Here is a 55897-nt window from a genome sequence, read left to right as displayed (position 1 = left end):
GCATGACAAATAGTGGGGCGAGTGGCTCCTGGGGAACAGGGGTCAGGCGCGCCGAATAGTTTCGAATAACCCCTGGCGTGGACGCGCCCGCCGCGCCTCCAGTGGTCCGGACCAACCCCTTGCCCGTGCGCCGCCCGCGCAGCAAGCTCCCCCCATGGAGCTGGAGTTGCGGCATCTCAGGACCCTCCGGGCGATCGCCGAGGCCGGCAGCCTCACCCGGGCGGCGACGGTTCTAGGGCTCGCGCAGCCCGCGCTGAGCGCTCAGCTGAGACGGATCGAACGGGCGCTGGGAGGTGAGCTGTTCGAGCGCGGACGGCACGGCGTACGGCCCACCGCGCTGGGCGAGCTGGTGCTGGAGCGCACCCGGATCGTGCTGCCCGCGGTGACCGAACTCCAGCAGGAGGCGGTCCGGTTCGCACGGACCCGGGCGGGCTGCGGGACGGAGCGGCTGCTGCGGCTGGGCGGCACGCACGGGCCGCTGCTGGGCGCGCTGGTGGACCTCATGGCGGCTTCGGGACCCGACACCCGGGTGACGACCCACGCCTCCTGGTCCGAGCGGGAGCTGGCCGCCCTGCTCGCCGAGGGCCGCCTGGACTTCGCCGTCACCGGCACCTGCGGCACCGCCGCACCGCCGGACACCGAACACCTGGTGTGGCAGGAGTTCGCCGTCGACCCGGTCTTCGTCATGCTCCCCGACACGCACCCGCTGGCCCACGCGCCCGAGGTGGAACTGGCCAAACTCGCGGACGAGGAGTGGTCCTGCGTGCCCGGCGACGGCTGTTTCGGCGACTGCTTCACCGCGGCCTGCGCCCGCGCCGGTTTCGCTCCCCGGCGGATGTACGAGACGGACGTCGCCTCCTGTGTGCACCTGGTCCAGGTGGGCCGGGCGGTGGGGCTGTGCCGGGCCACCTTCCCGACCACGCCCGGCATCACCACCAGGCCGCTGGCCGGCACCCCGCTGCTCTGGCGCCACCTGCTCGGCTGGCATCCGGCCACCCAGCGCGCGGACACCGCGGCCACCGTCCTGGCCCAGGCCCGCACCGCCCACGCGGACGCGGCGGCCCGCAGCGACAGCTACGCCGACTGGCTCGCCCGGAGCGAGAACCCGGCCGAGGCTCTTCCATAACACCGGGCCAGGGGGTCAACCGGTGTCTTACGTCGTGCAGTTGCGCCTTCCTACGGTTTCGGCACCTCCCCACCGAGACCGAGGAGATCCCCCATGCTCCAGCGACACACCAGAGCCGCGTGCGCCGCCGTGGTGGCCACGGGCGCCCTGGTCCTGACCGGTCTGAGCGGTACGGCGAACGCCGGGACGGGCGCTCCGGGCGCGCAGGCGGGTCCGGCGGCGCAGTCGGCCGCGCGGACCATGCGCACCGCCGACACCCCGGCCGCCGTGCTGCACGCCATGCAGCGCGACCTGGGCATCGACCGGCAGCAGGCCGAACAGCGGCTGGCGAACGAGGCCGAGGCGGGCGCCACGGCCGGCCGGCTGCGCGGAGCGCTGGGCGCCGACTTCGCGGGCGCCTGGGTCAGCGGCGCCGAGTCGGGCACGCTGACCGTGGCGACCACCGACGCCGCCGACGCGTCGGCGATCAGGGCGCGCGGCGCCGAGCCCGCGGTCGTACGGCACTCCCTCGCCTCACTGGACGCCGCCAAGGCCCGCCTGGACCGGGCGGCCCGGCACACACCGACCGCCGACACCCCGGCCTGGTACGTCGACGTGCGCACCAACCGTGTCGTCGTCGAGGCCATACGGCCGGCCGCGGCCCGGGCACTGATGAAGGCCGCCGGGGTGGACAGCGGCCTCGTGCGGGTGAAGGACACCACCGAGCGGCCCCGCCCGCTGTACGACCTGCGGGGCGGCGAGGCGTACTACATCAACGGAAACACCCGTTGCTCGATCGGTTTCCCCATCACCCGGGGCACCCAGCAGGGCTTCGCCACGGCCGGGCACTGCGGCCGGGCCGGCTACACCACCACCGGCTCCAACCAGGTCTCGCAGGGCACCTTCCAGGCGTCGGTCTTCCCCGGCAACGACATGGCCTGGGTGGCCGTCAACTCCAGCTGGACCGCCACCCCTTACGTCAACCAGAACGGGCAGAACGTCCAGGTGACCGGGTCCACGGTGGCACCGGTCGGCTCGTCGGTGTGCCGCTCCGGTTCGACGACCGGCTGGCACTGCGGCACCGTGCAGCAGCTGAACACCAGCGTGACCTACCAGGAGGGCACCGTCTCGGGAGTCACCCGCACCTCGGTGTGCGCGGAGCCCGGTGACTCGGGCGGCTCCTTCATCTCCGGCAGCCAGGCGCAGGGGGTCACCTCCGGCGGCTCGGGCAACTGCTCCAGCGGCGGGACGACGTACTTCCAGCCCGTCAACCCGATCCTGAGCGCCTACGGACTCACCCTGAAGACGACGACCAGTGGCCCCGGCGACCCGGGCGACCCCGGTGACCCCAGCGGCACCTGGGCGGCCGGCACCGTCTACCAGGCCGGTGCCACGGTGACCTACGGCGGCGCCACGTACCGCTGCCTCCAGGGCCACCAGGCGCAGCCGGGCTGGGAGCCGCCGAACGTACCGGCGCTGTGGGAGCGGGTGTGACCCGCGACAGACGTCACTGACCGCCAGGGGGCGGGCGGGCCCGGGTGCGCCGTGGGGGGCACCCGGGCCCGCCGGCGTCACCGTGCCGGAAGCCGCCCGGGCATGCGAAAGGGCCCGTACGACCGAAGTCGTACGGGCCCCTTCAGGTGCTCGCAGGAGCTACCAGGTCAGGCCGTCAGGAGTTACTTGACGATCTTGGTGACCTGGCCGGCGCCGACGGTCCGGCCACCCTCACGGATGGCGAACTTCAGGCCCTCCTCCATGGCGACGGGCTGGATGAGCTCCACCTTCATCTCGGTGTTGTCACCCGGCATGACCATCTCGGTGCCCTCGGGGAGGGTCACCACGCCGGTCACGTCCGTCGTGCGGAAGTAGAACTGCGGGCGGTAGTTGTTGAAGAACGGCGTGTGGCGGCCACCCTCGTCCTTGGAGAGGATGTAGGCCTGCGCCTCGAACTCGGTGTGCGGGGTGACCGAGCCCGGCTTGATGATGACCTGGCCGCGCTCGACGTCCTCGCGCTTGATGCCGCGGAGCAGCAGACCGACGTTCTCACCGGCCTGGCCCTCGTCGAGCAGCTTGCGGAACATCTCGATGCCGGTGACCGTGGTGGAGGTCTTCTCGGTCTTGATGCCGATGATGTCGACGGTCTCGTTGACCTTGAGGACACCACGCTCGATACGGCCGGTGACGACCGTACCGCGACCGGTGATCGTGAAGACGTCCTCGATCGGCATCAGGAACGGCTTGTCGACGTCGCGCTCCGGCTCCGGGATCGCGGTGTCGACGGCGTTCATGAGGTCGAGAACGGACTGGGTCCACTTCTCGTCGCCCTCGAGCGCCTTCAGAGCGGAGACACGGACGACCGGCAGGTCGTCGCCCGGGAACTCGTACTCGGAGAGGAGCTCACGGACCTCGAGCTCGACGAGCTCCATGATCTCCTCGTCGTCCACCATGTCGGACTTGTTGAGGGCGACCACGATGTACGGAACGCCGACCTGGCGGGCCAGGAGCACGTGCTCCTTGGTCTGCGGCATCGGGCCGTCGGTGGCGGCGACCACCAGGATCGCGCCGTCCATCTGCGCGGCACCGGTGATCATGTTCTTGATGTAGTCCGCGTGACCCGGGCAGTCGACGTGGGCGTAGTGACGCGCCTCGGTCTGGTACTCGACGTGCGCGATGGAGATGGTGATACCGCGCTGGCGCTCCTCGGGAGCCTTGTCGATGTTGTCGAACGGGGTGGCCTCGTTCAGCTCCGGGTACGCGTCGTGCAGCACCTTGGTAATGGCGGCCGTGAGGGTCGTCTTACCGTGGTCGATGTGACCGATGGTGCCGATGTTGACGTGCGGCTTAGTCCGCTCGAACTTCGCCTTCGCCACTGGGGTCCTCCTGTGGAGTGGTTCTGTACGCCTTACTTCATCGGCGCCAGGTGATCTTTGCTGGATGGCCCGGATCCCCGGGGCATTCCTCCCGCTTCGCTGCGGAAGGGGCGGAATGCCCCACGAGGCTCCGGAGTCAAGCCTAAAGGCTGGAACTCGGGAGAGTTACTCGCCCTTGGCCTTCGCGATGATCTCCTCGGCGACGTTCCGCGGAACCTCGGCGTAGGAGTCGAACTGCATCGAGTAGCTTGCGCGACCCGACGTCTTGCTGCGGAGGTCTCCGACGTAGCCGAACATCTCCGAGAGGGGCACGAGACCCTTCACGACGCGGGCACCCGCCCGCTCCTCCATGGCCTGGATCTGGCCACGGCGGGAGTTGATGTCGCCGATGACCTCACCCATGTAGTCCTCGGGCGTGGTGACCTCGACGGCCATCATCGGCTCGAGCAGCACGGGGCTGGCCTTGCGCGCGGCCTCCTTGAAGGCCTGCGAACCGGCGATCTTGAACGCGAGCTCGGAGGAGTCGACCTCGTGGTAGGCACCGTCGAGCAGCGTCACGCGGACACCGGTCATCTCGTAACCGGCGAGGATGCCGAACTGCATGGCCTCCTGCGCACCGGCGTCGACCGAAGGGATGTACTCCTTCGGCACACGGCCACCGGTCACCTTGTTGATGAACTCGTACGAGGCGTCGCCGCCCTCGATCGGCTCGATCGCGATGATGACGCGGGCGAACTGGCCGGTACCACCCGTCTGCTTCTTGTGGGTGTACTCGACCTTCTCGACGGACTTGCGGATCGTCTCGCGGTAGGCGACCTGCGGCTTGCCGACGTTGGCCTCGACCTTGAACTCACGGCGCATACGGTCGACCAGCACCTCGAGGTGCAGCTCGCCCATGCCGCCGATGATGGTCTGGCCGGTCTCCTCGTCCGAGTGGACCTGGAAGGACGGGTCCTCCTCGGCCAGGCGCTGGATCGCGACGCCCAGCTTCTCCTGGTCGCCCTTCGACTTGGGCTCGATGGCGACCTGGATGACCGGCGCCGGGAAGTCCATGGACTCCAGGATCACCGGCTGCTTGTCGTCGGACAGCGTCTCACCGGTGGTGGTCTGCTTCAGGCCCATGACGGCGACGATGTCGCCGGCGCCCACCGACTCGATCTCCTCACGCTTGTTGGCGTGCATGCGGTAGATCTTGCCGATGCGCTCCTTCTTGCCCTTGACGGAGTTCAGCACCGAAGAGCCGGACTCCAGGCGGCCGGAGTACACGCGGACGAAGGTGAGCTTGCCGAGGTGCGGGTCGCTCATGATCTTGAACGCCAGCGCCGACAGCGGCTCGTCGTCGGACGGCTTGCGCCGGACGACCGTCTCCGGGTCCTTGACGTCGTGGCCCTCGATGGCCTCGATGTCGACCGGGGACGGCAGGTAGCGCACGACCGCGTCGAGCAGGGGCTGGACGCCCTTGTTCTTGAACGCGGTGCCGCAGAACACCGGGGTCACCGTGGTGCCGGTGCCCTTGCCGGAGGCGATGGTGATACGACGGATCGCCGCGTACAGCTGCTCCTCGGTGGGCTCCTCGCCCTCCAGGTACAGCTCCATCAGCTCTTCGTCGTTCTCCGCGACGGCCTCGAGCAGCTTGCCGCGCCACTCCTCGGCGGCCTCGGTGTGCGTGGCCGGGATGTCGACGGTGTCGTACATCTCGCCCTTGGTGGCCTCGGCGGACCACACCAGGGCCTTCATCTTCACCAGGTCGACGACGCCCTTGAAGTCCGCCTCGGCGCCGATCGGCAGCTGCATGACGAGCGGCTGGGCACCCAGACGGTCGGTGATCATGTCGACACAGCGGTGGAACTCGGCACCGGTGCGGTCGAGCTTGTTGACGAAGCAGATACGCGGAACGCCGTAGCGGTCCGCCTGACGCCACACCGTCTCGGACTGGGGCTCGACGCCGGCGACGCCGTCGAACACCGTCACGGCACCGTCGAGCACACGCAGGGAGCGCTCCACCTCGACGGTGAAGTCGACGTGGCCCGGCGTGTCGATGATGTTGATGGTGTGGTCGACGTCTTCCAGCGGCCAGTGGCAGGTGGTGGCAGCAGAGGTGATCGTGATGCCACGCTCCTGCTCCTGCTCCATCCAGTCCATGGTGGCAGCGCCGTCGTGGACCTCACCGATCTTGTACGAAACGCCGGTGTAGAACAGGATCCGCTCGGTGGTGGTCGTCTTGCCCGCGTCGATGTGGGCCATGATGCCGATGTTGCGCACCTTGGCCAGGTCAAGCGAAGTGGTAGCCATAAGGCTTCAGTCTTCTCTCGGTCTCGATGTGGACTGCGACTACCAGCGGTAGTGCGCGAAGGCCTTGTTGGACTCGGCCATCTTGTGCGTGTCCTCGCGCTTCTTCACAGCGGCACCGAGGCCGTTGGAGGCGTCGAGGAGCTCGTTGAGCAGACGCTCGGTCATGGTCTTCTCGCGACGGGCGCGGGAGTAACCGACCAGCCAGCGCAGCGCCAGGGTGTTGGCGCGGCCGGGCTTGACCTCGACCGGCACCTGGTAGGTGGCGCCACCGACACGGCGGGACTTGACCTCGAGGGTCGGCTTGATGTTCTCCAGAGCGCGCTTGAGCGTGATGACCGGGTCGTTGCCGGTCTTCTCGCGCAGGCCCTCCATGGCGCCGTAGACGATGCGCTCGGCGGTGGAGCGCTTGCCGTTCAGCAGCACCTTGTTGATCAGGGAGGTCACCAGGGGGGAGCCGTAGACCGGGTCGATGATGACCGGGCGCTTCGGGGCGGGGCCCTTACGAGGCATTCTTACTTCTCCTTCTTGGCGCCGTAACGGCTGCGGGCCTGCTTGCGGTTCTTGACACCCTGGGTGTCGAGCGAACCGCGGATGATCTTGTAGCGAACACCCGGCAGGTCCTTCACACGGCCGCCGCGCACGAGCACGATGGAGTGCTCCTGCAGGTTGTGTCCCTCACCCGGAATGTAAGCGGTGACCTCGATGCCGCTGGTCAGACGCACACGCGCGACCTTGCGGAGGGCCGAGTTCGGCTTCTTCGGGGTGGTCGTGAACACACGCGTGCAGACGCCACGGCGCTGGGGCGAACCCTCGAGTGCGGGCGTCTTGTTCTTCTCGACCTTGTCCTGCCGGCCCTTGCGGACCAGCTGCTGGATCGTAGGCACTACTTCTCCGGTTTCTGTGTGCCGATGGGTACAGCTAACCTGGAACTTCGCCGACCCACGCGGTCGGGTGTGTCGAATCCCGCGGACTCCCGCCGCAAGGCAGAAAGAAGCGCAGATTGCGGTGGCCGGTGACGGCTCCCTGGCGGTTGTAGGCACGCACGGGAGCCAGGGCACACCCCAGGCACAAGGTCTGAGCGTACCCAGCACACTCACTCCGGTCAAAACAGAAGCGCCCTCCGGCCGGAACACAGGCGGCACCGCCGGCGCGCCGGGACTCTCCGCGCGTCGGCTTCGCCGCCCTGCCTGCGGTTCCTCCCATCCTCACCTCACTATCACAAGTGTCGGCGCGATGCGAACCAGGAGCACGCCGTACGGGGGCCAGGAGTCGGCTTCGCCCGTCGTGCGGGGCCGCGCGGCGCGGGCGCGCCCCCGCCGTACGGGTGTCGGCGGGGGCGCGGCGGCGGGGAGGACCGGGTGTGTGACCGAGGGGGTGCGGCGACGGGGCGTGCGGCGTACGCCGGCCGGCGGGGACGGGGATGTGCGCCGTGTGCCGTGCGCCGTGTGCCGTGCGCCGTGTGCCGTGTGCCGGTCAGCGGGGGCGGCGGGTGCCGCGGGCCGCGCGTTCCGCGGCGAAGACGTCCTCCAGGCGGAAGAGCTGGGCGCGGCCCGCCCTTCCGGCCGCCTTGAGGTGCCCGAGCTGGACCCATTTGCGGATGGTGGCGGGAGCGACGCCGGCCTCCTGGGCAGCCAGCGGCCCCGGGATCAGGGTCGGCCGGTCGGCCGTCATCGGGCGTCTCCCTTCGGCCCGCGGCCGGAGGTACCGCTGTTCGGCGCACGGCCGGGGGTACGGTCGGGGGTACGGCCCGGCGCACGGTCGGCGGCAGCGGGCCGCTCCCACTCCCCTTCGTTCCAGGTGTGCCGGTAGGCGGGGTCGTCGTGGCAGCCGCAGTCCGGGTCGGAGCAGCGGCAGGCGGGGTTGACGCACAGGACGGCGCCGCGGTCGGGGAAGGCCCGCAAGGAGACGGAGTCGCACCACGGGCAGCGGCCGGACACCCGTACGACGGTCTCGGTGTCGCCGAGCGCGCGGGCGCAGCGACGGGCCATCCGCCGGGCCTCGTCGCGCACGTGCGCGGCGAGGACGGGGTCGGCGGCGACGTCGTCGAGCAGCTCCGCGATCCGGCGCAGCCGCTCGGGCACGGGGGCACGGCGGACCCGGGGCCGGCCCAGCCGGTCGCGGACGGCCTCCTCCAGTTCCACGACGCCGTCCGTGATGTCGCGGATGGTGTCGGAGATGTGCAGGCGCAGCGGGGCCGCGCTGTGGCCCGGTGCGACGAGTCCGTGCCGCTGCCGAAGGAGAAGGGCCTCCTCGCGCTCCTGCCGGAGCCGTACGGCGAGGTCGGCGGGCGAAGGTCCGGCCGGGCGGTGGGACGGCGCGGAGCGGCCCGGGGCGAGTTCGGCGGACAGCTCCGGGAACTGCTGAAGGAGCATGCCGATCCAGAGGGCGGCGTCCGCCGCCGGACGCTCGCCGGGCAGCGAGCCGTACTGGTGTGTGGGGCACTCGTCAGACAACGCGGCCTCCCCGGGGAGCGGCGCCGCGGCGCGGGCCGAGGGCGGTCCCGGGCTCGCCGGCGGTGGTACGGCGTGAGTCGGCGGCGGTGCGACGCGGCTCCGTGGCGGTACGACGCGGTTCGGCAGCGGTACGGCGTGACTCGGCCGCCGGGAGGTGCGGGCGGGCCGCCGGGAGGTGCGGGCCGGCGGCGGGCGGGAGGAGGTGTGCGGGGAGCGGGACCGGGCGGCCGGAACGCCACAGGCGGCCGCCGCAGACGCCGTCGAACCAGTTGTCCGCCGGGGCGACGGCCTCCTCGCAGTGGCGGCGGACGGTACAGCCGGCACAGGCCCGCAGCGCGGGGGCGGCTTCCTTGACCTTCTTGGAGAACACGATCCGGGGCGGGAGCCCGGCGCAGGCCGCGGCGGACTGCCAGCCCACGGGTTCGAGGGGGCCCAGGGGGCGGGCGGCCCCGGCCTCCCTCAGGAATGGGGACGGACATGAACCGGCGACGGGCATGGGGCCTCCCTGATGGGGCGGGTGAGGAGCGAGCGCGCACCAGACTTACAGATTGCGTGCGCGCTCGCAACGAATTTCCTTCACCGTGCTTGCACGAGAGCACGTAATACCGCGCGCGCAAGCAAGCTAAACTCGGGGCCCTCCGAAGGAAGCGAGCACAGATGACCAGCCAGGGACTGGACGCGTTCGCCGCGTGGGTCGAAGACCTGATGCGCGAGCGCGGCTACGACATCGACAGCCCGCGTGGGGGCGGCAAGTCCCGGATCGCGGACGAGGCGGGGGTGCACCGCGCCGCCGTCACCCGCCTGTTGCAGCGGCAGAGCATGCCGGACCTCGAGACGACGCGCCGGCTCGCCCGCGTGCTGGGCGTCCCGGTGCGGGAGATGCTCATCCGCTCCGGCCGGCTGACCGCCGAGGAGCTGGCCGACCCCCACGACTACCTGGCCTCCCCCGCACCCAGCGCCGAGTTCGGCCGCCGGCCCACGCTGGAGGAGGTCGCGGACCTGCTGGGCGTGCCCGCCGACCGGCGGGACATGTTCGTCAGGGTCGTCGAGCAGTTCCTGCCGGACGGGGCGGGGGCGGCGGCGCACGCGCCCGAGGACGAGCGAGTGCCGGTGGTGGCGACCGGCGACTGACCTCCTCGTCCTTACCGGCAGCCGCGCCACCGGAGGGCACCTCCGGGTCGGCGGGCGCTTCGGCATGCCCGGAGGACGACCACGGCGTTCCCGGGTGGCACTCAAGACTCATGAACACCTTTGGCCTCAGCACCACTTGAAGCCCGGCCGACGCTTCCCACCCGCCTCACCCGCGCGGCCCGCGCCCGGCGGCCCGCCGTCGCCGCGACCCCTGTAGAGGCAACGACTCCCCCGGCCCGACCGTTCCCGGCACGGCAGGCCTTGCCGACCCTCCGCCGGTTCGCGCCACCGGCCGCTCCCCGTAGTTCCCCGGGCCTCTCACACCCCGTACACCGCTTCGTCGATGCGCCGGCCTGGCGGGTTTAGTTGCGCGCGCGCACGCTTTTCTGTCACAGTTGGTGCCGCGGCCGAGCTGTGTCCAGCCGACCCGGGTCCTCGCCCGACCACCGGACCGCCCGACCGGGCAACCGGGCAACCGGGCAACCGGGCTCATCGCGGTTCCGGCGGCCCCGCCTGATCGTTCCTGCGCCGCCCCACCGTCCGGCCCTCCAGCTCGTCGGCGAGGGCGCGGGCGCGGTCCGAGAGCCGGGGCCGTTCCACGCCCTGGACCGCCAACGGCTCGCCGGGCTCCTCCTGGGGCCGCTCGCCCGCGTCCGACCGCCGCCCCCTGTCCCGCCCGGCCCCCGGATCACCCGGCCGGGCGAGCGGCGGCACGCTGGGACGGCCGTTGCGCCGGACCACCGGCCGACGCTCCGGCGGCACGGTCCGCTTCTCCCGCACCTCCCGGGCGGACAGCAGGACGCCGGCGACGACGGCATCGGAGGGCGACGGCTCACCGTGTGACGCTCTGGCCTCGCCCCCGGAGGCGAGGGCGTCGTGCGCACCGCCGGGAGGCGATGCGGGAACCGAAGCGGAAAGCGAAGGCGAGGCAGGCCCGGACCCAGAACCAGAACCCAATCCAGATCCAGATCCAGAACCAGAACGAGCACGCGAACCCGCATCCGGATCCGAGACCGATCCCGAACCCTGAGCCGCCGGGACCAGGTTGGCGGCACCCGGACCGGCCACGCCCGGACCTGCCGCACCGCCGCCCCCGGGCGCCGGCATCGGGGCCGCGTCGGCCACCGACCGCTCCCGTTCCCCCCGCTCCTCTACTCGCGTCACTTCCGAGGGCGGGCGCAGGAGCTGGACGTACGGCAGCGGTATCACCTCCCCGGTGCCCCGCTCGGCCTCGGGACGCCGCGCCCGGCGTGGCCGACGCCCCGTGCGGGCGTCCTCCTGCCCCTGGAGGTAGGCCGCGGTGATCCGCTGCTCGTACGCACGCCGTATGCCCGGCAGTTGCTCGTCGACGACATCGGCCCAGCCCGCGCTGTACGCGGCCAGCTCGCGCCGGTCGAGTTCGGCGCGCGGGAGGATCACCAGGTCCTCCGCCTCGTGACCGAGGCTGAGGACGAGCTCGGAGACACGGGCGATGAGATGCGGAAGGTCGGGGGCCTGTTCAAGCCAGTCGGTCACATGCTGATGCCGCGCGTTGCTCGCGTCCCCGTCCACCCCAAAGGCCTTGCTCTCGTCCCTGCCCCACCGCGCCCCCGCGCGAGGACGGCTGCCCCGCCGCCGTTCCACCGTCGTCCGACAGGCGCTCATTTCCCTGAAAGAGCCTGTGTGTTCACGCTTCCTTCACTGACGGGAGGACGGCGGGATCCTAACCCACGAGTCTGGCACAACTTTCACCGCACCCCCGTCGACGCAGGTCCGGACCCGCCCCGACATGGAAGCTCGGCGAATACGGAACGGCGTCACGGGAGTACTCGTACACTAGTTCGAACAGACGCTTCGAACGCCACAGGAGCGCCACCTGTACCACCAGCACAGCCCAGCGGACAGACCGGAAAGCAGGACGACATGGCGACTGGCACGAGCAACTTCCCGCAGCAGCCCATCGACACCTACGCCCGCCTCGCCCACCTTCTGCACTCCCCCGCACCCGACCGCGAGGCGTTGCTCGACCGGCTGTACGAAGAACTGCTCCTGCGCGAGTCCCGTGCTTACGCGGCAGGCTGGTCGGACGCTCTCACGGAAGCCCGCCGGGCCCGTCCCGGCCGCCCGCGCCCGGGCCGGCCGTGGGCGTGACCGGCCCGGACGCCGGCCCCCGCCGAACACGCGGGCGACATTCCGAACCAGCGGACGAACCCGAACCCGACCCACGGCGAAAGGAGCAAGCCTTCCGTCGTACGTCACCCCCACCCCGATTCGCCCCCCACCCCGAGCCGACCGGCCCGGGGTTTCTTCATGTCTGGAGTCCACATGGCCACACCCCTGTCCGCCGACGCCCTCGTCTCCGCCCTGCGGGCCGAGGGCGTCACCGTCGTCGAACACCCCGGCTGGCGCACCCACAACCGCAACCAGAAGGGAAACTGGGGCCCGGTCAACGGCGTGATCATCCATCACACCGTCACCTCCGGCACCGACTCCAGCGTCGACATGTGCTTCACCGGCTACTCCTCGCTGCCCGGCCCGCTCTGCCACGGCGTCATCGCCAAGGACGGCACGGTCCACCTCGTCGGCAACGGCCGCGCCAACCACGCCGGCGGCGGCGACCCGGCGGTTCTCCAAGCCGTGATCACCGAGACGTACGGGGACCGGCCGCCCGTCCCGCACCAGCACGAGGGCAGCGCGGGCGCCGTCGACGGCAACGCCCGCTTCTACGGCTTCGAGTGCGTCAACCTCGGCGACGGCCACGATCCCTGGCCCGCCGGACAGCTCGACGCCATCGAGCGGGTCGCGGCGGCGCTGTGCCGGGCCCACGGCTGGGGCGCCAAGTCCGTCATCGGGCATCTGGAGTGGTCCGACTGGAAGAGCGATCCGCGCGGCTTCTCCATGACCACCATGCGCCACCGGGTACAGGAGCGGCTCTCCTCCGGCCCGGGCGGCGGGCACGCCCCCCAGCCGCCGAGCCCGCCCCGCTACCAGCCCTTTCCCGGGGTGTCGTTCTTCAGGAGCGGGCCCGACTCCCCGATCGTCACGGCGATGGGCCGCCGCCTGGTGGCCGAGGGCTGCGGCCACTACCGCGTGGGTCCCGGCCCCCGCTGGAGCGAGGCCGACCGCACCTCCTACGCCGCCTGGCAGCGCAAGCTCGGCTACCGCGGCGCCGACGCCGACGGCTGGCCGGGTCCGACGTCCTGGGCGGCGCTGAAGGTCCCGCACAGCTCCTGAGGAACGAGAGCCCGCAACGGCCCCGGCGACCGAGCGACGCCGAGCGGCCCTGAACGACCCCGAACAACCCGAGAATCGAGGCCCCCATGTCAGAGGCCGCCAAGCGCACCCTCCGTACCGTCCTGCAAACCGCCCTCGGCCTGTGCGTACTGCTGCCGACGGCCGTCCGCGCCGCCGGCATCCCCGAGACGCTCCCCTGGGCCGCCGGTGCCCTGGCCGTCGCCGCGGGCGTGACCCGGGTGATGGCCGTACCGGGCGTCCAGGCCCTGCTTCCGGCCTGGCTGCGCACGGACGCCGACCCCGACGCGGACGCCTGCCCGCTGTCCCCGGCCGAGCCGCGGGCGGAGCGGGGGAAGGCGTGAACGAACCCCCCTCCCTCTCCGACCCGACCGCCGTCGCCGTCGAGCTGGAACGGCTGCGCGGGACCGTCGAGGCCGGCTTCGCCCGCGTCGACGGCTCGCTCGCGCTGCTCGTCCAGCGCAGCGACCAGACCGACAAGCAGCTCGCCGACCACGAACAGCGGCTGGACGCCCTGGAGCGCTCCCGCTGGCCGCTGGCCAGCGTCGGCGCCCTGGCCGCCGTGGCGACGGTGATCGTCACGGCCTGGGAACTGACCGCGCGCTGAAAGGCCGAAGGGCGGCCACCCCATCGGGGTGACCGCCCTTCGGTCATGCTGCTCGCTTACTGGTTGTACGGACCGTAGTCGTAGTCCTCCAGCGGAACGGCCTGGCCGGAGCCGGTGCCGAACGGCGAGTAGTCGATGTCGTCGTAGCCGACGGCCGAGTACATCGCGGCCTTGGCCTCCTCGGTCGGCTCGACCCGGATGTTGCGGTAGCGGGACAGACCCGTACCGGCCGGGATGAGCTTACCGATGATGACGTTCTCCTTGAGGCCGATGAGGCTGTCGGACTTGGCGTTGATCGCCGCGTCCGTCAGGACTCGGGTCGTCTCCTGGAAGGAGGCGGCCGACAGCCAGGACTCCGTCGCCAGCGAGGCCTTGGTGATACCCATCAGCTGCGGACGACCGGAGGCCGGGTGACCGCCCTCCTGGACCACACGACGGTTCTCGGTCTCGAACTTCGAGCGCTCGACCAGCTCGCCGGGCAGCAGCTCGGCGTCGCCGGACTCGATGATCGTCACACGGCGGAGCATCTGCCGGATGATGATCTCGATGTGCTTGTCGTGGATCGACACACCCTGCGAGTTGTACACCTTCTGGACCTCGCCGACCAGGTGGACCTGGACGGCACGCTGACCCAGGATGCGCAGCACGTCGTGCGGGTTGGTGGCACCCACGGTGAGCTTCTGGCCCACCTCGACGTGGTCGCCCTCGCCGACCAGCAGACGGGCACGCTTCGAGATCGGGTAGGCCGTCTCGTCGCTGCCGTCGTCCGGGGTGATGACGATCTTCTTGGTCTTCTCGGTCTCCTCGATGCGGACGCGGCCGGCCGCCTCGGAGATCGGGGCGACACCCTTCGGGGTACGGGCCTCGAAGAGCTCGACGACACGCGGCAGACCCTGGGTGATGTCGTCACCGGCCACACCACCGGTGTGGAAGGTACGCATCGTCAGCTGGGTGCCGGGCTCACCGATGGACTGGGCGGCGATGATGCCGACCGCCTCACCGATGTCGACCAGCTTGCCGGTGGCCAGCGAACGGCCGTAGCACATGGCGCAGGTGCCGACGGCGGACTCGCAGGTCAGGACCGAGCGGGTCTTGACCTCCGCGACGCCGCGGGAGACGAGCTCCTCGATGAGGACGTCGCCCAGGTCGGTGCCGGCCGGAGCCAGCACCTGGCCGTCGACGACGATGTCCTCGGCGAGGCAGCGCGCGTACACGGACGTCTCGACGTTCTCCGCCTTGCGCAGCACGCCGTCCGCGCCGACCTCCGCGATGTGGAGCTTGAGGCCGCGGTCGGTGCCGCAGTCCTCCTCGCGGATGATGACGTCCTGCGAGACGTCCACCAGACGACGGGTGAGGTAACCCGAGTCGGCCGTACGCAGAGCGGTGTCCGCCAGACCCTTACGGGCACCGTGCGTGGAGATGAAGTACTCCAGCACGGACAGGCCCTCACGGAACGACGCCTTGATCGGACGCGGGATCGTCTCGTTCTTCGCGTTCGACACCAGACCACGCATACCGGCGATCTGACGCATCTGCATCATGTTGCCTCGTGCACCCGAGTTCACCATCATGAAGATCGGGTTGGTCTTCGGGAAGTTGTCGTTCATCGCCTCGGCGACCTCGTTGGTCGCCTTGGTCCAGATCGCGATGAGCTCCTGCGTGCGCTCGTCCTTGGTGATCAGACCGCGCTCGTACTGCTTCTGGACCTTCTCGTCCTGCGCCTCGTAGCCGCGGACGATCTCCTTCTTCGCCTCGGGAACGACGACGTCGGAGATCGCGACGGTGACGCCGGAACGGGTGGCCCAGTAGAAGCCGGCCGCCTTCAGGTTGTCGAGCGTCGCCGCCACGATGACCTTCGGGTAGCGCTCGGCGAGGTCGTTGACGATCTCGGAGAGCTGCTTCTTGCCGACCTCGTAGTCGACGAACGGGTAGTCCTCGGGCAGCAGCTCGTTGAAGAGCGCACGGCCCAGCGTGGTCCTCAGCCGGAAGCTGTCGCCGGTCTGGTACTCCGGCTCGCCCTCCTCGGCCGCCGGCGGGGTCCAGCCGCGCGGCGGGATGGTGCCCACCGGGAAGCGGATGTCCACCTTGGACTGGAGGGAGAGCTCACCGGCGTCGAACGCCATGATCGCCTCGGCGACCGACGCGAACGAACGGCCCTCGCCCTTCACGTCCCGCATCTCGCCGTCGGTGGTGAGGAAGAACAGACCGAGGACCATGTCCTGGGTCGGCATCGTCACCGGACGGCCGTCGGCGGGCTTGAGGATGTTGTTCGAGGACAGCATCAGGATGCGGGCCTCGGCCTGCGCCTCCGCGGACAGCGGCAGGTGCACGGCCATCTGGTCACCGTCGAAGTCCGCGTTGAACGCGGTGCACACGAGCGGGTGGATCTGGATGGCCTTGCCCTCGACCAGCTGCGGCTCGAAGGCCTGGATGCCGAGGCGGTGCAGCGTGGGCGCACGGTTCAGCAGAACCGGGTGCTCCGCGATGACCTCTTCCAGCACGTCGTACACGACCGTGCGGCCGCGCTCGACCATGCGCTTGGCGCTCTTGATGTTCTGCGCGTGGTTCAGGTCGACCAGGCGCTTCATCACGAACGGCTTGAACAGCTCCAGCGCCATCGCCTTCGGCAGACCACACTGGTGCAGCTTCAGCTGCGGGCCGACGACGATCACGGAACGCGCCGAGTAGTCGACTCGCTTGCCGAGCAGGTTCTGACGGAAGCGGCCCTGCTTGCCCTTGAGCATGTCGGACAGCGACTTCAGCGGACGGTTGCCGGGGCCCGTGACCGGGCGACCACGACGGCCGTTGTCGAAGAGCGCGTCGACGGCCTCCTGGAGCATGCGCTTCTCGTTGTTCACGATGATCTCGGGCGCGCCGAGGTCGAGAAGCCGCTTCAGGCGGTTGTTGCGGTTGATGACACGGCGGTACAGGTCGTTCAGGTCGGAGGTCGCGAAGCGGCCACCGTCCAGCTGCACCATCGGACGCAGGTCCGGCGGGATGACCGGGACGCAGTCCAGGACCATGCCCTTGGGGCTGTTGGAGGTCTGCAGGAACGCGGAGACGACCTTCAGCCGCTTCAGGGCGCGGGTCTTCTTCTGGCCCTTGCCGGTGCGGATGATCTCGCGGAGCTTCTCCGCCTCCTCCTCCAGGTCGAAGGACTCCAGGCGCTTCTGCAGCGCCGCGGCGCCCATCGAACCGTCGAAGTACGTGCCGAAGCGGTCACGCAGCTCGCGGTAGAGCAGCTCGTCGCCCTCCAGGTCCTGGACCTTGAGGTTCTTGAACCGGGTCCACACCTCGTCGAGGCGGTCGATCTCGCGCTGCGCACGGTCGCGCAGCTGCTTCATCTCGCGCTCGGCACCCTCGCGCACCTTGCGGCGCACATCGGCCTTGGCGCCCTCGGCCTCCAGCTCGGCCAGGTCGGTCTCGAGCTTCTTGGCGCGGGCCTCCAGGTCGGCGTCGCGGCGCTGCTCGATCTGCTGGCGCTCGACGGAGACGTGGGCCTCCAGCGAGGGCAGGTCGCGGGTGCGGCGCTCCTCGTCGACGTACGTGATCATGTACGCCGCGAAGTAGATGACCTTCTCCAGGTCCTTCGGGGCCAGGTCGAGCAGGTAGCCCAGGCGCGACGGGACGCCCTTGAAGTACCAGATGTGCGTGACGGGCGCGGCCAGCTCGATGTGGCCCATCCGCTCACGGCGCACCTTGGCGCGGGTGACCTCGACACCGCAGCGCTCACAGATGATGCCCTTGAAGCGGACGCGCTTGTACTTGCCGCAGTAGCACTCCCAGTCCCGGGTGGGGCCGAAGATCTTCTCGCAGAAGAGGCCGTCCTTCTCGGGCTTGAGGGTGCGGTAGTTGATGGTCTCGGGCTTCTTGACCTCGCCGTGGCTCCACTGACGGATGTCGTCAGCGGTGGCCAGGCCGATCCGGAGCTCGTCGAAGAAGTTGACGTCGAGCACTATGCGTCAATCCCTCTCAGGGTCGTAAGTCTTTGGTCTGAAACGGGGGCCTGGGGGTCGGCGGGGCCCTGGTGGGTCAGGGCCCCGGCCGGACTCCCGTCAGACCTCTTCGACGCTGCTCGGCTCGCGCCGGGACAGGTCGATGCCGAGCTCCTCCGCAGCGCGGAAGACATCCTCGTCGGTGTCACGCATCTCGATGGACATACCGTCGCTGGACAGCACCTCCACGTTCAGGCAGAGAGACTGCATCTCCTTGATGAGCACCTTGAAGGACTCGGGGATGCCGGGCTCGGGGATGTTCTCGCCCTTGACGATCGCCTCGTAGACCTTCACACGGCCGGTGACGTCGTCGGACTTGATGGTCAGCAGCTCCTGGAGGGCGTAGGCGGCACCGTATGCCTCGAGTGCCCACACCTCCATCTCACCGAACCGCTGGCCACCGAACTGGGCCTTACCACCCAGCGGCTGCTGGGTGATCATCGAGTACGGACCGGTCGAGCGGGCGTGCAGCTTGTCGTCGACCAGGTGGTGCAGCTTCAGGATGTACATGTAGCCGACCGAGATCGGGTCCGGGAACGGCTCACCGCTACGGCCGTCGAACAGCCGCGCCTTGCCGGTCGGGAGCACCATGCGCTCGCCGTCCCGGTTCGGGATGGTGTGCTGGAGCAGACCCGCGAGCTCGTCCTCGCGCGCACCGTCGAAGACGGGGGTCGCGACGTTCGTGCCCGGGTCGACCTGGTCGGCGCCGATCGCCTGGAGGCGCTGCGCCCACTCCTCCGCGAGGCCGGAGACGTCCCAGCCGCGGCTGGCGAGCCAGCCGAGGTGGATCTCCAGGACCTGTCCCGGGTTCATTCGGGACGGGACACCCAGCGGGTTGAGGATGATGTCGACCGGGGTGCCGTCCTCCAGGAACGGCATGTCCTCGATCGGCAGGATCTTGGAGATGACACCCTTGTTGCCGTGGCGGCCGGCGAGCTTGTCACCGTCGGTGATCTTGCGCTTCTGCGCCACGTAGACGCGGACCAGCTGGTTCACGCCCGGCGGCAGCTCGTCGCCCTCCTCGCGGTCGAAGACGCGCACGCCGATGACCTTGCCGGTCTCGCCGTGCGGCACCTTCAGCGAGGTGTCACGGACCTCACGGGCCTTCTCCCCGAAGATCGCGCGCAGCAGGCGCTCCTCCGGCGTCAGCTCGGTCTCACCCTTCGGGGTGACCTTGCCGACCAGGATGTCGCCGGCGATGACCTCGGCGCCGATGCGGATGATGCCGCGCTCGTCGAGGTCGGCGAGGACCTCCTCGGAGACGTTCGGGATGTCCCGGGTGATCTCCTCGGGGCCGAGCTTGGTGTCACGGGCGTCGACCTCGTGCTCCTCGATGTGGATAGAGGAGAGGACGTCGTCCTGCACGAGGCGCTGCGACAGGATGATCGCGTCCTCGTAGTTGTGACCCTCCCACGGCATGAACGCCACGAGCAGGTTCTTGCCGAGCGCCATCTCGCCGTTCTGGGTGGCCGGGCCGTCCGCCAGGACCTGGCCGACGACGACGTGGTCGCCCTCGTTGACGATGACCTTCTGGTTGACCGAGGTGCCCTGGTTGGAGCGGGCGAACTTGGCCAGGCGGTACGTGATGTACGTGCCGTCGTCGTTGGCGGTGGTGATGTAGTCCGCGGAGACCTCCTGGACCACACCCGCCTTCTCGGCCTTGACCACGTCGCCGGCGTCGACCGCGGAGCGGTACTCCATGCCGGTGCCGACGAGCGGCGACTCGCTCTTGATCAGCGGCACGGCCTGCCGCATCATGTTCGCGCCCATGAGGGCGCGGTTGGCGTCGTCGTGCTCGAGGAAGGGGATCATGGCGGTCGCGACCGACACCATCTGGCGCGGCGAGACGTCCATGTAGTCCACGTCCTCGGGGCTGACGTAGTCGACCTCACCGCCACGGCGGCGGACCAGGACACGCGCTTCGGCGAACCGGAGTTCGTCGTTCAGCGTGGCGTTGGCCTGCGCGATGACGAAGCGGTCCTCCTCGTCGGCCGTCAGGTAGTCGACCTGGTCGGTGACCTGGCCGTCGACGACCTTGCGGTACGGGGTCTCGACGAAACCGAACGCGTTGACCCGGCCGTAGGTGGCGAGCGAGCCGATCAGACCGATGTTCGGGCCTTCCGGCGTCTCGATCGGGCACATGCGGCCGTAGTGCGAGGGGTGCACGTCACGGACCTCGAAGCCGGCCCGCTCACGGGAGAGACCACCCGGGCCCAGCGCGGACAGACGCCGCTTGTGCGTCAGCCCGGAGAGCGGGTTGTTCTGGTCCATGAACTGGGACAGCTGGCTGGTGCCGAAGAACTCCTTGATGGAGGCGACGACCGGCCGGATGTTGATCAGGGTCTGCGGCGTGATCGCCTCGACGTCCTGCGTGGTCATGCGCTCGCGGACGACGCGCTCCATACGGGCCAGACCCGTGCGGACCTGGTTCTGGATGAGCTCGCCGACGCTGCGCAGGCGGCGGTTGCCGAAGTGGTCGATGTCGTCGGTCTCGACGACCACGGACTGGCCGTTGTCACCGACCGTCTCGGTCTCGCCGGCGTGCAGCTTCACCAGGTACTTGATCGTCGAGATGACGTCCTCGACGGTCAGGATGCCCGCGTCCAGCGGAGCGTCCGCACCCAGCTTCTTGTTGACCTTGTAGCGGCCGACCTTGGCGAGGTCGTAGCGCTTGGGGTTGAAGTAGAGGTTCTCCAGCAGCGTCTGCGCGGCCTCACGCGTGGGGGGCTCGCCCGGGCGCAGCTTGCGGTAGATGTCGAGCAGCGCGTCGTCCTGGCCCTGGGTGTGGTCCTTCTCCAGGGTGGCGCGCATCGACTCGTACTCGCCGAACTCCTCGAGGATCTGCTCGTTGGTCCAGCCGAGCGCCTTGAGCAGGACGGTGACCGACTGCTTGCGCTTGCGGTCGATGCGGACACCGACCATGTCGCGCTTGTCGATCTCCATCTCCAGCCAGGCACCCCGGGACGGGATGATCTTGGCGGAGAAGATGTCCTTGTCGGAGGTCTTGTCGATGGAGGAGTCGAAGTAGACACCGGGGGAACGGACCAGCTGCGACACCACGACACGCTCGGTGCCGTTGATGACGAAGGTGCCCTTGTTCGTCATGAGCGGGAAGTCGCCCATGAAGACGGTCTGGGACTTGATCTCGCCGGTCTCGTTGTTGGTGAACTCGGCCGTGACGAAGAGCGGGGCGGCGTACGTGAAGTCGCGCTCCTTGCACTCGTCGATCGAGTTCTTCGGGGGCTCGAAGCGGTGGTCGCGGAACGTCAGCGACATCGACCCGGAGAAGTCCTCGATCGGGGAGATCTCCTCGAAGATCTCCTCCAGACCGGACTTGGTGGGGACGTCCTGACCGGACTCCAGAGCCGCCTCGACGCGAGCCTTCCACGCGTCGTTGCCGAGCAGCCAGTCGAAGCTCTCGGTTTGCAGCGCGAGAAGGTTCGGAACCTCGAGGGGCTCCTTGATCTTTGCAAAGGAGATGCGCAGCGGGGCGGTGCTGGCGCCGTTGTTCATATTCGCGGTCGAGGCGTTGCGCGAGGCGGCCAAGAGGGGGTCCTTCCGAGGGCTCGGACTCACTACGCGCGTACCGGCCCCTCTCCCATGCGCCGGGACAGACGGTGCCCTATGTGGCCAAAAGGCCAGGTCGGGCGTGGTCCGGTCGTCGATGCTCGGGTGAGGGCATGCCCCTGGTGACGGGCAGGGGACAGCTAACAGGCAGCGCAAAGGGTCAGTGTAGCCACTTGGCCCACTGATGTCCAGTGCGGGTTTTTTGAGACCCTCGTTGTCGTCACCGCCTGCGGCCTGCTGCCCTCAACGCACGTTGATACTGCCCTCTTCGCCGTCGATCCATGCCTCGGATTCGGATCCTTGTGACGACGCGTCCTGAGAATTGCGCGCTGCGTGCGGTTCGTCAAGGCCCCCCATGCCCCAACCGGATGCTGCCATCGTCACTTGCAGCCTGCTTCCGGGGGCCTCTCGAGGCACGACGAAGATCACCATACCCCTCCCGGTGGTGCGTGCAAGGCCGCCACAGCCGCCCCCCGGGAACGCCGAAGAGCGACCACCCGGTTGGATGATCGCTCTTCGGTGCGTTCGCGTTACAGCCCTACCGGGCCGCGGTCAGCGCGCGGAGAGTCGGTACGACTCCGAAAGGTCTTACTTGACCTCGACGGAGGCGCCGGCGCCCTCGAGGGCCTCCTTGGCCTTGTCCGCGGCCTCCTTGTTGACCTTCTCCAGGACCGGCTTCGGCGCACCGTCGACCAGGTCCTTGGCCTCCTTCAGGCCCAGGGAGGTCAGCTCGCGCACGACCTTGATGACCTGGATCTTCTTGTCGCCGGCACCCGCGAGGATGACGTCGAACTCGTCCTTCTCCTCGACGGCCTCGGCGGCCGGGGCACCCGGGCCCGCGACACCGGCGACCGCGACCGGGGCGGCGGCGGTGACGTCGAACTTCTCCTCGAAGGCCTTCACGAACTCGGAGAGCTCGATGAGGGTCATCTCCTCGAACTGCGCGAGCAGGTCTTCCTGGCTGAGCTTCGCCATGATGGGCGATCCTTCCACTAATTCGGCTGGTGCCGGATGTACATGAATGGCGGGCGTACGTCGGCCCGCTGTGACCCCTGCCGCCTCAGGCGGCCTGGATCAGAAAGCGAGCCGAGTTACTCGGCACCGCCCTGCTCGGCCTGCTTGGCGCGCAGCGCGTCCACGGTGCGGACGAGCTTCGACGGGAGCGCCTGGAAGAGCGCGGCAGCCTGGGACTGCTTGCCCTTCATGGCACCCGCCAGCTTGGCGAGCAGAACCTCGCGGGACTCGAGGTCCGCAAGCTTCTTGATCTCGTCGGCGGACAGCGCCTTGCCGTCAAGGACACCGCCCTTGATGACGAGATTCGGGTTGTCCTTGGCGAAGTCACGGAGACCCTTCGCCGACTCCACCGGGTCACCGGTGACGAAGGCGACGGCCGTCGGACCAGCGAAGAGCTGGTCGTCCAGCGTGATCCCGGCCTCGTTGGCCGCAATCTTGGTCAGCGTGTTCTTCACCACGGCGTACTGGGCGTTCTCACCGAGCGACCGGCGCAGCGTCTTGAGCTGCGCCACGGTGAGACCGCGGTACTCGGTCAGCACGGCGGCACTGGAGCTGCGGAACTTGTCCGTCAGCTCAGCAACCGCGGCAGCCTTGTCGGGCCTCGCCATAGAGCCTCGGCCTCCTTCCGGGTGATTCGGACCGCGCGGACCCGAAGGAGGACTGGGGAAAACGAAACGCCCCGGCGCAGGCGCACGGGGCGGACTCGACCGGGCGAACGCACGACATGGGCGCGCACTCCGGGAGTTCTTCCACTGTCACCTGCGCGGGTCGCCCGCATTTTCAGCGGATCCTTCGGCCACCGCGGCTCTGGCGAGCGCGCGGCAACGACCAGCGGTCTTTGGCTTCGGTAGGAGACTACGGGAACGGGGCGGTCCCGAGCAAATCCGCCCCGTTCGGCGGCTCACTCCGCGCCGGCGTCCTTCATCATCTCGGCCAGATCGGCGGTGTCGGCGGCCGGCGGGGCGGTGACCTTCACGGGCTCGTTGAAGCCGAGGAACGTGATGGTCATGTCGAGCGGGCCCTTGGTCCCGTCGCCACGCAGGCGGAACCGCTTGGTGTGGTTCTCGCCGTCGATCCACATGTCCATGGTGAGCTTGTCGATGCCCAGCTTCTCGTACTGCGCGAGGCTCTTCTCGCGCCCCTCCCGCAGGGTCGCGTCCTTGCCCTTGTCCTGCTCCTTCATGGCCTTGACCAGCTCGTCGACGGTGGCGGTGCCCTTGTAGTGGGTCGTGCTGACACCGTCGACGGTCTCGGTGCCCACCTTCTTCGTGTCCTTGGCGCCGGTGAGGAAGGTGGACTCGGCCGCCGGGTTCTGCTGGGCCTGGGGCGAGGCGCTGCCGAGCTGGTCCAGCTCCTTGCCCGCGCCCGTCCCGGACAGGTCGAACTTGATCCAGCTCTTGCCGTCCATCTCCTTGGCGGCCTCGGCGCCGCCGTTGAGGTACATCGCCTTGCCGACGAGCCGCATCTCCACGGCTTGGTCCGTGCCCTGGGCGGGCACCGTCATCTTCATGCTCATGGCGACGGTGGGCTTGAGCCGCATCTCGGCGTCGGCCTTGATCCGCCCCTGCTCCGGGACCTGGCCGGTCATGCGATAGCGCAGAGAGGTGACGGTCTCCGCGTTCGTGGCCGCCTTGGCCACGGCCGCCGCCGGCGTCATGGCGGGCGACTCCTCGCCCTTGGAACAGCCCACCGCGCCCGCGGCGAGCAGCAGCCCGGCCAGACCCGCGCCACCGGCCCTGCGTACAGAGGTCCCCATGGTCTCCCCCCAAGGAAACAGAAAGTTTTCACACAGCAAGGACCCCAACTTATCCGGGCAGAGATCGAACAGTCACGCGGGTTCCTCGCCGCGGACCGTACGGCCGCCGGAAGAGCGGTCCAGGAGCGCCGCCCGGGAGCGCCGTCCGGAAAAGCGACGAGCCCCGCACCGGAACGGTTGCGGGGCTCGTCGCCGACTTCAGGCGAGCTGTGGGGCTCAGACCGCGGCCGGGTCCTCCTCGACGAGGAGGTTGCGGGTGCGGTTCGGGTCGACCTGGATGCCGGGGCCCATCGTGGTGCTGATGGCGGCCTTCTTGATGTAGCGACCCTTGGCGGCGGACGGCTTCAGACGGAGGATCTCCTCCAGCGCGGCGCCGTAGTTCTCCACCAGCTTGGAGTCGTCGAACGACGTCTTGCCGATGATGAAGTGCAGGTTCGAGTGCTTGTCGACGCGGAACTCGATCTTGCCGCCCTTGATGTCGTTGACAGCCTTGGCGACGTCCGGGGTCACGGTGCCGGTCTTGGGGTTCGGCATCAGACCACGGGGACCGAGCACACGGCCGAGGCGGCCGACCTTGCCCATGAGGTCCGGGGTGGCGACGACGGCGTCGAAGTCCAGACGGCCCTTCGACACCTCGTCGATCAGCTCGTCGGCACCGACGATGTCGGCGCCCGCGGCACGCGCGGCCTCGGCACGGTCGCCGGTCGCGAAGACCAGGACCCGGGCGGTCTTACCGGTGCCGTGCGGAAGGTTCACGGTGCCACGGACCATCTGGTCGGCCTTGCGCGGGTCGACACCCAGACGGAAGGCGACCTCGACGGTGCCGTCGAACTTGGTCGTGGAGGTCTCCTTGGCGAGACGGACGGCCTCGAGCGGGGCGTACAGCTTCTCCCGGTCGACCTTGGCGTCCGCAGCGCGGAGAGCCTTGCTGCGCTTGCTCACAACTGCTCCTGGGGTTCTTGGTAAGGAGTCGTGGTACGGGCCGAGCAGGCCCTGCCACGTGCGGCACCGCGATCAGGCGATCACGGCCGCATACGTACTACGGGGTTGGGTTTCAGCCCTCGACGGTGACGCCCATGGAACGGGCGGTGCCGGCGATGATCTTCGCGGCGGCGTCCAGGTCGTTGGCGTTGAGGTCGGGCAGCTTGGTCTGGGCGATCTCGCGGACCTGCGCCTCGGTGATCTTGGCGACCTTGGTCTTGTGCGGCTCGCCGGAGCCCTTCTCCACGCCCGCGGCCTTGAGGATCATCTTGGCGGCCGGCGGCGTCTTGGTGATGAAGGTGAAGGTGCGGTCCTCGTAGACCGTGATCTCCACCGGGATGACCCAACCGCGCTGCGACTCGGTCGCGGCGTTGTAGGCCTTGCAGAACTCCATGATGTTGACGCCGTGCTGACCCAGCGCCGGACCGACCGGCGGGGCCGGGTTGGCGGCGCCGGCCTGGATCTGGAGCTTGATCAGCCCCGTGACCTTCTTCTTCTTGGGAGGCATTGCTCTCCGGGTCCTTTCATTCGGGTCCATGCCCGCGCGAGTCGCGACCCTGACGCAGGCATACCGCACAACGATAACGGGTATAGATGCGCGGCTTAAAACCGAGCAGGTCAGACGGGCTGAGGCAGCCCGCCTGACCTGCTCGGAAGCGGTTCGTCCAGAACGAACCAGTACGAACTAGTTCTTCTGGATCTGGTCGAAGGAGAGCTCGACCGGGGTCTCGCGGCCGAAGATCTCGACCAGGCCCTTGACCTTCTTCGAGTCGGCGTTGATCTCGTTGATGGTCGCCTGGAGCGTGGCGAACGGGCCGTCGGTGACGGTGACCGAGTCGCCGACCTCGAAGTCCAGCACCTGGACCTCGACCTTGCGCTGCGGAGCCGGCTTGCCCTCGGCCTCGGCGGCCTCGCGGGCGGCCTTCTCCTCCGCCTCCGGGGCGAGCATCTTCACGATCTCGTCCAGGGACAGCGGGTAGGGGTCGTAGGCGTTGCCGACGAAGCCGGTGACACCCGGGGTGTTGCGAACGACGCCCCAGGACTCGTTCGTCAGGTCCATACGGACGAGCACGTAACCGGGCAGCTTGTTCTGCCGGACGGTCTTGCGCTCGCCGTTCTTGATCTGGACGATCTCTTCCTCGGGCACCTCGGCCTGGTAGATGAACTCCTCGACGTTCAGCGAGACGGCACGCTGCTCCAGGTTGGCCTTCACGCGCTTCTCGTAGCCGGCGTAGGTGTGGATCACGTACCACTCGCCGGGCAGCGTGCGCAGTTCCTCGCGGAGCTTGGTGACCGGGTCGAGCTCGGGCTCGGGCTCTTCGGCGCCGGCCTCCTCCTCGGCGGCCTCGTCGGCCTCACCCTCGGTGGCCGCCTCCTCGGTGGCCTGCTCCTCGACGTGGACGGCGGCCTCCTCGGCCGGCTCCCCCGCGGCGGCCTCGGCAGCCTGGGCCTCGTCGACCTCGTCCGCACCCTCGACGGTGTCGAGCTCGTCATCCACGGACTCGGTCGGCTCGATGGCGTCGTTCAGGTTCGGGTCAGACACGGTGGCTGCTTCTTCCTGGATACATAGGGGTGGAACATGCGAAAACGGGCGCCGGTAACCACGGCGCCCTTCGCTCTTGGCTCAGCCGAAGACGTACTTGGCCGCGTGGTTGAGCCCATAGTCAATCACGGTCACCAGGGCGATCATGATGGCCACGAAGAAGATCACCACGGTGGTGTAGGACGTCAGCTGGTTGCGCGAGGGCCAGACGACCTTGCGGAGCTCCGCGATGATCTGCCGGTAGAAGAGCGCAAGGCGCTTGAGAGGGCCCTTCTTGGCGCGCTTGCCACCCTTGCGGGGCTTCTTCTTGGACTCTGTGACCTCGTCCTGGGCATCAGGCGTGTCGATGGAGCCCACGGCGTCCGTCATTCGTCCTCACCTGATTCCGGGTCGTGGCCGTGCCGCGCCCGGTCGAGCCGCACGGCGGTGCAGATTGCTGTACGTACATGCGCACACATCCTGGCGATGGTGTGTGTAGCAGGGCCGGAGGGACTTGAACCCCCAACCGCTGGTTTTGGAGACCAGTGCTCTACCAATTGAGCTACGACCCTTTGTGTGTCCCCCAACGTACCGCATCCGAGCGTGTGCCCGGTGTCCTTGTGGGCACCGGGTGCGGCGGCGGCTGCTGAAGGCCAACGAGGTGAGAGTGTACGTGGTCCGGAGCCGGTCGTCGAACAGAAAGTGTTCTTCGGTGCCCGTCGAAAGGAAGTCCGAGGGAAGCCGAAGGGCCGCCGGGGGGGTGGAACCGGACGGACCCGGGGGCGGAACCGGACGCCTGTTCAGGGGTTAGACCGCTGCTGTTCAGTCCGTGAAACCCGCGTGCCCGGGGCGTTCGGGGTCTGGAACGATGGCGGTATGAGCGCTGCAACCCCTCCCACCGAGCGCCGGGTCTCCGCCCGAATCGGCGCGATCTCCGAGTCCGCCACCCTCGCCGTGGACGCCAAGGCGAAGGCCCTGAAGGCCGCCGGGCGTCCGGTGATCGGCTTCGGCGCCGGTGAGCCCGACTTCCCCACCCCCGACTACATCGTCGAAGCCGCCGTCGAGGCCTGCAAGAACCCGAAGTACCACCGGTACACCCCGGCCGGCGGTCTGCCCGAGCTGAAGTCCGCGATCGCCGCCAAGACGCTGCGCGACTCCGGCTGGGAGCCGGACGTCTCCCAGATCCTGGTCACCAACGGCGGCAAGCAGGCGATCTACGAGGCCTTCGCCGCGATCCTCGACCCGGGCGACGAGGTCATCGTGCCCGCGCCGTACTGGACGACGTACCCGGAGTCGATCCGCCTGGCCGGCGGTGTCCCGGTCGAGGTCGTCGCCGACGAGACCACCGGCTACCGGGTCACGGTCGAGCAGCTGGAGGCCGCCCGCACGGAGCGGACCAAGGTCGTCCTCTTCGTCTCCCCGTCCAACCCGACCGGCGCGGTCTACTCCGAGGCCGAGACCGAGGCGATCGGCCGCTGGGCCGTGGAGCACGGCCTGTGGGTGCTCACCGACGAGATCTACGAGCACCTGGTCTACGGCGACGCGGTCTCCGTGTCCCTGCCCGCGCTGCTGCCCGAGCTGCGCGACAAGTGCATCGTCGTCAACGGCGTGGCGAAGACGTACGCCATGACCGGCTGGCGGGTGGGGTGGATCATCGGCCCGAAGGACGTCGTGAAGGCCGCGACCAACCTCCAGTCGCACGCCACCTCGAACGTGTCGAACGTCGCCCAGGTGGCCGCCCTCGCCGCTGTCTCCGGCGACCTGGAGGCCGTCGCGACGATGCGCGAGGCCTTCGACCGACGCCGCAGGACCATCGTGCGCATGCTGAACGAGATCGACGGCGTCCTGTGCCCGGAGCCGGAGGGCGCCTTCTACGCCTACCCGTCGGTCAAGGCGCTGGTCGGCAAGGAGATCCGCGGCAAGCGCCCGCAGAACACGGTCGAGCTGGCCGCGCTGATCCTGGAGGAGGCCGAGGTCGCGGTCGTCCCGGGCGAGGCCTTCGGCACGCCGGGCTACCTGCGCCTGTCCTACGCGCTCGGTGACGAGGACCTGGTGGAGGGCGTGAGCCGGATCCAGAAGCTCCTGGCGGAGGCGCGGGACTGAACCTCCCACGCGCGCGTGCGGGCCGTTTCCCTCCGGGGAGGCGGCCCGTACGTCTGTGCGCGCAAGACCACGTACGGGGAAACGGCTACCGGGCCGTGGGGGAGGTGGGGCAGGATCCTGGAATGGAGCGTGTACGTGATCTCTCTGAGCTGCCGAAGGCCCATCTGCACCTGCACTTCACCGGGTCGATGCGGCCCACCACCCTGCTGGAACTGGCCGACAAGTACGGCGTACGGCTGCCCGAGGCCCTGACGGAGGCCCTGACCGGCGGGGAGCCGCCGCGGCTGCGGGCGACCGACGAGCGGGGCTGGTTCCGCTTCCAGCGGCTGTACGACGCGGCGCGTTCCTGTCTGCGGGAGCCGGAGGACATCCGGCGGCTGGTGCGGGAGGCCGCCGAGGAGGATCTCCGCGACGGTTCGGGCTGGCTGGAGATCCAGGTCGACCCGACCTCGTACGCCCCGCGGCTGGGCGGGCTGATCCCGGCCATGGAGATCATCCTGGACGCGGTGGACACGGCCTCCCGGGAGACGGGCCTGGGCATGCGGGTCCTGGTGGCGGCCAACCGGATGAAGCATCCCCTGGACGCCCGGACGCTGGCCCGCCTGGCCGTGCGCTACCGGGACCGCGGCGTGGTCGGCTTCGGCCTGTCCAACGACGAACGCCGGGGCATGGCCCGGGACTTCGACCGGGCGTTCGCGATCGCGCGGGACGGCGGTCTGTTCGCGGCGCCGCACGGCGGAGAGCTGACGGGCCCGGCGTCGGTCCGCGACTGCCTGGACGACCTGCACGCCCACCGCGTGGGCCACGGAGTGCGCGCGGCGGAGGACCCGCGGCTGCTGGGGCGCCTCGCCGACCGGGGTGTGACCTGCGAGGTGTGCCCGGCGTCGAACGTGGCCCTCGGCGTGTACGAGAAGCCGGCGGACGTGCCTCTGCGGACCCTCTACGACGCGGGCGTCCCGATGGCCCTGGGTGCCGACGATCCTCTGCTGTTCGGCTCTCGGCTCGCGGCCCAGTACGACATCGCCCGCCGCCACCACGCCTTCACGGACGCGGAACTGGCCGAACTGGCCCGCCAGTCGATCCGCGCCTCGGCCGCCCCGGAGGACCTGCGGGCGAAGCTGCTGTCGGGGGTGGACGACTGGCTCAGCGGCCCGGCGGCCTGAAGTGGGCGTAGGGCGGATAAGGCTTGAAGCAGATCATCACCTCGAACGGGTGCCCGCCGCCGGGCGGATCGGCCAGGGGGATGATCGATCCCATGTACGCCATGTGTCCCTCGCCGACACCCTTCTGATGCGGTCCCTGGGCCGCGGCCCGGGCGAGCCGGATCGCCGTGTCGGCGAACATGTCCCGGTTGCCGAAGAGGAAGAGCGTACGCGCGTGCGTGGCGTGCTTCAGCTCGTCCCGGAAGCCGGTCCGCTCCTGTCGCGCGCGCCAGGCGGCGGCGTCCCGCGCGGCGCGCGCCTCGTCGGTGCCCACGGTGAGCGGGTTGCCCTGGCGTAGCCTGCGGCGCAGCTCGGGCCACTGGCCGGCGCGCAGGCCGATGCTGTGGTGGGCGAGGACGAGATCGACCAGCTCGCCGACGCCCTCGTCGGGCGGGACGCCGTCGCGCAGCGGAACGTGGACGATCGTGTGCCGGGAGTAGGCGGCGAAGGAGAACAGGCCGGCCAGCCGGCTCAGTCCGTCGTGGTCGCCGAGCAGCAGCCCGATGGGCTCGGGGGCGCGCAGCGAGGTGTGCCGTAGGGGCCGGCGGGGCTGGACGACCCGGTGTTCGTGCGGCCCGGTGCGCGGCCGGAACTCGCGCAGCCTCAGCCGCATACGGCCGTGCTCACGGCGCTCTGGGTGGCGTTTGTCATGGCGCAAGCGTGAGGCTCAGGCGGAGGGCGGTGCAACGGAGATTCCGCCGAGCAGCGTCCTCGCCAGGCGCGCGGCGAACGCGTCGACCGGCGGCCGCTCCCCCGTGTCTGTCATGTCATAGGCGAACGCGCGCTGTGCGCAGGCGCCCAGCAGCAGGGATGCGGCCGCGAAGGTGTCGGCGTCGGCGCGGACGCGGCCGAGGGTCTGTTCGGCGCGGAGGTAGGCGTCCAGGTCCTGGATGGGCCGGTGCGGACCGGAGCCGAGCGCGCGCAGAGCGTCGTCGTGTCGCCGTTTGAGCTGGGTCTCGGCGTACAGGGAGGCGGCGATCGGGAAGCTCTGCTCGTAGAAGAGGGCGGCCTGGCGGGCGATCTCGGTGAGGTTGCCCTCCAGGGTGCCCTGGCCCGGTTCGGCGGCGAGGCTGCCGAGCAGGGGCGTGAGCCGGGGCAGCCGCTCGCGCAGCACCTGGATGAACAGCTCCTCCTTGCTCGGGAAGTACTTGTAGAGCGCCGCTTCGGAGCAGCCGGCCGCCTTGGCGATCTCCTTGGTGGTGGCGCGGGCGAGGCCGACGGTGAGCATCAGTTCGTGGGCGGCGTCGAGGACGCGGACGCGGGCCGGTTTCTGCTCCATGGTGCCCAAGGATTTCATGGCGGCCCCGAATGGCTTGACGGGTGGGTGAGTACTTACTCACCCTAGAGGAGACCATGGTGAGTGAACACTCACCGACCTCGGGCGAGCAGGAGAGCAACCATGAACCTCACCGTCTTCGGCGCCACGGGCGGCATCGGTCAGGAGATCGTCCGGCAGGCGCTGGCCGCCGGACACCGGGTGACCGCCGTCGTCCGTGACCCGGCCCGGCTGACCGTGACCGGCGAGGGCCTGGAGGTGTTCCGCGCCGACCTGGCCTCCCCGGAGGCCGTGCGTTTGGCCGTGGCGGGCCGGGACGCGGTGCTCTCCGGGCTCGGCGCCCGCAGCCGCAAGGACGCCGGGGTGGCGACCCGGCTCACCCGTACGGTGCTGGGCGCGATGGAGGCCGAAGGGGTGCGGCGGCTGCTCGTGGTCAGCGCGGGCCCGGTGGGCCCCGAGCCGGCCGACGCCGGCGCCGTGGACCGGACGGCCCGCAAGGTCGTCTCGGCGCTCCTGAAGGACGTCTACGCCGATCTGCGCGAGATGGAGGCCGAACTGGCCCGCAGCACCACGGACTGGACGGTCGTCCGCCCCCCGCGCCTCCAGAACAAGCCCCTGACCGGCACCTACCGCACGATCGTCGGCGGCTTCCCGCCCCACGGCCGCTTCATCGCCCGTGCGGACGTGGCCCACGCGATGCTGACCATGCTCGACGACCCGGCGACGGTGAAGCAGGGCGTCGGGGTGGCGTACTGAGGCCGTACTGAGGCGTGTCGGCGGCGTGTCCGTGCCGGAGGCCGTCAGAGGCTCACGCCCACCGTCACCGGCTCGTTCACGAGAGTGATGCCGAACGCCTCGTGGACCCCGGCCACGACCTCTCGGGCCAGGGCCAGCAGGTCCTCGGTGGTCGCCCCGCCGCGGTTGGTGAGGGCGAGGGTGTGCTTGGTGGAGATCCGGGCCGGGCCGGTGCCGTAGCCCTTGGTGAAGCCCGCCTTGTCGATCAGCCAGGCCGCCGAGGTCTTGGTGTGTCCCGCGCCGGCCGGGTACGCGGGCGGCTCGGCGCCCTCGCCCAGCCGCTCCCGCACACGCGCGCGGAACACCGCGAAGTCGGCGTCCGTGAGGATCGGGTTGGTGAAGAAGGACCCGGCCGACCAGGTGTCGTGGTCCTCGGGGTCCAGCACCATGCCTTTCCCGGCGCGCAGTTTCAGCACCGTGTCGCGGGCGGTGGCCAGCGGCACCCTGTCGCCCGCCGCCACGCCCAGCACGCGCGCCGTCTCGGCGTACTTGACGGGCGCCGACAGCCCGCCGGCGTCCTCCAGCTCGAAACGGACGCGCAGCACGACGTACCGCTCGGGCTCGGCCTTGAAGCGGCTGTGGCGGTAGGAGAACGCGCACTCCTCGTTGGCCAGGGTCACCGTCTCGCCGGCCGTGCGGTCGTAGGCGACGACCTCGGTGATGGTGGCGGAGACCTCCTGGCCGTAGGCCCCGACGTTCTGGATCGGGGTGGCGCCCGCGGAGCCCGGGATGCCGGACAGGCATTCGATGCCGGCGAGCCCCGCCTCGACGGCGCGGGCGACCGCGTCGGTCCACACCTCACCGGCGGCCAGCTCCAGCGTCGTACCGCGGAGTTCGAAGCCGCGGGTGGCGATGCGCAGGGCGGTGCCGTCGAAGCCCTTGTCGCCGATGACCAGGTTCGAGCCTCCGCCGATCACCAGCAGCGGCGTACCGGCGGCGTCGGCCTCGCGGACGGCGGCGATCACCTCGGCGTCGGTGGTCGCGGTGATCAGCCGGGTCGCGGGGCCGCCCAGCCGGAAGGTGGTCAGCGGGGCCAGGGGCGCGTCGTGGAGTTCCTGCACGCGCCCAAGACTACGAGACCCCGCTGACGGTCCCGCACGCCGACGATCCGCCCGCGGCACGGGCCGTCAGGCCAGCCGTACGACCGCGCGGGACATCCCGAGGACCTTCTGGCCCTCGCTGGTCGCCGTCAGGTCCACCCGCACGGTGTTGTCGTCGAGCTTGGCCGCGACCTTGCCGACGACCTCGATCAGGGCCCCCTTGTCGTCGTCCGGGACGACGACGGGCTTGGTGAAGCGCACGCCGTACTCCACGACGGCACCGGGGTCGCCCGCCCAGTCGGTGACGACGCGGATCGCCTCGGCCATGGTGAACATGCCGTGCGCGATCACGTCCGGCAGCCCGACCTCCTTGGCGAACCTCTCGTTCCAGTGGATCGGGTTGAAGTCCCCGGACGCGCCCGCGTACTGCACGAGGGTGGCGCGGGTCACGGGGAAGGTCCGGGCCGGCAGTTCCGTGCCGACCTCGACGTCGTCGTAGGCGATCTTCGCCGTCATCGGTTCCTCACGCCTCCTCGGCCGCGCGGGCCACCAGCTTGGTCCATGCGGTCACGACGTGCTCGCCCGCCTCGTCGTGCACCTCACCACGGATGTCCAGGATGTCGTTGCCGGCCAGGGACTTGATCGCCTCGATGGTGGAGGTGACGGTCAGCCGGTCGCCGGCCCGCACCGGCCGGGCGTAGGCGAACTTCTGGTCGCCGTGCACCACACGGCTGTAATCGAGGCCGAGCTGCGGGTCCTGGACGACCTGTCCGGCGGCCTTGAAGGTGATCGCGAACACGAAGGTCGGCGGGGCGATCACATCGGAGTGGCCGAGCGCCTTGGCCGCCTCCGGGTCCGTGTACGCCGGGTTGGCGTCCCCCACGGCCTCCGCGAACTCGCGGATCTTCTCCCGGCCCACCTCGTAGGGGGCGGTGGGGGGGTAGGACCGCCCCACGAAGGACTGGTCGAGCGCCATGGCTCGGCACCTCCTGGTGTCAGCTGTGGTCGTGCGGATGGTTCAGATGGATCAGGGGTGGATCAGCTGGATCAACTGGATCAGAAACAACATGAGGCCGCCCCCTGATGCGGGGGCGGCCTCATGTATGAGCCTGATTTATCGCGTCTCGCGGTGCGCGGTGTGCGCGTTGCAACGCGGGCAGTGCTTCTTCATCTCAAGACGGTCCGGGTTGTTACGCCGGTTCTTCTTGGTGATGTAGTTCCGCTCCTTGCACTCCACGCAGGCCAGCGTGATCTTCGGGCGGACGTCGGTGGCAGCCACGTGAGTGCTCCTTGACGAACGGGTAGGTATTAACGCAAGAAAGAGTAGCCGATCGAAGGACCGACCCCGCAATCGGCTACTGTGAGTAGCGGTGACCGGACTTGAACCGGTGACACAGCGATTATGAGCCGCTTGCTCTACCGACTGAGCTACACCGCTGCGATGCGATCGGACCCCGCCTCGCGGCGGGAACCTCTCACACCAGAGCCCCAAAACGGAATCGAACCGTTGACCTTCTCCTTACCATGGAGACGCTCTGCCGACTGAGCTATTGGGGCGAGCGATGAAGACATTACACGCTCCGCGGCCGTTCGCCCAAATCCGTTCCGCGCTCCCCGCGTCCGGGTCCGGAGCCCGATGACCCCGTGGCCACACCGGTACGACTATTGCGCCCCTCCCCCTTCCCGGCGGGCGGTCGCCATAGGCTCGACGCACTCTGCGTGATCTTGCGTCCCGTGTCCGCTCGGGCCCCCTGTCCTTCGTCTCCCGCCAGCCCTCGCCTGTCGTACCTGGAGTGCGATGCCCCCCGGTCAGCCACAGCCGCCCCACTCGTCCTCCTCGCCCGGTCCCTCCGGCGGCCCGCCCGAACCGGACGGCCTGCTGCTGTGCGGGGCCCGGCTGGCCGACGGGCGCACCGTGGACGTACGACTGGCCGGCGGGCGCATCGAGGCCGTCGGCACGGCGGGCAGCCTCGGCCGGAGCTCGGGCAGGGGCTCGGGCAGGGGCTCCGGCAGGGCCGGCGCGTTCGACACGCCCACCAGGCCCCGCACAGCGGGTGAGCCGGGGGAACCGGGGGACCGGAGAGAACCGGGAGGCCGGAGAGAACCGGGGAACCCGGGTGATCCGGGGGAGGCGGCCACGGCGAGCGGACCGGGCCGGCCGGACAGGGGTGCCCCGCGGGACGGCGGCGCCCGTCTGGACCTCAGCGGCTATCTGCTCCTGCCGGCCCCGGCGGAGCCGCACGCCCACGCCGACACCGCGCTGACCGCCGACAGCGGCGGCCCCGTGTCGTACGACCCGGAGGACGTCCAGCGGCGGGCGACCGAGGCCGCGCTGCTCCAGCTCGGCCACGGGGCGACCGCCTTGCGCGCGCACGTGCGCGTGGGCGATGTCCAGGGACTGGGCGCCCTGAAGGCGGTCCTGCGGGCGCGCCGGGCGCTGCGTGGACTCACCGAGCTGACGACGGTGGCGGTGCCTCGCGTGCTGACGGGCGCGGCCGGCGCGGACGGGCTGGCGATGCTGCGGGACGCGGTGAAGATGGGCGCGTGCGTGGTGGGCGGCTGCCCTGACGTGGATCCCGACCCCGTCGGTTATGTGGAGGCGGTCCTGGAGGTCGCCTCCGAGCACGGCCGCCCGGTCGACCTGCACACCGACGGCACGGACCCGGCACGCCTGGCCCGGATCGCGGCGATGGCGGGCGGGCTGCGCCCCGGAGTGACGCTCGGCCCCTGCGGCGGCCTGTCCCGGCTGCCCGCCGAGGCGGCCGCGCGCGCCGCGGAGCAGCTGGCGGCGGCCGGGGTCGCGGTGGTGTGCCTGCCGCAGGGCGGCTGCGCGGGCACGGAGGGGCCGGGGACGGCTCCGGTACGGCTGCTGAGGGCGGCCGGAGTACGGGTGGCCGCGGGCAGCGGCGCGCTGCGGGACGTGTCGAACCCGGTGGGGCGCGGCGATCCGCTGGAGGCGGCCTACCTGCTGGCCTCGCACCACGGCCTGCGGCCCGAGGACGCGTACGAAGCGGTGAGCGCGTCGGCCCGCGCGGTGCTCGGCCTGCCCGCGGTGCGCGTGGAGGCGGGCTTCCCCGCCGAACTGCTCGCCGTGCGCGGCGAACGGCTCGCGGGGGCGCTGTCGCTCGGGTACAGCCGGATCGTGGTGCACCGGGGGCGCGTGGTGGCACGGACCAGCGCGGTGCGCGAGTTCTGCGACTCGGCGGCTTCGGTGGAGCTGGGGCTGCCGCGGCAGGGGCGGGGTGAGCTGTCGTAGGAGGCCGCAGGAGAGAGCGGGTGCAGGGGAGTTGGCCTCAAGCCGTGCGGCGGACGGGGCCGTCCGGGCGTACGGTCGGAGACATGCGCATTGTCATCGCTGGTGGTCATGGTCAGATCGCGCTGCGGCTGGAGCGGCTGCTCACCGCGCGCGGGGACGAGGTCGCGGGGATCATCCGCCGCGCCGAACAGGGCGACGACCTGCGGGCGGCCGGCGCCGAACCGGTCGTGCTGGATCTGGAGTCCGCCTCGGTGGAGGAGGTCGCCGAACGGCTGCGGGGCGCGGACGCGGCGGTGTTCGCGGCGGGCGCGGGTCCGGGCAGCGGCGCGGCCCGCAAGGACACGGTGGACAAGGGCGCGGCGGTGCTGTTCGCGGACGCGGCGGTCCGCGCGGGCGTCCGGCGCCACCTGGTGGTGTCGTCCATGGGCGCGGACGCCCGGCACAAGGGCGACGAGGTCTTCGACGTGTACCTGCGCGCCAAGGGCGCCGCGGACGACCACGTACGCGCCCAGGAGGCCCTCGACTGGACGATCCTGCGCCCCGGTTCGCTGACGGACGAGCCGGGCAGCGGGCAGGTCCGTCTGGAGGCGCACACCGGTCGCGGCTCGGTTCCCCGCGACGACGTGGCCACCGTCCTCGCCGAGCTGGTGGACACCCCGGCGACGGCCGGTCTGACCCTGGAACTCGTCGGCGGCTCGACCCCGGTGTCGGTGGCGGTGAAGTCGGTGGCGGGGAACTGAGCGGGGCCCCGAGGGGAAGCGGGGCGGGGGCCGCTGCGGTTCTTCTACGGGGTGTGCACCTCGCAGCCCGTGAAGTGGTCGAGCGGGTCTCCGCTGGCGATGTCACCTGTGCCGGCGCCACAGTTGACGGTGTCCGCGGACGTGTCCGAGACGTGGATGACGTCGTTCGCGCCGCCGGTGGTCACGGAGTCGCTGCCGCTGCCGGCGTCGAGGACGACCCGGAAGGTCGGGGCGGGGAGGCCGTCCGTGAAGCGGTCGTCCATGTCACCCAGGTTCGCGTTGAAGTAGCCGACGCCTCCGGCCTGTCCGCAGGTCACCGTGGTCGCGTTGACCTGACGGCAGCCGACCCCCGCGGCGATGGTGGCCGTGTCGGTCACCGTGAGGACTCCGCCGGGTGCCGTGACGTTCACCTGGTTTCTCGCGCCGGGCGCGGCGCCGTAGTTGACGAACGAGCCGACGCGGTTGATGGTCGAGCCCGGCGCCGCGGCCGCCGGGGAGGCGAGCGCCAGCGGCATCACCAGTCCCGCCACGGCCGCCGGGGTCATCGCACCTATCAGAGTCCTGCCTGCGATCTTCATGCTCCGCGCCTCTCACGCGAGGTACGGGCGCCGGACAGCGCCCTCGATGTCAGCGAAACAGAGCGTCATCGGCCATGCACCATTTGTTACCGCCTTCGGTGAGGTGGCGAGGCGGGCGGCGAAGAACGCGACTCGGACCGAACAGCGGCGGCCGGGAACACGAAGAAACCCCCTCCACTCTGCGTTTCCGCAGGTGGAGGGGGTTCCCCAATGTGGCGGCGCCAGGATTCGAACCTGGGAAGGCTGAGCCGGCAGATTTACAGTCTGCTCCCTTTGGCCGCTCGGGCACACCGCCGGGTTCGCTGCCGTTCGAACCGCCTTTCGGCGGTGCTCCCTGGCAACGACGTAAACAATACCCGATGCGCAGGGGTGCTTCGCCACCCGATTGATCCGCGCCGTGGGAGCGGGGGGTGGCTAGGCTGGTGCGGATGCGGCCCGGGATCCGAAGATCCGCCTCGGCGGCTTCCCCACGCCCGCCGGCAGGCGACGCGTACGCGAGTCGTACGCATCCCGCACGCACCCGACACACTCCGACAGACCCCGATACAAGGAGCCACAGGACATGGCCGACTCCAGTTTCGACATCGTCTCGAAGGTCGAGCGGCAGGAGGTCGACAACGCCCTCAACCAGGCCGCCAAGGAGATCTCGCAGCGCTACGACTTCAAGGGCGTGGGTGCCTCGATCTCGTGGTCCGGTGACAAGATCCTCATGGAGGCGAACTCCGAGGACCGGGTGAAGGCCGTCCTCGACGTCTTCCAGTCCAAGCTGATCAAGCGGGGCATCTCGCTGAAGGCCCTGGACGCGGGCGAGCCCCAGCTCTCCGGCAAGGAGTACAAGATCTTCGCCTCGATCGAGGAGGGCATCTCCCAGGAGAACGCCAAAAAGGTGGCGAAGATCATTCGCGATGAGGGTCCCAAGGGTGTGAAGGCCCAGGTCCAGGGCGACGAGCTGCGGGTCAGCTCCAAGAGCCGCGACGACCTCCAGGCCGTGATCGCCCTGCTGAAGGGCAAGGACTTCGACTTCGCGCTGCAGTTCGTGAACTACCGGTAGTCCGTACAGAGATACGAGAGATACGAGAGACACGCGAACCGTACGAGAGGTACGGGAGAGGGGCGGACACCGTCGGCCGGTGTCCGCCCCTCTCGTGTCCGCGGGCCGCGTTCCGGGCTCAGTCCCGTGAGTTGCCGAACAGGATGCGGTAGGCGATCAGCAGCACCAGGGAGCCGCCAATCGCCGCGGCCCAGGTGGCGCCGTCGTAGAAGTGCTTCGCGATCGGGTGGTCCAGCCAGCGTGCCGAGATCCAGCCGCCGATGAACGCGCCCGCGACGCCGATGAGGGTCGTGCCGATGAAGCCGCCCGGGTCGCGGCCCGGCAGCAGGAACTTCGCGATGGCCCCGGCCAACAGTCCCAGGATGATCCAGCTGATGACGCTCATGCCTTGAACCCGCCTTCCTCGACGACCGGTGTGCGTCGTCATGTGTGCCACACGCGTGTTCGTGCCGTGTTGACGGAGAAGACGACACGGCCACACCTCACGGTTGCATCGGCCAGTAGGGTCCCGAGCCATGACACGCTGCCCCGGCCACTCCCCCGGCCCGGCCTCCTCGTCCTCGCCCGCGTCCGCCGCCGGGCTGCGGCGCAGCCTCGGGGTCGGGGACGCCGTGGTCATCGGGCTCGGCTCGATGGTCGGGGCCGGAATCTTCGCCGCCCTCGGGCCGGCGGCGCGGGCGGCGGGCTCAGGGCTGCTGGTGGGGCTCGCGGTCGCCGCCGTCGTGGCCTACTGCAACGCCGACTCCTCGGCACGGCTGGCCGCCCGGTATCCCGCCTCGGGCGGCACCTATGTGTACGGGCGCGAGCGGCTCGGCGTGTTCTGGGGTTACCTCGCGGGCTGGGCGTTCGTGGTCGGCAAGACGGCCTCCTGCGCGGCGATGGCGCTCACCGTCGGCGCGTACGTCTGGCCGGGCCAGGCGCACGCGGTGGCCGTCGCGGCCGTGGTGGTGCTGACCGTGGTGAACTACGGCGGCATCCAGAAGTCGGCCTGGCTGACGCGGACGATCGTGGCGGTGGTGCTGGCGGTGCTGGCCGCCGTGGCCGTCGTGTGCCTGGGCTCCGGTGCGGCCGACGCCGGGCGGCTCGCCATCGGCGACTCCCGGGGTGCCGTCGGCGTTCTGCAGGCGGCCGGGCTGCTCTTCTTCGCGTTCGCCGGGTACGCGCGGATCGCGACCCTCGGCGAGGAGGTGCGCGATCCGGCGCGCACCATTCCGCGCGCGATCCCGGTCGCCCTGGGCATCGCCCTGGCCGTGTACGTGGGTGTGGCGGTGGCCGTGCTGGCGGTGCTGGGGCCGGACGGTCTCGCGCGGGCGGGCGCGCCGCTGGCCGACGCGGTGCGGGCGGCCGGGGTGCCGGGGCTGGTCCCGGTGGTACGGGTCGCCGCCGCCGTGGCCGCGCTCGGCTCGCTGCTCGCACTGATCCTGGGCGTGTCCCGCACCACCCTGGCCATGGCCCGGGACCGGCATCTGCCGGGCGCGCTGGCCGCCGTGCATCCGCGTTTCCGTGTGCCGCACCGGGCCGAGCTCGCCGTGGGCGCGGTGGTCGCGGTCCTGGCCGCCACGGTGGACGTCCGGGGCGCGATCGGATTCTCCTCCTTCGGGGTCCTCGCGTACTACGCCGTCGCCAACGCCTCCGCCTGGACCCTCGACTCCTCGCCCGTCCGGCGGGCGGTACCGGCGGTGGGTCTTCTCGGCTGCGCGGCCCTGGCGTTCGCCCTGCCCTGGCTGTCGGTGGCCGTGGGCGCGGGTGTGCTGGCGGTGGGGGCGGCCGCGTACGGGGTACGACGGCGCCCGGCGGCCGGCTGACCCGCTCGCCCGCCTCGGCGTGAGCGTCAGCGGGCCGCGAACGGCTCGTCGGTGCGGACGATCTCGCGGCCCAGCGGGAGCAGCGAGACGGGGATGAGTTTGAAGTTGGCTATGCCGAACGGGATGCCGATGATCGTGAGGCAGAGCATGAGGCCCGTGACGATGTGGGCGATCGCCAGCCACCAGCCGGCCAGGATCAGCCAGAGCACGTTGCCGATGCAGGAGGGCGCGCCCGCGTCGCGGCGCTCGACCGTGGTGTACCCGAAGGGCCACAGGGCGTAGACGCCGATGCGGAACGCCGCGATGCCGAACGGGATGCCGATGACCGTGATGCACAGGAGGACGCCCGCGACGACGTAGCAGAGGAACAGCCAGAAGCCGCTCAGGACGAGCCAGATGATGTTGAGGATGGTCTTCATCGGTGATGACCTGCCATCTGCTCGAGTCGGGTGATGCGTTCTGCCATCGGCGGGTGGGTGGAGAACAGCTTCGACATTCCCTGGCCCGGCCGGAACGGGTTCGCGATCATCATGTGGCTGGCGGTCTCGATGCGCGGCTCGGGGGGCAGCGGGAGCTGTCGGGTGCCCGTCTCCAGCTTGCGCAGGGCGCTGGCGAGGGCGAGGGGGTCACCGGTGAGGCGGGCGCCGGACGCGTCGGCCTCGTACTCCCGGGAGCGGCTGATGGCCAGCTGGATGAGCGTGGCGGCGAGCGGCCCCAGGATCATGATCAGAAGCATGCCGAGCAGGCCCGGGCCCTCGTCGTCGTCCGAGCGGCCGACCGGGATCAGCCAGGCGAAGTTGACCAGGAACATGATCACGGAGGCGAGGGCGCCGGCGACGGAGGAGATCAGGATGTCGCGGTTGTAGACGTGGCTGAGTTCATGGCCGATGACGCCGCGCAGCTCGCGCTCGTCCAGGATGCGCAGGATGCCCTCGGTGCAGCACACGGCCGCGTTGCGCGGGTTGCGGCCGGTCGCGAAGGCGTTGGGCGCCTCCGTCGGGGAGATGTACAGGCGGGGCATCGGCTGGCGGGCCTGGGTGGAGAGGTCGCGGACCATGCGGTACAGCGCCGGGGCCTCGAACTCGCTGACCGGGCGGGCGCGCATCGCGCGCAGGGCCAGCTTGTCGCTGTTCCAGTACGCGTAGGCGTTGGTGCCGATGGCGACGAGCACGGCGACGATCAGGCCGGTGCGGCCGAAGAGACTGCCGATGACGATGATGAGTGCGGACAGTCCCCCGAGGAGTACTGCGGTCCTGAGCCCGTTGTGCCGGCGGTGCACGGTACGCCCTCCAAGTGGTGCGGCAGGGGAACCCTTCGCTTGTTGCTGTGCGGTGTCACTGGTGTCGTGGTGTCACGTCCAGTTGACCCTTCCTGTCGGGTCAACGCCAGGCGAGCGCCGCGGGTTCCCCGGCGGGTGCGAGGGCGCCGGTTCAGAACAGGCCGCTGCCCGCGAAGCGCAGGACAAGCTGGGGTGCGCCGGACAGGGCGATGCCGATGACGGCCGTCAGGGTGATCGCGGCGGTGAGGGGGGCCGGGACGCGGTGCCGGAGGGGTTCGCCCTCGGGGGCGCGGAACAGCAGGGCCGCCCACTGGAGGTAGTAGAACAGCGCGACGACGACGTTGACGGCCATGACGACGGCGAGCCAGCCGAGTCCGGCGTCGACGGCCGCGGAGAAGACGGTGACCTTCGCGAACAGTCCGATGACGCCCGGCGGCAGCCCGGCCAGGCACAGCAGGAAGAAGGCCAGGAGGAGGGCGGTCACCGGGTTGGTGGCGTACAGGCCGCGATAGTCGGTGAGGCGGTTGTGCCGCCTCGTACGGCCCACGAGCGCGGCCACGGCGAAGGCGCCGAGGTTCACGGCGGCGTACATCAGGGCGTAGGCGACCGTGGAGCCGATCGACTTCTGGGCGTCCTTGGAGTAGCCCGCGGCGGCGATCGGCACCAGGAGGTAGCCGGCCTGGCCGACGGAGGACCAGGCGAGCAGCCGGATCGCGCTGTACGCGCGCGTGGCCTGCTGGCGCAGGGCACCGACGTTGCCGACGGTCATGGTGAGGGCGGCGAGCGCGGCGAGCGCGGGGCCCCAGGCGCCGGCGTACGAGGGGAACGCGACGACGGTGACGAGGATCAGGCCGGTGAAGCCGACGGCCTTGCCGACCACGGACAGGTACGCGGCGATGGGCAGGGGCGCGCCGACGTAGGTGTCGGGCACCCAGAAGTGGAAGGGGACGGCGGCGGTCTTGAAGGCGAAGCCGACGAGGGTGAGGACGACGCCGGTCTGGACGAGGGTGTGGAGCTGTCCGTCGACGTGCTGGACGCGGTCGGCGATCTGGGTGAGGTAGAGGGTGCCGGTGGAGGCGTAGACGAAGCTGACGCCCATCAGGCTGACGGCGGTGGCGGTGACCGACGACAGGAAGAACTTCAGGGCCGCGTCGGAGGACCTCCGGTCGCCGTGCCGCAGGCCGACGAGGGCGAAGGCGGGCAGGGAGGCGACCTCCAGGGCGACGATGAGGGTCGCGAGGTCGCGGGAGGCGGGCAGGAGCGCGGCTCCGGCGGCGGAGGACAGCAGCAGGAACCAGTACTCCCCTTCGGGGAGTCCTCCCCGCGCGTCCTTCAGCGCGGTGACGGACAGCAGGGCCGCGAGGAGGGCGCCGCCGAGGACCAGGAACTGGATGACGAGGGTGAAGTGGTCGGCGGTGTAGCTGCACACGCCGGCCTGCTTGGTCAGGCAGAAGGTGCTGCGGTCGCCGTCCAGGAGGGGCAGCAGCAACAGCGCGGAGGCGGCGAGGCCGGCGACGGAGAGCCGGCCGAGGAGGGGCTTGCGCGTCTTCGGCACGAACAGGTCGGCGACCAGGACCACCAGGGCGATCACCGCGGTGAGGGTGGGCGGCGCGACGGCGAGCCAGTCGACGGACTGGACCGCCGACGCGGCCTGCGGCTGGGCCAGGACGCTCATCGGGTGCCTCCTGCGAGGAGCTGCTGCACGGCCGGGTCGGTGAGCCCGAGCAAGGCCTTCGGCCAGAGTCCGGCGAGGACGGTGAGGGCGACGAGCGGGGTCCAGGCCGCGAACTCGAAGCTGTGGACGTCGGCGAGGGGCGGGGCCTGCCGCGGCACGGCGCCCATGCAGACGCGGCGGACCACGACGAGCATGTACGCGGCCGTCAGCAGGGTGCCGAACGCGCCGATCGCCATGAAGGTGAGGAAGGCGGGCCGGCTGAGGTCGGCGGCGGGCTTGAACGCGCCGAACAGGGCGAGCATCTCGCCCCAGAATCCGGCGAGGCCGGGCAGGCCGAGCGAGGCGACGGCGCCGAAGGCGAGCAGGCCGCCGAGGCGGGGTGCCTTGCCGTAGAGGGCGGCGCCGGTTTCCTCGGCCAGGGTGTCGAGGTCGGTGGTGCCGGTGCGGTCCTTGAGCCCGCCGACCAGGAAGAACAGCAGGCCGGTGATGAGGCCGTGGGCGATGTTGGCGAACAGGGCGCCGTTGACGCCGGTCGGGGTCATGGTGGCGATGCCGAGGAGCACGAAGCCCATGTGGCCGACGGAGGAGTAGGCGATGAGCCGTTTCAGGTCGCCCTTGGCGCCGCGCTTGGCGAGGGCGAGGCAGGCCAGGGACCCGTAGATGATCCCGACGACGGCGAGGGCGGCCAGGTAGGGCGCGAAGGTGTGGAAGCCGTGCGGTGCGATCGGCAGCAGGATCCGGACGAACCCGTACGTGCCCATCTTCAGCAGGACACCGGCCAGCAGGACCGAGCCGACGGTCGGGGCGGCGGTGTGGGCGTCCGGGAGCCAGCTGTGCAGCGGCCACATCGGGGTCTTGACCGCGAGCCCGATCCCGATCGCCAGAACGGCGATGACCTGCACGGATGCGGTGAGTGACCGGCCGTTGTCAGTGGCGAGTGCCACCATGTCGAACGTGCCGGTCTTGATCCCGATCAGGAGCAGGCCGAGCAGCATGACGACCGAGCCGAGGAGGGTGTAGAGGATGAACCGCCAGGCGGCGGCGCGACGGCCCTCGCCGCCCCAGCGGGCGATGAGGAAGTACATCGGGACGAGCACCGTCTCGAAGGCGAGGAAGAACAGCAGCAGGTCGAGGACGGCGAAGGTGGCGAGGGTGCCGCACTCGAGCAGGAGCAGCAGCGCGACGAAGGCCTTCGGGGTGGGCCCCGCGGGCGGCTTGAAGTAGGAGTACAGCGCGCAGAGGAAGGTCAGCAGCGCGGTCAGGACGACGAGGGGGAGCGAGATGCCGTCGATGCCGAGGTGGATGCGCACATGGAGTGCGGGGATCCAGCTGATGTCGGTCGTGGCCTGCATCTTCGACGGGTGGTCGTGGTCGAAGCCGGCCGCGAGGACGATCGCGGCGAGGAGGATCGCGCCGGTGACGGTCACGCCGTGCCGGAGCACGGCCTGCTCCGGTGACTTCCCCTTCAGCCCGGGCGGGGCCGGAAGGAGGGCGGCGAGCGCCCCGAGGAGCGGGCCGACGACGACGAATGCCAGAAGGAACTGCATCACGGACTCGCTGATATCGATCACGCCTGCTCACGCTCCCGTGGCGAGAAGGACGGCGGCGACCGTCAGGACGACGGTGCCGGCGAGCAGCGCGCTCACATAGGTCTGCACATTGCCGGTCTGGGCCCGCCGTACGGCGGCTCCGAGCAGCCGGGGCACGGCTCCGGCGCCGCGTACGTAGGTCTCGACGACCTCGCGGTCGAGGAACCTGACGAGGCTCGCCCCGGCCAGGACCGGGCGGACGAAGAGGGTCGCGTACACGGCATCGAGGTGGAAGCCGGTGGCCGCGTGGCGGTGGAGCGGGCCGAGTAGCAGTCGTCCGGGGTCGGCGGGGTCGGGCGCGTAGGCGATGTCGCCGTAGGCGGGCCGGTGGGTGGCGATGGCCTCGGCCTCGACGAGTCCGGCGTCGGCCTCCGGGTGAGCGGCGACCGCACCGAGCGGGACCCGGGCCGCGAGCGCGCCGGTGTGCCGCCAGGCGCCGTAGGTGACGATGCCGCCGACCAGGGCCAGGCCCGTGCCGAGCACGGAGGTGGTCAGGGTCGGGGCGAGGTCGCGGCCGTCGAACCAGTCGGGCAGCACCCGGAAGGCCAGGCCGCCGAAGGCGAGGGACGGCACGGCGAGCACCCACAGCACGGCGTTCATGGCCAGGGGCTGCCGGCCGTGGTCGGGGGCCTCGGCACCCCGGCCGCGGAAGGCCAGCAACCACAGCCGCATGGCGTACGCGGCGGTGAGCAGCGCGGTGAGGAGTCCGGCGACGAGGACGATCCAGCCGGCCGGGCCGGGGGCGTGGCCGGTGTGGCCGGTGGCGACGTGCTCGGCGGCGCCGAGCACGGACTCCTTGGAGAAGAAGCCGCTGAAGGGCGGGATCGCGGCGAGCGCGAGAAGCGCCACGGTCATCGTCCAGTAGGCGTCCGGGACGCGGTCGCGCAGCCCGGCCATGCGCGACATGGCGGCCAGCGAGTTGGTGCCGGCGGCGTGGATGATCACGCCGGCGGCGAGGAACAGCAGCGCCTTGAAGGCGCCGTGGGACAGGAGGTGGAAGACGGCGGCGTCGCGGTCGCCGACGGCGAGCGCGCCGGTCATGTAGCCGAGCTGCCCGATCGTCGAGTAGGCGAGGACGCGCTTGATGTCGTCCTGGGCGAGCGCGGCGAGCGCCGAACCGGCCATCGTCACGGCGGCCATGACGGCGAGGACCACCATCGCGGCCGAGGAGGCCTGGAAGACGGGGAGGAGACGGGCGACGAAGTAGACACCGGCGGCGACCATCGTCGCGGCGTGGATCAGCGCGGAGACGGGGGTCGGGCCCGCCATCGCGTCGGGCAGCCAGGTGTGCAGCGGGAACTGCGCCGACTTGCCGGCCACGCCCGCGAGGAGCAGCAGGGCGATCAGGGTCGGGTGGTGCAGGCCGCCGTTCGCGACGGCGCCGAGGACCTTGGTGATCCGGAAGGACCCGGTGTCGGTGGCGAGCGCGAACAGGCCGATCAGGAAGGGCACGTCGCCGAGCTTGGTGACCAGGAAGGCCTTGATGGAGGCGGCGCGGGCCTCCGGGGTCTCCCAGTAGTGGCCGACCAGGAAGTAGGAGCAGATGCCCATGATCTCCCAGCCGACCAGCAGCACGATCAGGTCGCCCGAGTAGACGACGAGCAGCATCGCGGAGGTGAACAGGGAGACGAGAGCGGCGTACGACGGGTAGCGCGGGTCGTCGCGGAGATAGCCCGTCGAGTAGATCTGCACGCATGTGGCGACGACGCCGACCAGGACGGCTACGAGCGCGGCGAACCCGTCGATGTGCAGGGCGAGCTCGATGGGCACCGAGCCGGTGGGCGTGAGTTCGGTGGCGGCGTCCACGGCGGGCCCGCCGCCCTGGCCGGCGGCGACCAGCACCGTCAGGACGAGGGAGGCGAGGGTCGGCAGGACCGCGAGCGGGCGGGCGAAGCCGGGGACCGTGCGGCCGAGCAGCAGGCCGGCCGCGGCGCCCAGGAACGGAAGGAGGGGTACGAGGACGGCGAGGGTGGTCGTGGTCACGCGGTGGCCTCAGCCTTCTCGGCGGCCCGCGCGGTCGCGGCGGCGTCGCTGTCGTGGCCGGGGTCGGGGTCGTCGTCGGGTCCCTCGGCGGCGTCGCGGAGCCGGTCGATGTCCGAGGTGCCGCGGTTGCGGTGGACGGCGAGGACGATCGCCAGGCCGATGCCGATCTCGGCGGCGGCGATGGCGATGACGAACAGGGTCAGGGCCTGGCCGGAGTGCAGGGTCTCGCGGGCGGCCTTGCTGAGCCAGACGTCGAAGGCGACCAGGTTGAGGTTGACGGCGTTGAGCATGAGCTCGACCGACATCAGGACCAGGATCGCGTTGCGGCGGGCGAGGACGCCGTACAGGCCGGTGCAGAACAGGAGGGCGGAGAGTACGGCGGGATAGACCAGGTGCATCAGCGGGCGCCTTCCTCGGCGGCCTGCCCGCCCCGGGCCTCGCGGGCCTGGGCGGCGGTGGCGGCTACCGCCTTCGCCTTGCGGGACAGGACGATCGCGCCGACCAGGGCGGCGAGCAGCAGGACGGAGAGGGCCTCGAAGGGCAGGACCCAGTTCTGGAAGAGGCTTTCGCCGGTGACCTTGGTGGTGCCGGCGGCGGCGCCGTCCAGGTCGATCCAGGTGGTGCGGAAGGCGTCGACGACGACCCAGACCAGGGCGGCCGCGGAGGCCACGGCCACGACGAGGGCGGCCCAGCGGTTGCCGGAGTCGGCGTCCGGTGAACGGCCGATGGGGGCCTTGGTCAGCATCAGACCGAACAGGAGGAGGACGACGACGGAGCCGACGTAGATGAGGACCTGCACCCAGGCGATGAACTCGGCGGTGAGCAGGAGGTACTCGACGGCGAGGCCGCCGAGGGTCACCACCAGCCACAGGGCGGCGTGCACCAGCTGCCGGGTGGTGACGGTGACGAGCGCGGCGCCGAAGGTGGCCAGGCCGACGAGGAGGAAGGCGATCTCGACGCCCGTCGGGGAGAGGAAGCCGTGCTGTGCGGCGGCGAGGGTCACGACTGTCCTTCTCCTTCCTTCTGATCGGTGGGTTCGGCCTGGGGCTTCGGTTCGGTGGACTCGGCCTGGGGCTTCGGTTCGGCGGACTCGGCCTGGGCCGCGGCCAGCTTCTCGGCGGTCTTGCGGGCGGCGGCGATCTCCTTCGGCTCCTCCGCTCCGGGGTCGAGGGCGGGCGGGGCCGGGACGGTCCACATCCACTCGCGCAGCTTGTCGCGCTCGTGGGTGAGGTCGCGGATGTCGGTCTCGGCGTACTCGAACTCCGGGGACCAGAACAGGGCGTCGAAAGGACAGACCTCGATGCAGATACCGCAGTACATGCACAGGGAGAAGTCGATGGCGAAGCGGTCGAGGACGTTGCGGCTGCGTTCGCGGCCGCCGGGGGTGGCCGCCGGGACCGTCTCCTTGTGGGAGTCGATGTAGATGCACCAGTCCGGGCACTCACGGGCGCACAGCATGCAGACCGTGCAGTTCTCCTCGAACAGGCCGATCACGCCGCGGCTGCGGGGAGGCAGGTCGGGCAGGGCGTCCGGGTACTGCTCGGTGACGGTCTTCTTCGTCATCGTGCGCAGGGTGACGGCCAGGCCCTTGGCGAGGCCGGAGCCAGGTACGGGGGACACTAGGAGATCACCACCTTGACGATGCCGGTGAGGGCGATCTGGGCGAGGGACAGGGGGACGAGGAGGGTCCAGGACAGCTTCTGGAGCTGGTCCTCGCGCAGCCGCGGATAGGTGACGCGGAGCCAGATGACGACGAAGGCGAGGACGGCCGTCTTCAGCAGGGTCCACACCCAGCCGAGGCCGTCGGCGCCCCACGGACCGTGCCAGCCGCCCAGGAAGAGGACGGTGGTCAGACCGCACAGGACGATGATCCCGGCGTACTCGGCGAGGAGGAACAGGGCGAAGCGCAGACCGGTGTACTCGGTGTAGGCGCCGAAGATGATCTCCGAATCGGCGACCGGCATGTCGAACGGAGGGCGCTGGAGCTCGGCGAGGCCGGCGACGAAGAAGACGATCGCGCCCACGATCTGCCAGGGCAGCCACCACCAGTGGAAGGCGTCGAGGATGCCGATGAGGGAGACCGTGCCGGCCGCCATCGCCACGGAGGCTGCGGCGAGCAGCATCGGGAGTTCGTAGGCGAGGAGCTGGGCGGCGGTGCGCAGGCCGCCGAGGAGGGAGAACTTGTTGGCGGAGGCCCATCCGGCCATGAGGGAGCCGAGGACGCCCACGCCCATCACGGCGAGCACGAAGAAGATGCCCGCGTCCAGGACCTGCCCGACCGCGCCCTCGCCCGGCCCGACGGGGATGGCGAGCAGGACCAGCAGGTACGGCAGGAGGGCGACGGCGGGGGCGAGCTGGAAGATGCGGCGGTCCGCGCCCGCGGGGACCACGTCCTCCTTCTGCGCGAACTTCACACCGTCCGCGACGAGCTGCGCCCACCCGTGGAAGCCGCCCGCGTACATCGGGCCGAGGCGGCCCTGCATGTGGGCCATCACCTTGTGCTCGGTCTGACCGACGATCAGCGGGAAGGTGAGGAAGACCACGAAGACGATCAGGAGTCGCAGGGCGACGTCGACAACGTCGTTCACTGCGGGCCTCCTTCGGGACGGTCGGGGTGGTCGGGATTGCCGGGATGGTCGGGGTTGCCGGGGTGGTCGGGGTTGCCGGGGTGGTCGGGGTTGCCGGGGTGGTCGGGACTATCCGGGTTGTCCGGCTGGTCGGGTTGGTCGGGCTGGTCGCGGGCTCCACGTGTGGGCTCGGGCGCGGGCGCGGGCGCCGCTTCAGGCTCGGGCGCGGGCGCCGCTTCGGGCTCCGGCGAAGGCGCCGCTTCGGGCTCCGGCGAAGGCGCCGGTTCGGGCTTGCGTTCGGGCTTCGGTTCTGGCTCGTCGAAGGCCGGGCGGGCGTGGTGCCAGGGGGCGTCCGAGCTGCGGGGGGCTTTGGCCTGCGTGGACGGCCTGGACTCCTCCGGGGTCGCCGCCCGCGCCCGCTGCGAGGCCGAACCCTCGCTCGCGCTGCCCGCGCGGCGCGGCCGGGACGGTGCCGGGGTAGCCGGCCCCTCGGCCGGAGCGACGGGCTCGTGGGCCACCGAGGCCTCCGCGGCCGGTCCCTCCGCCGCCGGGGCCTGCTCGGTGGTGCCTTCCGCCGCGGCCTGCTTCCCTGCCGCCGCACTCTCCGGAGCCGCCGCGCTCTCCGGAGCCGCCGGGCTCACGTGTGCCTCCTCCGACGCGGCGGCCCGCTGCTGGCTCGCCGAGCCCTGGCTCGCGCTCCGCATCCGGCGCGGCCTGGCGACGGCACCCTCCGGCGCCACGCCCTGCGCCGCACCAGCTGGCGGTGCCTCTCCGGCCTCTCCGGCTCCCGTCGCCGCGGCCGTCTGGCTGGCCGAGCCCTCGGCCGCCGTGCGGGTGCGCCGTGCCGGGCGGTCGCCGACGGCACGGGCCGGGCGTTCGCCCGCCGCTCGGCCGGCGCCCCTCGCCGGACGGGCCGGGGCGGCCGGGAGCCGGCCCTTCATGGGCCCCCACTCGTTGGGGTCGGGCACGCCCGGCGGGAGCATCTGGCGGCGCTTGGGACCCCCGTGCTCCGATTCGCCCGGTTCCTTCGCCCCGGGCCAGGCCTTGGCGACCCGGGCGGCCAGGACGAAGTCCTTGCGCAGGGGGTGGCCCTCGAAGGTCTCCGGGAGCAGGAGGTGGTCCAGGGCCGGGTGGCCCTCGAAGCCGACTCCGAACATCTCGTGGGTCTCGCGTTCGTGCCAGGCCGCACCGGCGTAGACGTCCACCGCGCTGGGCAGGACCGGCGCCTCGTGCGCGACCGTGGTGCGCAGCAGCAGCCGCCGTACCGGGGAGAGCGCCACCACGTGGGCGGAGACCCGGAAGCCGGTGCCCGGTTCGTCGACCGCGCTCAGCCAGTCGAAGTAGGTGCAGCCCAGCTCGTCGCGGGCGGTCCGCAGCGCGGACACCCACGCGGTCGGCGGTACGTCGACCGTCAGGACCTCGTAGGACTCCTCCGCGGTGGCCTCGGCGCCGAACAGTTCCTCGGCGGGCGCGGGCAGCCAGCCGGTGCCGGTCATCGCGGGTCCCCTTCGCCGGCGGTCCCGGCAGGAGCCGGGGCGGGCGGCTGGACCAGATCGCTCTGGAGGGCGGCGGGCGAGGGCCGGCCCGGGGCGTTGCCGTACCGCTCCCCCAGCGACTCGCGCGCGATCTTCTCCTGGAGCTTCAGGATGCCCTGGAGCAGCGCCTCCGGGCGCGGCGGGCAGCCGGGGACGTAGACGTCCACCGGGATGATCTGGTCGACGCCCTTGGTGACGGAGTACGAGTCCCAGTAGGGCCCGCCGCAGTTGGAACAGGCGCCGAAGGAGATGACGTACTTGGGCTCGGGCATCTGTTCGTACAGACGCTTCACCGCCGGGGCCATCTTGTCCGTGACCGTGCCGGACACCACCATCAGGTCGGCCTGGCGGGGGCCGGGCGCGAACGGGATCACGCCGAGGCGGATGAAGTCGTGGCGGGCCATGGACGCGGCGATGAACTCGATGGCGCAGCAGGCGAGGCCGAAGTTGAAGACCCACAGCGAGTAGCGGCGGCCCCAGTTCAGGATGACCTTCATCGGCTCGGGGGCCAGGCGCGCGAGCGCGCCCAGCCGCTTCGGCTCCGGCAGGTACACCGGCTCGGAGGCCGAGAGGTTCACGGGCTCGGGGGCCGAGGGGTTCACGCCCTGGGCCGGGCCGTTCGCGCCCGTGGTCGAGGGGTTCACGTCCATGCCAGGACGCCCTTCTTGTATGCGTACAGCAGGCCCACGGCCAGGAAGCCGAGGAAGACGAACATCTCCACCAGCGTCGCCGCGCCGTAGCCGGGGGCGGCGAAGACCGTCGCCCAGGGGAACAGGAAGATCGAGTCGACGGCGAAGATCACGTACAGGAAGGCGTAGACGTAGTAGCGGACCTGGGTGTGCGCCCAGCCCTCGCCGACGGGGTCGACACCGCACTCGTACGTCAGGAGCTTCTCGGGCGTGGGGACCACCGGGCGCAGCAGGCGGCCGGCGCCGAAGGCGACGGCGACGAACAGCACACCCACGACGGCGAGCAGGCCCACGACCGAGTAGGACTGGAAGTAGTCCGCCGCGACGACGGTCGACTCAGGCGCCGTCTGCGGCAACGTCTCAGGCACCGGTCCGTCCCTCGCTCCCTGACCTCGTGGTGTCCGTCATTCTGTACGCACGGGAGTCTAGGCCCTGATAAAGAGAGGGTAAGCAGCCCGTCGCACCATGAGACAGGCCGGCCGCAGCGTGAGACGGACCCGCCGCATTCCGTGAGACGGGCCCCCGCACCGTGGGGCGGGGTGGGGTTTTCCCCCGGCGGCCAGGGCGGTCGGCCTCATGGCGCCGGGGGCCCGTCGCACGGCACGCTGACTCGTATGACCGCACCTATCCCTTCCACCGACCCGGCGGCGTCCGGCGCCGACGACCAGGACCGGGACCGGCTGCCGCCGGCACGCTTCGCCTTCGACCCGGCCACCTGGAAGGAGATCGCGCATCTCCTGGTGAACCTGCCCGTGGCGCTGTTCGGCTTCGTCTATGTGGTGACCGTGCTGACCATCGGCACCGGCATGACCGTCACCGTCGTCGGCTTCCCGCTGCTCGCGGCCGGGCTGATGGGCGCCCGGCAGCTGGGCAGGCTGGAGCGGGCGCGCGCCCGGGCGCTGCTCGGGGTGCGGATCGACGAGCCGAGTCCGCTGCCGCTGGGCCGCACCAAGGGGCTGTTCAACCGGCTGTGGCTGGCGCTGAAGGACCCGGTGGGCTGGCGTACGGCGCTGTACGACTTCATCCGGCTGCCCTGGGGCATCCTCACCTTCACCGTCACCCTGACGTCGCTGTTCGTGCTGTGGCCGGTACTGCCGTTCCTCGCGCGGGGCCTGGCGAACGTGGACCGGGCGATGGTGCGGGCGCTGCTGTCGCCCTCCGACGAGCTGGAGCGGCGGATCGCGGAGCTGGAGTCGGACCGGGGGGTCGTGGTGGACACGGCCGCCGCCGACCTGCGGCGCATCGAGCGGGACCTGCACGACGGGGCCCAGGCCCGGCTGGTCAATCTGGCGATGGGGCTGGGTCTGGCCAAGGAGAAGCTGCTGGAGGGCCAGGCCGACGACAACGTCGCCGCGATGGTCGAGGAGGCGCACGGCGAGGTGAAGCTCGCCTTGCAGGAGCTGCGCGACCTGGCCCGCGGCATCCATCCCGCCGTGCTGACCGACCGCGGCCTGGACGCGGCCCTGTCGTCGGTCGCCACGCGCTGCACGGTGCCGGTGAAGGTGACGGTCGACCTGGACGCGCGTCCGGCCGAGGCCATCGAGGGCATCGCCTATTTCACGGTCTCGGAGCTGCTCCAGAACATCAGCAAGCACAGCGGGGCGAGGTCGGCCTCGGTGGACGTGTGGCGGACCGACGACCGGCTGCTCGTCCAGGTGTGGGACGACGGCCGCGGCGGCGCCAGCCTGGACCGCGGCACCGGTATGCGGGGTCTGGCGGAGCGGCTGGGCGCCGTCGACGGGCTGTTCGTCGTCGAGTCGCCGGAGGGCGGTCCGACGACGATCACGGCGGAACTGCCCTGGCGGGACCGGACCGGCACCCCGGGCGGCCGGGGCACGGGCACCCGCAAGGGGTAGGGAAAACCCCCCGCCCAGGACGCCGACCCGCTCCATGGCCCCGTCACCTGCGGTCCAGCAGGCTGAAGGAGTACCAGCGGAAGCACGCGAGCACCACGACGAGCAGCACGAGGGGAACGGGACGACGCCGATGGCCACCCAGTACGGATCGCACCAGTACGGATCGCAGTACGGACAGGGATACGGGCCCTACAGCGGGACCGGCTTCCACGGCGAGGACTCCGGCCGGCGGCACCGGCTGCCCGCCGGCCTGCGGGCGCCGTTCGAGGCACGCAGCTGGCGGGAGTTCGGATACGTGCTCCTCGGCCTGCCGGTCGGCATCATGCTCTTCACGTACGCCGTCACGATGGTCTCGCTGGGCGGCGGCCTGCTGGTGACGTTCCTGGGGATCCCGGTGCTGGCGGCGGCGCTCGCCGGCTGCCGCGGGTTCGGCATGCTGGAGCGGGCGCGGGCCCGCGGGCTGCTCGGCCTGGAGGTGGCCGAACCGGAGCCGCTGCGTCCGAAGACCGGCAACGGACTGCTGGCCTGGACCGGCGCCGTGCTGAAGAGCGGCACCTCCTGGCGGTCCCTGCTCTACGCCGTGGTGCAGTTCCCGTGGGCGGTGTTCTCCTTCGTGGTCGCCGTGACCGTCTGGTCGGTGGGCTGGACGCTGCTGACGTACCCGCTGTGGTTCTGGGTCTTCCCGATGTGGGCCGGCCAGGGCGGCATCCAGCTCTACGGCGACGAACACCACCGGATCTACCTCGACAACCCGTTCGAGATCACGGTGACCGGGCTGGTGGGTCTGCTGTTCACGCTGGCCACGCCGTGGATCATCCGGGCGCTGACGACGGTGGACCGGGTGATGGTGCACGGCCTGCTCGGGCCGTCGCGGCTGTCGGCGCGGGTGGTGGAGCTGGAGTCGGACCGGGGGGTCGTGGTGGACACGGCCGCCGCCGACCTGCGGCGCATCGAGCGGGACCTGCACGACGGGGCGCAGGCCCGGCTGGTGGCGCTGGCGATGGATCTGGGACTGGCGAAGGAGAAGCTGGCCGAGGACCCCAACGCGGCGGCACGCATGGTGGACGAGGCGCACTGCGAGGTGAAGACCGCGTTGCAGGAGCTGCGTGACCTGGCGCGCGGGATCCACCCGGCGGTCCTGACGGACCGGGGCCTGGACGCGGCGCTGTCCGCGGTCGCCTCGCGCTGCACGGTGCCGGTGCGGGTGGAGGTGGAGCTGGCGGAGCGGCCGGCTCCGGCGATCGAGGGGATCGCGTACTTCACGGTGTCCGAGCTGCTGCAGAACATCAGCAAGCACAGCCGGGCGAGGTCGGCCTCGGTGGACGTGTGGCGCTCGGAGAACCGGCTGATGCTCCAGGTCATGGACGACGGGGTGGGCGGCGCCGGCGTCTCCGCCGGGTCGGGGCTCGCGGGGCTGGCGGAGCGGCTGGACGCGGTGGACGGGATCCTGGTCGTCGATTCCCCGGCCGGCGGGCCCACCCGCGTGACGGCCGAGCTGCCCTGGCGGCGCTGAGCGCACACGGGAACGGTCGCAACGGCACACGGAAAACAGTCGACGGGGTAAAACTAGCTCCCCTACCCTATTGAATTTTCTTATTAAATACTTTAGCTATTTTAAGTACATGTTCTAAACTACCTTGAATTTCTAAAGTGGACATTTTTTTAGCTGGTTGTCTTGCAATCACAATAATATCTTTCGTTATAATATCTTGTTTATGAACTTTAAAGTTTTCTCTTATCGCTCTCTTAATTTTATTTCTAGTAACAGCGTTACCTAATTTTTTTGAAACGCTAATTCCTAAGCGAAAATGTTCTTGTTCTTTATTATCATAGGTATATACTACGAATTGTCTATTTGCGACAGACTTTCCACTTTTATATATTTTTTGAAAATCTGCATTCTTCTTTATACGGTACGCTTTTTCCACCAAACATCACTCGCTTATCAAATTCTCTTACCTTAGTATTATAAACCATCTAAAATTTAACTAAAAATAAACCAGCATTTATATTGAAAACGCTGATTTCAGTCAAAAGTTTTTCTCTATCATCTATCAATTAACCCATTCAACAATACGTTTGATCGTTAATGTTTGAATAAAATTACTGTATTCAAAACGAAAAAAAAGACCACTGATGAGTCAGTGATCTTATGCAGATAAAACTTTACGGCCTTTACGACGACGGCGCGCTAAGACTTTACGGCCATTTTTAGTGCTCATGCGTTTTCTGAAACCATGAACTTTACTATGTTTACGTTTATTTGGTTGATAAGTACGTTTTACCATGTAAAAACACCTCCATCTTTATTAAGTTATCTAACATCTCCAGGATCAAAGCCCTGTTAAATTTAT

55 protein-coding genes and 4 tRNA genes are annotated in these 55897 nt (G+C 70.2%); 16 read left to right on the top strand and 43 right to left on the bottom strand.

All coding sequences use genetic code 11. The annotated features are described in order from the left end of the window. Positions 1–154: 154 nt before the first annotated feature. Positions 155–1126 carry a LysR family transcriptional regulator gene (locus tag ABZ484_RS05490; RefSeq protein WP_358864577.1) on the top strand — a complete coding sequence of 324 codons (972 nt, stop codon included), beginning with the start codon at positions 155–157 and terminating at the stop codon, positions 1124–1126. A 93-nt stretch (positions 1127–1219) separates the two neighbouring features. Next, entirely contained in the window at positions 1220–2599 is a 1380-nt protein-coding gene (locus ABZ484_RS05485) for an alpha-lytic protease prodomain-containing protein (RefSeq protein ID WP_358864576.1), read from the top strand. A gap of 182 nt (positions 2600–2781) precedes the next feature. Here the strand turns inward: ABZ484_RS05485 and tuf are convergent, their stop codons facing one another. The 7 genes from tuf to ABZ484_RS05450 all read right to left on the bottom strand — a co-directional run bounded on the left by tuf (position 2782) and on the right by ABZ484_RS05450 (position 9138). Then, positions 2782–3975: an elongation factor Tu gene (gene tuf / locus ABZ484_RS05480; protein WP_086726249.1), complete on the bottom strand. Its 1194-nt coding sequence runs from the start codon at positions 3973–3975 to the stop codon at positions 2782–2784. A gap of 165 nt (positions 3976–4140) precedes the next feature. Then, positions 4141–6267, bottom strand: a complete 2127-nt coding sequence (gene fusA, locus ABZ484_RS05475) for an elongation factor G (protein ID WP_358864575.1) — start codon at positions 6265–6267, stop codon at positions 4141–4143. Positions 6268–6306: 39 nt separating this feature from the next. Continuing rightward, entirely contained in the window at positions 6307–6777 is a 471-nt protein-coding gene (gene rpsG, locus ABZ484_RS05470) for a 30S ribosomal protein S7 (protein WP_003998848.1), read from the bottom strand. A gap of 2 nt (positions 6778–6779) precedes the next feature. Continuing rightward, the gene (rpsL, locus tag ABZ484_RS05465; RefSeq protein WP_003948652.1) at positions 6780–7151 is read right to left on the bottom strand and encodes a 30S ribosomal protein S12; all 372 of its coding nucleotides are present in this window, start codon (positions 7149–7151) and stop codon (positions 6780–6782) included. A 589-nt stretch (positions 7152–7740) separates the two neighbouring features. Then, positions 7741–7938: a hypothetical protein gene (locus ABZ484_RS05460; protein WP_358864574.1), complete on the bottom strand. Its 198-nt coding sequence runs from the start codon at positions 7936–7938 to the stop codon at positions 7741–7743. Then, positions 7935–8639, bottom strand: coding sequence for a hypothetical protein (locus ABZ484_RS05455; RefSeq protein WP_358864632.1), 705 nt, complete (start codon positions 8637–8639; stop codon positions 7935–7937). Before ABZ484_RS05455 ends, ABZ484_RS05460 begins: the two co-directional genes overlap by 4 nt. A 73-nt stretch (positions 8640–8712) precedes the next feature. Further along, complete coding sequence (locus ABZ484_RS05450) at positions 8713–9138, bottom strand: WhiB family transcriptional regulator (RefSeq protein WP_358864573.1); 426 nt, start codon at positions 9136–9138, stop codon at positions 8713–8715. A 239-nt stretch (positions 9139–9377) separates the two neighbouring features. Here ABZ484_RS05450 and ABZ484_RS05445 point away from each other — a divergent pair, with 239 nt between their 5' ends. Next, the gene (locus ABZ484_RS05445) at positions 9378–9851 is read left to right on the top strand and encodes a helix-turn-helix transcriptional regulator (RefSeq protein WP_358864572.1); all 474 of its coding nucleotides are present in this window, start codon (positions 9378–9380) and stop codon (positions 9849–9851) included. Between the two features lie 489 nt (positions 9852–10340). Here ABZ484_RS05445 and ABZ484_RS05440 read toward each other — a convergent pair whose 3' ends face one another. After that, positions 10341–11366 carry a hypothetical protein gene (locus ABZ484_RS05440; RefSeq protein ID WP_358864571.1) on the bottom strand — a complete coding sequence of 342 codons (1026 nt, stop codon included), beginning with the start codon at positions 11364–11366 and terminating at the stop codon, positions 10341–10343. Between the two features lie 387 nt (positions 11367–11753). On the opposite strand from ABZ484_RS05440, the gene ABZ484_RS05435 reads away from it, so the two are divergent. The 4 genes from ABZ484_RS05435 to ABZ484_RS05420 all read left to right on the top strand — a co-directional run bounded on the left by ABZ484_RS05435 (position 11754) and on the right by ABZ484_RS05420 (position 13689). Beyond that, positions 11754–11981 (top strand): hypothetical protein, encoded by a 228-nt coding sequence (locus tag ABZ484_RS05435; protein ID WP_358864570.1) that lies wholly within the window; start codon positions 11754–11756, stop codon positions 11979–11981. A 174-nt stretch (positions 11982–12155) separates the two neighbouring features. Further along, entirely contained in the window at positions 12156–13064 is a 909-nt protein-coding gene (locus ABZ484_RS05430; RefSeq protein ID WP_358864569.1) for a peptidoglycan-binding protein, read from the top strand. An 86-nt stretch (positions 13065–13150) separates the two neighbouring features. After that, positions 13151–13426, top strand: coding sequence for a hypothetical protein (locus ABZ484_RS05425; protein WP_358864568.1), 276 nt, complete (start codon positions 13151–13153; stop codon positions 13424–13426). Continuing rightward, on the top strand, positions 13423–13689 hold the full coding sequence (locus ABZ484_RS05420) for a hypothetical protein (RefSeq protein WP_358864567.1): 267 nt from the start codon (positions 13423–13425) through the stop codon (positions 13687–13689). Before ABZ484_RS05425 ends, ABZ484_RS05420 begins: the two co-directional genes overlap by 4 nt. Before the next feature lie 56 nt (positions 13690–13745). Here ABZ484_RS05420 and ABZ484_RS05415 read toward each other — a convergent pair whose 3' ends face one another. The 10 genes from ABZ484_RS05415 to ABZ484_RS05370 form a co-directional block, all read right to left on the bottom strand. Continuing rightward, complete coding sequence (locus ABZ484_RS05415; protein WP_358864566.1) at positions 13746–17645, bottom strand: DNA-directed RNA polymerase subunit beta'; 3900 nt, start codon at positions 17643–17645, stop codon at positions 13746–13748. Between the two features lie 99 nt (positions 17646–17744). Next, entirely contained in the window at positions 17745–21230 is a 3486-nt protein-coding gene (gene rpoB, locus ABZ484_RS05410) for a DNA-directed RNA polymerase subunit beta (RefSeq protein ID WP_358864565.1), read from the bottom strand. Positions 21231–21839: 609 nt separating this feature from the next. After that, the gene (rplL, locus tag ABZ484_RS05405) at positions 21840–22226 is read right to left on the bottom strand and encodes a 50S ribosomal protein L7/L12 (protein WP_358864564.1); all 387 of its coding nucleotides are present in this window, start codon (positions 22224–22226) and stop codon (positions 21840–21842) included. Positions 22227–22342: 116 nt separating this feature from the next. After that, positions 22343–22873 carry a 50S ribosomal protein L10 gene (rplJ, locus tag ABZ484_RS05400; RefSeq protein WP_358864563.1) on the bottom strand — a complete coding sequence of 177 codons (531 nt, stop codon included), beginning with the start codon at positions 22871–22873 and terminating at the stop codon, positions 22343–22345. A gap of 293 nt (positions 22874–23166) precedes the next feature. Beyond that, positions 23167–24021, bottom strand: coding sequence for an LppX_LprAFG lipoprotein (locus ABZ484_RS05395; RefSeq protein WP_358864562.1), 855 nt, complete (start codon positions 24019–24021; stop codon positions 23167–23169). A 216-nt stretch (positions 24022–24237) separates the two neighbouring features. Continuing rightward, on the bottom strand, positions 24238–24963 hold the full coding sequence (gene rplA, locus ABZ484_RS05390) for a 50S ribosomal protein L1 (RefSeq protein ID WP_358864561.1): 726 nt from the start codon (positions 24961–24963) through the stop codon (positions 24238–24240). Between the two features lie 112 nt (positions 24964–25075). Next, entirely contained in the window at positions 25076–25510 is a 435-nt protein-coding gene (gene rplK, locus ABZ484_RS05385) for a 50S ribosomal protein L11 (RefSeq protein WP_358864560.1), read from the bottom strand. A 177-nt stretch (positions 25511–25687) separates the two neighbouring features. Next, a complete protein-coding gene (nusG, locus tag ABZ484_RS05380; protein WP_358864559.1) occupies positions 25688–26545 on the bottom strand; it encodes a transcription termination/antitermination protein NusG in 858 nt (285 codons plus the stop codon). An 81-nt stretch (positions 26546–26626) separates the two neighbouring features. After that, positions 26627–26914, bottom strand: a complete 288-nt coding sequence (gene secE / locus ABZ484_RS05375; protein WP_030174459.1) for a preprotein translocase subunit SecE — start codon at positions 26912–26914, stop codon at positions 26627–26629. Between the two features lie 109 nt (positions 26915–27023). Continuing rightward, a tRNA-Trp gene (locus ABZ484_RS05370) sits at positions 27024–27096 on the bottom strand. A gap of 304 nt (positions 27097–27400) precedes the next feature. Between ABZ484_RS05370 and ABZ484_RS05365 the strand changes: the two genes are divergently transcribed. Then, on the top strand, positions 27401–28627 hold the full coding sequence (locus tag ABZ484_RS05365; protein ID WP_358864558.1) for a pyridoxal phosphate-dependent aminotransferase: 1227 nt from the start codon (positions 27401–27403) through the stop codon (positions 28625–28627). Between the two features lie 122 nt (positions 28628–28749). Continuing rightward, a complete protein-coding gene (locus tag ABZ484_RS05360) occupies positions 28750–29790 on the top strand; it encodes an adenosine deaminase (RefSeq protein ID WP_358864557.1) in 1041 nt (346 codons plus the stop codon). On the opposite strand, the gene ABZ484_RS05355 is transcribed toward ABZ484_RS05360, so the two are convergent. Further along, a complete protein-coding gene (locus ABZ484_RS05355; protein WP_358864556.1) occupies positions 29771–30442 on the bottom strand; it encodes a hypothetical protein in 672 nt (223 codons plus the stop codon). The genes ABZ484_RS05360 and ABZ484_RS05355 overlap by 20 nt on opposite strands. 54 nt (positions 30443–30496) lie before the next feature. Next, positions 30497–31108 carry a helix-turn-helix domain-containing protein gene (locus ABZ484_RS05350; RefSeq protein WP_358864555.1) on the bottom strand — a complete coding sequence of 204 codons (612 nt, stop codon included), beginning with the start codon at positions 31106–31108 and terminating at the stop codon, positions 30497–30499. Between the two features lie 120 nt (positions 31109–31228). Between ABZ484_RS05350 and ABZ484_RS05345 the strand changes: the two genes are divergently transcribed. Continuing rightward, positions 31229–31861 carry an NAD(P)H-binding protein gene (locus ABZ484_RS05345; RefSeq protein WP_358864554.1) on the top strand — a complete coding sequence of 211 codons (633 nt, stop codon included), beginning with the start codon at positions 31229–31231 and terminating at the stop codon, positions 31859–31861. 44 nt (positions 31862–31905) lie between these two features. On the opposite strand, the gene ABZ484_RS05340 is transcribed toward ABZ484_RS05345, so the two are convergent. The 6 genes from ABZ484_RS05340 to ABZ484_RS05315 form a co-directional block, all read right to left on the bottom strand. Next, positions 31906–32961, bottom strand: coding sequence for a UDP-N-acetylmuramate dehydrogenase (locus ABZ484_RS05340; protein WP_358864553.1), 1056 nt, complete (start codon positions 32959–32961; stop codon positions 31906–31908). A gap of 66 nt (positions 32962–33027) precedes the next feature. Then, positions 33028–33456: a MaoC family dehydratase gene (locus ABZ484_RS05335; protein WP_358864552.1), complete on the bottom strand. Its 429-nt coding sequence runs from the start codon at positions 33454–33456 to the stop codon at positions 33028–33030. A 7-nt stretch (positions 33457–33463) separates the two neighbouring features. Next, positions 33464–33916, bottom strand: a complete 453-nt coding sequence (locus tag ABZ484_RS05330; RefSeq protein ID WP_358864551.1) for a MaoC family dehydratase N-terminal domain-containing protein — start codon at positions 33914–33916, stop codon at positions 33464–33466. 138 nt (positions 33917–34054) lie between these two features. Next, positions 34055–34219 (bottom strand): 50S ribosomal protein L33, encoded by a 165-nt coding sequence (gene rpmG / locus ABZ484_RS05325; protein ID WP_003948671.1) that lies wholly within the window; start codon positions 34217–34219, stop codon positions 34055–34057. Positions 34220–34305: 86 nt separating this feature from the next. Continuing rightward, positions 34306–34378 (bottom strand) — tRNA-Met (locus ABZ484_RS05320). A gap of 46 nt (positions 34379–34424) precedes the next feature. Continuing rightward, positions 34425–34497 (bottom strand) — tRNA-Thr (locus ABZ484_RS05315). 241 nt (positions 34498–34738) lie between these two features. On the opposite strand from ABZ484_RS05315, the gene ABZ484_RS05310 reads away from it, so the two are divergent. Together ABZ484_RS05310 and ABZ484_RS05305 are read left to right on the top strand one after the other, a co-directional pair. Beyond that, positions 34739–36196 carry a hydrolase gene (locus ABZ484_RS05310; RefSeq protein ID WP_358864550.1) on the top strand — a complete coding sequence of 486 codons (1458 nt, stop codon included), beginning with the start codon at positions 34739–34741 and terminating at the stop codon, positions 36194–36196. Positions 36197–36279: 83 nt separating this feature from the next. Continuing rightward, the gene (locus ABZ484_RS05305) at positions 36280–36936 is read left to right on the top strand and encodes an SDR family oxidoreductase (protein ID WP_358864549.1); all 657 of its coding nucleotides are present in this window, start codon (positions 36280–36282) and stop codon (positions 36934–36936) included. 44 nt (positions 36937–36980) lie between these two features. On the opposite strand, the gene ABZ484_RS05300 is transcribed toward ABZ484_RS05305, so the two are convergent. Both ABZ484_RS05300 and ABZ484_RS05295 read right to left on the bottom strand, forming a co-directional pair. Beyond that, positions 36981–37514, bottom strand: a complete 534-nt coding sequence (locus tag ABZ484_RS05300; protein ID WP_358864548.1) for a hypothetical protein — start codon at positions 37512–37514, stop codon at positions 36981–36983. A gap of 213 nt (positions 37515–37727) precedes the next feature. Then, positions 37728–37809: transfer RNA gene (locus ABZ484_RS05295), tRNA-Tyr, on the bottom strand. Positions 37810–38076: 267 nt separating this feature from the next. Between ABZ484_RS05295 and ABZ484_RS05290 the strand changes: the two genes are divergently transcribed. Next, the gene (locus ABZ484_RS05290; protein WP_019756392.1) at positions 38077–38565 is read left to right on the top strand and encodes a YajQ family cyclic di-GMP-binding protein; all 489 of its coding nucleotides are present in this window, start codon (positions 38077–38079) and stop codon (positions 38563–38565) included. 118 nt (positions 38566–38683) lie between these two features. Here ABZ484_RS05290 and ABZ484_RS05285 read toward each other — a convergent pair whose 3' ends face one another. Then, entirely contained in the window at positions 38684–38950 is a 267-nt protein-coding gene (locus ABZ484_RS05285) for a GlsB/YeaQ/YmgE family stress response membrane protein (protein WP_358864547.1), read from the bottom strand. 130 nt (positions 38951–39080) lie between these two features. Between ABZ484_RS05285 and ABZ484_RS05280 the strand changes: the two genes are divergently transcribed. After that, on the top strand, positions 39081–40370 hold the full coding sequence (locus ABZ484_RS05280) for an APC family permease (RefSeq protein ID WP_358864546.1): 1290 nt from the start codon (positions 39081–39083) through the stop codon (positions 40368–40370). 26 nt (positions 40371–40396) lie between these two features. Here ABZ484_RS05280 and ABZ484_RS05275 read toward each other — a convergent pair whose 3' ends face one another. The 12 genes from ABZ484_RS05275 to ABZ484_RS05220 all read right to left on the bottom strand — a co-directional run bounded on the left by ABZ484_RS05275 (position 40397) and on the right by ABZ484_RS05220 (position 52043). Continuing rightward, complete coding sequence (locus ABZ484_RS05275; RefSeq protein ID WP_358864545.1) at positions 40397–40789, bottom strand: YccF domain-containing protein; 393 nt, start codon at positions 40787–40789, stop codon at positions 40397–40399. Next, on the bottom strand, positions 40786–41649 hold the full coding sequence (htpX, locus tag ABZ484_RS05270) for a zinc metalloprotease HtpX (protein ID WP_358864544.1): 864 nt from the start codon (positions 41647–41649) through the stop codon (positions 40786–40788). The genes ABZ484_RS05275 and htpX overlap by 4 nt, the downstream gene beginning before the upstream one ends. A 151-nt stretch (positions 41650–41800) precedes the next feature. Further along, on the bottom strand, positions 41801–43324 hold the full coding sequence (locus ABZ484_RS05265) for an NADH-quinone oxidoreductase subunit N (protein WP_358864543.1): 1524 nt from the start codon (positions 43322–43324) through the stop codon (positions 41801–41803). Continuing rightward, on the bottom strand, positions 43321–44895 hold the full coding sequence (locus ABZ484_RS05260; RefSeq protein ID WP_358864542.1) for an NADH-quinone oxidoreductase subunit M: 1575 nt from the start codon (positions 44893–44895) through the stop codon (positions 43321–43323). Before ABZ484_RS05260 ends, ABZ484_RS05265 begins: the two co-directional genes overlap by 4 nt. Positions 44896–44901: 6 nt before the next feature. Then, positions 44902–46896 (bottom strand): NADH-quinone oxidoreductase subunit L, encoded by a 1995-nt coding sequence (locus ABZ484_RS05255; protein ID WP_358864541.1) that lies wholly within the window; start codon positions 46894–46896, stop codon positions 44902–44904. Then, entirely contained in the window at positions 46893–47294 is a 402-nt protein-coding gene (nuoK, locus tag ABZ484_RS05250) for an NADH-quinone oxidoreductase subunit NuoK (RefSeq protein ID WP_358864540.1), read from the bottom strand. Before nuoK ends, ABZ484_RS05255 begins: the two co-directional genes overlap by 4 nt. Then, complete coding sequence (locus ABZ484_RS05245; protein WP_358864539.1) at positions 47294–47899, bottom strand: NADH-quinone oxidoreductase subunit J; 606 nt, start codon at positions 47897–47899, stop codon at positions 47294–47296. The genes nuoK and ABZ484_RS05245 overlap by 1 nt, the downstream gene beginning before the upstream one ends. Then, positions 47896–48516, bottom strand: coding sequence for a 4Fe-4S binding protein (locus ABZ484_RS05240; protein WP_358864538.1), 621 nt, complete (start codon positions 48514–48516; stop codon positions 47896–47898). Before ABZ484_RS05240 ends, ABZ484_RS05245 begins: the two co-directional genes overlap by 4 nt. Beyond that, positions 48516–49484 (bottom strand): complex I subunit 1 family protein, encoded by a 969-nt coding sequence (locus tag ABZ484_RS05235; protein ID WP_358864537.1) that lies wholly within the window; start codon positions 49482–49484, stop codon positions 48516–48518. The genes ABZ484_RS05240 and ABZ484_RS05235 overlap by 1 nt, the downstream gene beginning before the upstream one ends. Beyond that, a complete protein-coding gene (locus tag ABZ484_RS05230; protein ID WP_358864536.1) occupies positions 49481–50959 on the bottom strand; it encodes an NADH-quinone oxidoreductase subunit C in 1479 nt (492 codons plus the stop codon). Before ABZ484_RS05230 ends, ABZ484_RS05235 begins: the two co-directional genes overlap by 4 nt. Continuing rightward, a complete protein-coding gene (locus tag ABZ484_RS05225) occupies positions 50956–51648 on the bottom strand; it encodes an NADH-quinone oxidoreductase subunit B family protein (RefSeq protein WP_358864535.1) in 693 nt (230 codons plus the stop codon). The genes ABZ484_RS05230 and ABZ484_RS05225 overlap by 4 nt, the downstream gene beginning before the upstream one ends. Then, the gene (locus tag ABZ484_RS05220; protein WP_358864631.1) at positions 51639–52043 is read right to left on the bottom strand and encodes an NADH-quinone oxidoreductase subunit A; all 405 of its coding nucleotides are present in this window, start codon (positions 52041–52043) and stop codon (positions 51639–51641) included. Before ABZ484_RS05220 ends, ABZ484_RS05225 begins: the two co-directional genes overlap by 10 nt. A gap of 258 nt (positions 52044–52301) precedes the next feature. Between ABZ484_RS05220 and ABZ484_RS05215 the strand changes: the two genes are divergently transcribed. Together ABZ484_RS05215 and ABZ484_RS05210 are read left to right on the top strand one after the other, a co-directional pair. Further along, the gene (locus tag ABZ484_RS05215; RefSeq protein WP_358864534.1) at positions 52302–53543 is read left to right on the top strand and encodes a sensor domain-containing protein; all 1242 of its coding nucleotides are present in this window, start codon (positions 52302–52304) and stop codon (positions 53541–53543) included. Between the two features lie 130 nt (positions 53544–53673). Further along, positions 53674–55056: a sensor domain-containing protein gene (locus ABZ484_RS05210; RefSeq protein WP_358864533.1), complete on the top strand. Its 1383-nt coding sequence runs from the start codon at positions 53674–53676 to the stop codon at positions 55054–55056. A gap of 67 nt (positions 55057–55123) precedes the next feature. On the opposite strand, the gene rnpA is transcribed toward ABZ484_RS05210, so the two are convergent. Together rnpA and rpmH are read right to left on the bottom strand one after the other, a co-directional pair. Next, entirely contained in the window at positions 55124–55471 is a 348-nt protein-coding gene (gene rnpA / locus ABZ484_RS05205) for a ribonuclease P protein component (RefSeq protein WP_002466372.1), read from the bottom strand. Between the two features lie 222 nt (positions 55472–55693). Continuing rightward, positions 55694–55831, bottom strand: a complete 138-nt coding sequence (rpmH, locus tag ABZ484_RS05200) for a 50S ribosomal protein L34 (protein WP_000240855.1) — start codon at positions 55829–55831, stop codon at positions 55694–55696. Positions 55832–55897 lie beyond the last annotated feature (66 nt).

It is taken from the genome of Streptomyces sp. NPDC006393 (assembly GCF_040628575.1).
Taxonomy (GTDB): domain Bacteria; phylum Actinomycetota; class Actinomycetes; order Streptomycetales; family Streptomycetaceae; genus Streptomyces.
The sequence above is the reverse complement of the archived record's forward strand: the minus strand, read 5'-3'. Positions and strand labels throughout refer to the sequence as shown.

Coding starts and splice junctions, on each gene's coding strand:
- nuoK (WP_358864540.1), bottom strand. CDS start 47,294: ATGCACCTGGTCTATCCCGCCGTACTCTCCGCCCTCCTGTTCTGCACC.
- ABZ484_RS05230 (WP_358864536.1), bottom strand. CDS start 50,959: ATGACCGGCACCGGCTGGCTGCCCGCGCCCGCCGAGGAACTGTTCGGC.
- rplJ (WP_358864563.1), bottom strand. CDS start 22,873: ATGGCGAGGCCCGACAAGGCTGCCGCGGTTGCTGAGCTGACGGACAAG.
- ABZ484_RS05305 (WP_358864549.1), top strand. CDS start 36,280: ATGCGCATTGTCATCGCTGGTGGTCATGGTCAGATCGCGCTGCGGCTG.
- ABZ484_RS05225 (WP_358864535.1), bottom strand. CDS start 51,648: ATGGACGTGAACCCCTCGACCACGGGCGCGAACGGCCCGGCCCAGGGC.
- secE (WP_030174459.1), bottom strand. CDS start 26,914: ATGACGGACGCCGTGGGCTCCATCGACACGCCTGATGCCCAGGACGAG.
- ABZ484_RS05350 (WP_358864555.1), bottom strand. CDS start 31,108: ATGGAGCAGAAACCGGCCCGCGTCCGCGTCCTCGACGCCGCCCACGAA.
- rpsG (WP_003998848.1), bottom strand. CDS start 6,777: ATGCCTCGTAAGGGCCCCGCCCCGAAGCGCCCGGTCATCATCGACCCG.
- ABZ484_RS05300 (WP_358864548.1), bottom strand. CDS start 37,514: ATGAAGATCGCAGGCAGGACTCTGATAGGTGCGATGACCCCGGCGGCC.
- rplK (WP_358864560.1), bottom strand. CDS start 25,510: ATGCCTCCCAAGAAGAAGAAGGTCACGGGGCTGATCAAGCTCCAGATC.
- ABZ484_RS05435 (WP_358864570.1), top strand. CDS start 11,754: ATGGCGACTGGCACGAGCAACTTCCCGCAGCAGCCCATCGACACCTAC.
- ABZ484_RS05430 (WP_358864569.1), top strand. CDS start 12,156: ATGGCCACACCCCTGTCCGCCGACGCCCTCGTCTCCGCCCTGCGGGCC.
- rplL (WP_358864564.1), bottom strand. CDS start 22,226: ATGGCGAAGCTCAGCCAGGAAGACCTGCTCGCGCAGTTCGAGGAGATG.
- ABZ484_RS05310 (WP_358864550.1), top strand. CDS start 34,739: ATGCCCCCCGGTCAGCCACAGCCGCCCCACTCGTCCTCCTCGCCCGGT.
- ABZ484_RS05445 (WP_358864572.1), top strand. CDS start 9,378: ATGACCAGCCAGGGACTGGACGCGTTCGCCGCGTGGGTCGAAGACCTG.
- fusA (WP_358864575.1), bottom strand. CDS start 6,267: ATGGCTACCACTTCGCTTGACCTGGCCAAGGTGCGCAACATCGGCATC.
- ABZ484_RS05485 (WP_358864576.1), top strand. CDS start 1,220: ATGCTCCAGCGACACACCAGAGCCGCGTGCGCCGCCGTGGTGGCCACG.
- ABZ484_RS05365 (WP_358864558.1), top strand. CDS start 27,401: ATGAGCGCTGCAACCCCTCCCACCGAGCGCCGGGTCTCCGCCCGAATC.
- ABZ484_RS05330 (WP_358864551.1), bottom strand. CDS start 33,916: ATGGCGCTCGACCAGTCCTTCGTGGGGCGGTCCTACCCCCCCACCGCC.
- ABZ484_RS05425 (WP_358864568.1), top strand. CDS start 13,151: ATGTCAGAGGCCGCCAAGCGCACCCTCCGTACCGTCCTGCAAACCGCC.
- ABZ484_RS05455 (WP_358864632.1), bottom strand. CDS start 8,639: ATGCTCCTTCAGCAGTTCCCGGAGCTGTCCGCCGAACTCGCCCCGGGC.
- ABZ484_RS05360 (WP_358864557.1), top strand. CDS start 28,750: ATGGAGCGTGTACGTGATCTCTCTGAGCTGCCGAAGGCCCATCTGCAC.
- ABZ484_RS05215 (WP_358864534.1), top strand. CDS start 52,302: ATGACCGCACCTATCCCTTCCACCGACCCGGCGGCGTCCGGCGCCGAC.
- ABZ484_RS05345 (WP_358864554.1), top strand. CDS start 31,229: ATGAACCTCACCGTCTTCGGCGCCACGGGCGGCATCGGTCAGGAGATC.
- ABZ484_RS05460 (WP_358864574.1), bottom strand. CDS start 7,938: ATGACGGCCGACCGGCCGACCCTGATCCCGGGGCCGCTGGCTGCCCAG.
- ABZ484_RS05395 (WP_358864562.1), bottom strand. CDS start 24,021: ATGGGGACCTCTGTACGCAGGGCCGGTGGCGCGGGTCTGGCCGGGCTG.
- ABZ484_RS05285 (WP_358864547.1), bottom strand. CDS start 38,950: ATGAGCGTCATCAGCTGGATCATCCTGGGACTGTTGGCCGGGGCCATC.
- ABZ484_RS05280 (WP_358864546.1), top strand. CDS start 39,081: ATGACACGCTGCCCCGGCCACTCCCCCGGCCCGGCCTCCTCGTCCTCG.
- ABZ484_RS05290 (WP_019756392.1), top strand. CDS start 38,077: ATGGCCGACTCCAGTTTCGACATCGTCTCGAAGGTCGAGCGGCAGGAG.
- ABZ484_RS05210 (WP_358864533.1), top strand. CDS start 53,674: ATGGCCACCCAGTACGGATCGCACCAGTACGGATCGCAGTACGGACAG.
- ABZ484_RS05355 (WP_358864556.1), bottom strand. CDS start 30,442: ATGCGGCTGAGGCTGCGCGAGTTCCGGCCGCGCACCGGGCCGCACGAA.
- ABZ484_RS05490 (WP_358864577.1), top strand. CDS start 155: ATGGAGCTGGAGTTGCGGCATCTCAGGACCCTCCGGGCGATCGCCGAG.
- ABZ484_RS05275 (WP_358864545.1), bottom strand. CDS start 40,789: ATGAAGACCATCCTCAACATCATCTGGCTCGTCCTGAGCGGCTTCTGG.
- ABZ484_RS05265 (WP_358864543.1), bottom strand. CDS start 43,324: ATGAGCGTCCTGGCCCAGCCGCAGGCCGCGTCGGCGGTCCAGTCCGTC.
- rpmH (WP_000240855.1), bottom strand. CDS start 55,831: ATGGTAAAACGTACTTATCAACCAAATAAACGTAAACATAGTAAAGTT.
- ABZ484_RS05335 (WP_358864552.1), bottom strand. CDS start 33,456: ATGACGGCGAAGATCGCCTACGACGACGTCGAGGTCGGCACGGAACTG.